Genomic DNA, 57671 nt, shown 5'->3' with positions numbered 1-57671 from the left:
TAGAAACAAAGCAAGATGTAAAGAGTGTAGATGTAACGGCCGAGATGCATAAATTAGCATTACCAATTGAGGAATCAATTGTACTTGTTAACATTGAAGATATTATTTATGTAGGGCTTGTAGATGGGAAAGTAACTGTAAAAACAATGAAAGAAACATATGTAACACATGATACGCTTGTCATTTTGGAAAAGAAATTACCACAAACAATTTTTATGCGTGTTCATCGTAGTTTCGTTGCTAATATTAATCATATTTCTGAGATACAGCCGTGGTTTAATTCGACTTATAACTTAATTATGAAAGAGGGATCCAAAGTCCCGGTTAGCCGTACATATGCAAAAGAACTTAAAAAGCTGCTTCGTATTTAAGAAGCAGCTTTTTGTATTTCGTCTGCCTATTTTTGTAACTAATTTTGTATATTTGACGTTCTGTTATGTAAACGCTTACAGTTTTGGTTTTATCTTATACAATAAAGGTACCAAATCGAAAGAGGTGGCCAAAATGAGTACGAAAAAAGTATATAGTTTCTTATCACAAGCATTCATATTTTCAGTTATTATGTTAGTTTCTAATATTATTGCAACGCATTTACCAATTCCGATGCCTTCATCGGTAATCGGATTAGTTATTTTATTTAGCCTATTATGTTTAAAAGTTATTAAATTGGAACAAGTTGAATCACTCGGAACGGCTTTAACAGGTATTATCGGATTCCTTTTCGTTCCATCAGGTATTTCGGTTATTAATTCTCTCGGTGTAATGGGACAATATTTTGTACAAATTTTAACTGTAATTGTTGTCGCAACAATTATTTTACTCGCTGTAACAGGATTATTTGCACAATTTATTTTAGGAAAAGACGATAAAGAAATAGAAGATATGAAAGAATTGAAAGTAGTAAATAAAGGACGTAAGCACGGAAAAGTTGCGTAACCAATTTAGTATATATTGTTAGGAGGGAATGAACATGGCAAGCACAATGACTCCATATTTCGGAATCGTCGTTTCATTAATCGCATACGGAATCGGAACATTATTATTTAAGCATTCAAAAGGATTCTTCTTATTCACACCATTATTCGTAGCGATGGTATTAGGGATTGTCTTTCTAAAAGTAGGTAACTTTACTTTTGAAGAATATAATACTGGCGGAAAAATGATTAGCTTCTTCTTAGAACCAGCAACAATCGCGTTTGCAATTCCATTATATAAACAAGTTGATAAGTTAAAAAAATATTGGTGGCAAATTTTATCGGCTATCGTGGTTGGATCTATTTGTTCAGTGGTTGTTGTGTTCATTGTCGCAAAAGCAATTGGTCTAGATACAGCTGTAATGAACTCAATGTTACCACAAGCAGCAACAACAGCAATTGCATTACCAATCTCTGAAAGTATCGGTGGTATTCCAGCAATTACATCATTTGCAGTTATTTTTAATGCTGTTATCGTATACGCATTAGGAGCTTTATTCTTAAAAACATTTAGAGTTAAACATCCGATTGCTAAAGGTTTAGCGCTTGGAACAGCAGGACATGCGTTAGGGGTTGCAGTAGGTATCGAAATGGGTGAAGTAGAAGCAGCTATGGCCAGTATCGCTGTGACAGTGGTTGGTGTCGTAACAGTGGTGGTTATTCCAATGTTCATGCCGTTTATTGGATGATAAAACTTACTAAAAAAAATATAAAAGCAAGTTATTTGTAGGACGGATTTCTACTGATAGCTTGCTTTTTATGTTACAGTAGTGGTAAGACCTATTGAAGGATAAAAGTTTCCTTAAATCTTCATTAATACTACGTATAATGCGTTCTGAAATAGGTCATTGTATTGTAAAATAAGAAGTAACATAATATATAGCACAATTAACGGGTGGTTAGGGTTGAATATAAATTGCTCGCAATGGCTTTAATATTAAAGGATAATTATAAGTAGAGAATAGAGAGAGATCTACTTGTTAACGTTTTACTTTATAGGACAGGAGAGAGTACTCGTCGATTATGCAAATAAAAAACCTGTTTCAAAGCAAAGGATTTCAGAGGTTAATCGTATTAGTATTACTTGCTCTCATATTGTATGGGATGCAAAGTATGTTAAATTTAATTTTAATTACGTTTATGTTGACGTATTTAATGGATCGATTCCAAAAGTTTATTTCTCGTAAATTAGATCATTTCATGCCAATTAATCGAAAAATTATTATAGCGCTTTTATATGTAATGTTAGTGGCAGGAATTGCCATTACGCTATTTAAATATTTACCGGTATTAACAATACAAATTTCACAATTGATTTATCAATTTAATGTATTTTTAAGAAATCCACCTGATAGTGAATTAATTAAGTATGCAGTTAATGCTGTTAATCATATGGAGCTTTCTAAATATGTGGGGCAAGGCGTAGACATTTTGTATAAATCTATTACGAATGTTGGGAAATTTGGCCTTCAAGTTTTACTTTCTGTAATTTTAAGCTTATTTTTCTTACTTGAAAAAGCACGTATCGTTGCTTTTACTTCGAAATTTAAAGAAAGCCGACTTGCAATTTTCTATAACGAAATAGAGTATTTCGGAAAGAAATTTGCACGTTCATTCGGAAAAGTAATCGAAGCACAATTTTTAATTGCAATTGTTAACTGTGTTTTATCTGTTATTGCATTATGGATATTAGGATTCCCGCAATTACTAGGTTTAGCGTTAATGATTTTCTTGCTTGGTTTAATTCCAGTGGCGGGTGTTATTATCTCGTTATTCCCACTCTGTATGATTGCTTACAATATTGGCGGTATTATGTATGTCGTTTATATTGTAGTTATCGTAACAGTAATTCATGCACTTGAGAGCTATGTATTAAATCCGAAGTTTATGTCACAAAAAACAAACTTACCAATCTTCTACACATTTATGGTATTAATTTTCTCTGAGCATTTCTTAGGTGTGTGGGGACTTATTATCGGTATTCCAATCTTCATTTTCTTATTAGATGTCTTAGATGTGACAAGTGATGAAATGGAGAAGGACGTTGAAAAAAAATAAAGTGAAGTAAAGAAAAAGCATCGATGTTCGATGCTTTTTCTTTTATAACATGACGTTCCTTATGCCATACTGTAAGGAGAAGATAGAATAGGGGTGAAATAATGGCCGTAAATGAAAAGATAGAGTTAGCTACGTTTGCTGGAGGGTGTTTCTGGTGTATGGTTTCGCCATTTGAAGAGATAGAAGGGATTATACAGGTTGTTTCAGGCTATACAGGTGGCCATAAAGAGGATCCAACGTATAAAGAAGTGTGCTCGGAAACAACTGGGCATTATGAAGCAGTACAAATTACATTTGATGCAAATAAAATGCCGTATGAAGAGTTGTTAAATATATATTGGAGACAAATTGACCCGACTGATATAGGGGGACAATTCCACGACCGCGGGCAGTCTTATGAAACGGTGATTTTTTATCATAATGAAGAACAACATAAAAAGGCAGAGGCTTCAAAAGAAGAGCTCGAGAAAAGTGGGCATTTTTCGAAGCCAATTGCGACAAAAATATTGCCAGCTGCTACGTTTTATCCAGCTGAAGAATATCACCAAGGATATTATAAGAAGAATACATTTCGCTATGAGTTATATCGTAAAGGCTCAGGTCGAGATGCTTTTATTAAACAACATTGGCCAAAGAATAATGCTCATTTAAAAGAAAGATTAAACGAGATGCAGTTTTATGTAACACAGGAAAATGGGACAGAACCGCCTTTTCAAAATGAGTATTGGAATCATAAAGAAGAAGGGCTTTATGTAGATATTGTTTCGGGGGAACCATTATTTACTTCTTTCGATAAGTTCGACAGCGGCTGTGGATGGCCGAGTTTTACGAAACCAGTTATGTCAGCTAGTGTGAAAGAAAAAATGGATGTTAGCCATAATATGACGCGTACGGAAGTGAGAAGTAAAGAAGGAGATTCACATCTTGGGCATGTATTTCCAGACGGCCCAGGACAAAACGGCCTTCGTTATTGTATTAATTCGGCAGCGCTACGCTTTATTCAAAAAGAAGATTTAGAAAAAGAAGGATATGGTGATTTCCTAATCTTGTTTGGGAATAAAAAATAACCTCGCAGTCAGCGAGGTTATTTTTTTATTTTACTTTTTTCTTTTTAAATTTGCTTAATGCTTCATAAACGATTGGAACAATAAGAAGTGTTAATAACGTTGAACTTGTTAATCCACCAATTACTGTTACGCCAAGTCCTTTAGAAATTAAGCCGCTACCTTCAAATCCTAATGCAAGCGGGATAAGAGCCCCGATTGTTGCAATTGCAGTCATTAAGATAGGACGCAGGCGTGTTGTACCAGCTTCTAATAATGCTTCACGTGTTGATAGGCCGTCATTTTCTTTATGAATAACACGGTCAATGAGCACGATTGCGTTCGTTACAACGATACCAATTAGCATAAGAGCCCCAATCATCGCAGATACGCTTAACGTTTCGCCAGAGATTAATAAGGCAACGAGTGCACCAATGATTGTGAATGGTAGCGAGAATAAAATTGCGAATGGTGCAAGGGCACCGCCAAATGTAACAACAAGAACGAAGTATACAATGGCAATCGCAGCTAACATCGCTAAGCCAAGTTGTTTGAATGATTCTTGAATATCTTGTGTAACACCACCCATAGAAACATCTATACCAGAAGGAAGATCCATTTTATCTACTTCTTTTTGAACAGCGGCAGATGCTTTTGAAACGTCATCAGATGTTAGTTTTGCACTAACTTCCGCATAAACACGGCCATCACGATGTGTTACTGTGTTAGAAGTTTCATCTTCTTTTACAGTCATAACATCTTTAACAGCAACTTCATTACCAAGTGGTGTTGTAATTTTACGATTTGTTAAGTCATCGATCGTTTCATAGTTTTGTTTTTCAGTTTCTACATATACATTTATATCTTTATTATCTTTTTTAATTGTTGTAAGAACAGGGCGATCATGTTGATTAGAAAGTCCCATTCCAATTTGAGCAGCAGTTAGCCCCATTTTACTTAACTTTTCTTGATCAGCGACTAAAGTATATTCTGCATATGTTTTTGCAACACTAGAGTCTATGTCTTTTAAATCTTTATTTTTCTTCATGATATTTTGAATGTCTTTCACGACAGGCTTAATTTCTTCAGAGCTATCTCCATAAACGTATAGCATAATTTCGTTACTACCGCCACCTGCTCCGAAATCTTGGTTTTTCCATTCACCTTTTCCAGACATCTTTTGTAAATCTTTAACGACTTGTTCTTTCTCTTTTTCAAAGTTTTTCGTATCGTTATCATATTGAACGAAGAACATCGCTTGATTTGTTTGACCAGGGCTCATTGGGTTTTCGCCGCCTAATGAGAATTGAATCGTTTTGACGTCTTTTTTATCTTGGAAATGCTTTTCAGCTTTCGTTGCAATTTTTTCAACGTCGTCTAACGTTTGACCTGGCTCAGGTTTGTACGTTGCGATAATCATTTTTTCTTCTTCAGATGGTAAGAAGCTGACACCGATGATTGGTACAAGTGCAAGGCTGCCTACTAATAGGAGGACTGTGATACTTGATGTAATAATTTTATGGTTTAACGCCCATTCAAGTATACGTTTATAGCCGTTTGCTAATTTGCTTGGTTTTTCCTCATGATGTACTTCTTTTTCTCTCATGCTTTCCTTCTTAAATAAGGAATGTGCTAGCATCGGCACAATTGTAACTGCCACAAGTAAGGAAGCAAGTAGGGCAAAAACAATTGTTAAAGCAAATGGTAAGAACATTTCACCAATCATACCTTTTACAAGTCCAAGAGGTAAGAATACAGCGATTGTTACAATTGTAGAAGACATAATCGGGATAAACATTTCTTTCGTAGCTTCACGAATTAAATCTTTCCCACGTAATTTCTCTTCTGATAAAGACATACGTCGGTAAATATTTTCAATAACAACAATTGAGTCATCAACAACGCGTCCAATAGCAACTGTCATTGCTCCAAGTGTCATAATGTTAAGGGTAATATCCATTTGTTTTATTACTAAAACTGCAATTAATAAAGAAAGTGGTATAGAAACGACAGAGATTAGTGTTGTTCGAATGTTTCGCAGGAACAACATAATAATAACAATCGCAAAGATAGCACCGAAAATAGCTTTGCTAAGCATTGTTTCGACTGATTTTTCAATAGGCGCACCTTGATCGAATGTTGAAATAATCTCTAAGTCTTTATATTTTTTCTCAAGGTCTTTTACTTTATCTTTAACTGCATTTACAACATCAACTGTATTCGCATCAGCAGCCTTCACAATTTGAATACCGATTGCTTCTTTTCCATTCGTTCGAGAAATGGATTCTGCTTTTCCAACTTCTTTAATATCAGCAATCTCTTCTAATGTAACCGTTGGTATGCCGTTCATAGCAGCCGGATTCATCTGTGGTGCTTGTGTTCCAGCACCAGCGTTTTGGCTACCTTGACCATTCGGTGATGAAGGGATAGCTGGAATTTTTAATTCTTTTAATGCTTTAATTGTTGTAATGTTACCATCGACAACAACTGATTTTTCCGTATCTTTAAATGTATATAAGCCAAGTGGTAACGATACGTCCGAACCTTTAATCATATTTTTTACAGTATCTTCACTTAAACCTAATTCTTTCATCTTATCTTTTTTGAAGACAAGCTGTACTTCGTCTACTTGTTGACCTGCGATTTGAACAGATGCGACACCATCAAGTCCTTTTAATCCAGGAACAACATTTTTTTCTACATTTTCTGTTAAGGCAGCTAAAGATTCATTTTTACTCGCTACGCTTAATGAAATAACAGGAAAGGCATTAAAGTTTACTCGTGAGACTTTCGGGTCTTTCACACCTTCTGGCAGTTTCACGTTTGCGAGCGATTCTTTAATTTCCGTTTCGGCTTTTTCCATATTTTTATCAAAATCATATTCTACCTGAATAGAAGATGCGTTTTGATAAGATGATGAACTAACAACGTTTACACCGCTTAAATTTTGGAGTTGCTCTTCCATTGGTTTTGAAATTTTATCAGCTACTTCTTCTGGTGTAGCACCAGGATAAACCGTGGTTACTGTTACAATCGGTGTTGTAATATCAGGAATTGTCTCCAGCTTCATATTGAGTCCAGAATAAATACCCGCAATAGTAACAATAATGGTTAGTAGCCAAACTGCGAACTTATTTTTTAACGTGAAATTGATGATTTTGTTCATGTTTGCGCTCCCTTTTTATTATATTGACCAATCGGTCAGTCTAATACATAATATAACTGACTGATTGGTCAGTCGTCAATGAAAAGGGATGGTATAATAAAGTGAAACTGTAAGTAGTCGGTTTCCTATTCCTTAATGATTATTGATTTTGACAGATGGAAAGGCTTCTATATAAACCATTTGCTCCATTAAATTTTAGGGAAGAAGTCTTATTTTCTGTTAATGTGGAATGAAATCAAGTTTGAATTTACATAAGATGCGAGATTAAGTCTAGGAGAGAAGATATGAAAGAAAAAGAGCGTTTAATTATAGAATCGGCTATGAAGTTATTTGCGACTAAGGGTGTCAATGCGACATCAGTACAAGAAATTGTGACAGCTTGTGGCATATCTAAGGGGGCTTTTTATTTATATTTTAAATCGAAAGATGAGTTGTTATTAGCGACACTTCGATATTATTATGACAAAATCCAAAAGAAAATGCTGGATATTGATAGAGAATCTTTATTGCCACGTGAAAAATTTGAAAAACAATTGTGTTGCCAGTTTACAGATGTACAGAAGCATAAGGAATTTATTATTATGCATGCGAGAGAAAATGCTATTCCATTTAATAAAGAAGTAGAAGAATTTATGATGCGGATGAAATTAGAGTCTCATGCATTTTATCGAAATAGCTTACTGTCCATTTATGGTGAAAAGGTTATTCCATACTTGTTAGATCTAGTAATTATGGTGGAAGGGATATGCCGTGGGTATTTAGAATTAATTATTTTAAATGCGCCAGAAATTGATTTGTCCTATGTCTCAGCTTTTATTTTAAAAAGGATAGACAATTTAGTAGAGGGGCTTCTAGAATCTTCAGAGGAACCTGTTCTACATGAAGAGAGACTTGGAGAATTTCTTTGCAGTTCCGAGCTTATTAAGGAACAGGTGAAGGAACATTTTTTAAGTGAAATTATTGTATTTAAACGAACATTAGCCGATCAATTAGAAAATGATGAGTTACTTGTGACTTTAGATGTTTTAGAAGCAGAAATGAGATTGCCAAATCCAAGAATTCCAGTCATTAGAGGTATGCTTGCTAATTTAGCGGTATATCCTAGTTTAAATGAGTTTCGATTGAGGCTTACGGCATACTATAATATAAAAAATCCTTGCATATAGAACGCAAGGATTTTCTATTATAATTAAGAATTATTTTGTGACCACTCTTCAACATTCCAAGTTTTTGTTATCCAGCCTTCATAAAATTCTGGTTCGTGACATACAAGAAGGATTGTCCCTTTATATGCTTTCAGAGCTTTTTGAAGTTCTTCCTTTGCTGTAACATCAAGATGGTTTGTTGGCTCATCGAATAGGATCCAGTTACTTTCTTCACCCATTAGCTTACATAAACGAACTTTTGCTTGTTCACCACCACTTAATTGATTTAGCGGGCGAGAGATATGCTCATTTTTTAATCCGCATTTTGCTAACATTGCACGAATTTGATGTTGGTCCATGCTAGGGAATGTGTTCCAAACATCATCAATTGGTGTTATATTATCCGCTTTTACTTCTTGCTCAAAGTATGCAGGCTCTAAGAAGTCACCAAGACTCGTTTTACCGCTTAAAGGTTTAATTTTTCCTAAAATTGTTTTTAGTAATGTTGATTTACCGACACCATTACATCCAACGATAGCAATTTTTTCACCGCGTTCAATTGTCATTGTTAGTTTTGGTAGTAATGGGTGTGTATATCCGATTTCTACATTTTCACCTTCAAAGACGAAACGGCTACTTGCACGACATTCTTTAAATGAGAATTCTGGCTTAATTGCTGTTTCAGGACGATCAATACGCTCCATGCGATCAAGTTGTTTTTGACGACTTTTTGCACGACCTGTCGTTGAATAACGAGCTTTGTTCTTTGCAATAAAGTCTTCCTGCTTTTTAATAAACTCTTTCTGTTTTTCATAAGCATTTATATGTTGATTTTTATTAATTTCGGCTAACTCTAGGAATTTTTCGTATGTCGCTGTATAGCGCGTCATTTTTGTAAATTCTAGATGGAAAATAACATCAACGCATTTGTTCATAAATTCCGTATCATGAGAAATTAATAAGAATGCATGTGGATATTCTTTTAAATAATTAGTTAACCAATGAATATGTTCAACGTCTAAATAGTTAGTAGGCTCATCGAGTAATAACACTTCTGGTTGCTCAAGTAATAGCTTTGCAAGTAATACTTTTGTACGTTGTCCACCACTTAGTGCTGAAACATCACGATCTAAACCGATTGCATCAATTCCAAGACCTCTTGCTGCCTCTTCGATTTTCATATCTAGTAAATAGAAACCACCTGCTTCGAGAGCATCTTGGATTTCTGCCATCTGCTCAAGAAGGTCCTCTAATTCTTCCGGTGTTGCCGTTCCCATTTTTTCTGCAACTTCATTTAAAGCTTTTTCTTTTTCAAATAAAGGTAAAAACGCGTCAGCTAATACATCACGAATTGTGCGACCAGGTGTTAAAATTGTATGCTGGTCTAAGTAACTGTAATTTGTACCAGGTGTCCATTCTACACGGCCTTCATCATGGATAAGTTGACCAGTAATAATATTCATAAATGTTGATTTACCAACACCGTTTGCACCGACTAATCCGACATGTTCTCCTGCTAGTAAACGCATGGATACATCTTTAAATAATGTGCGATCGCCAAATGTATGGCCTAGTTTTTCTACTGTTAATAAGCTCATAGTATCCTCCGTCCAACTTGAAATAGTACCTTGAATCATGATACTAAATTATTGAGTATAATGCTATCCTTTCAAAATGTATCTTTTTGTAAGAAACTAATTGTATTTTTTTGGGAAAAGGTTATAATATTAATTGAACAGTGGTCAATTAAATTGTGAGGTATGAAAAATGTCGCCAAGAAGGGCAGTTAAACAAGAATTAACGAGAGAAATGATTATGAATGTAGCAAGAGACTTATTTATAAAATTAGGTTATCAGCATACTTCAATGCGTAAAATTGCAACAGAACTAGGATATAGCCATGGTGCCATCTATTATCATTTTAAAAATAAAGCAGAGCTTTTCTATGCGATGGTAGAGCAAGATTTTCAATTGCTAAATCAAAAATTAGATGAGATTAATGATCAAAATTTACCACAAGAGGAACAATTGAAAGCTGTTTTATTTGGTTTTATTGAATTTGGTTTGCAAAATCAAAGTCATTATGAAATCATGTTTTTAATTAGAGATGATGAGTTAAAAGAATGTTTAGCAGATGGCCCAAATGTTAGTTACGAAAAATTTGCTACTGTTGTATCTTCTTTGTGTAATGAGAAGGTAAATGTAATGACAATATGGTCTGTTTTTCTATCATTACATGGGTTTGTGGCACACTATTGTGGGAATGATCAAACATTTGAAGAAGTAAAAGGATTAGCTAAAGTACACGTGGAGTTTATTTCAAAATCACTTCTTATGTAAGTGATTTTCTTTTTAATATTAATTGAACAGCGGTTAATTAATTTAGGGGGGATATATAATGAAAAAAGCTTTAGTGCTAGGAGCATCTGGATCAATGGGGTATGCAATTGTAAAAGAATTATGTAGCAGAGGAATTCATGTAGTGGCCTTTGCGAGGAATAAAGAGAAATTAGAGATATTATTTTCTGGAGAAGAAAATGTGAAAGTTGTAGCGGGAGATGTATTTATACAGGAGGATATAATGGAAGCTGCGAAAGGCGTTGATATTATATTTCATGCTGTAAACATTCCATATTCAGATTGGGAGAAGAAGCAACCAAAATTATTAAAAAATATATTAGAAGTAGCAATGTATTACGACAGTAAGTTAGGGATAGTTGATAATATTTATGCGTATGGGAGGCAAGGGGAAGAACTTGTAGTGGAAGAAGTTAAAAAGGCACCACATACGAAGAAAGGGAAAATTCGGTTACAGCTAGAAATGATGGCAAAACAAGCTCGTGTAAAAATGTTTATTGCTCACTTTCCAGATTTCTATGGTCCGAATGCAGAAAGTACGCTTGTTCATCATACTTTAAAAGGTGTACTTGCAAATAAGTTATCAAGCTTTGTTGGAGATAAAAAGATTGCTCGTGAATATATTTTCACACCAGACGGTGCAAAAGCAATGGTTGAATTAGCTTTACGTGATGAGGCCTATGGACAAAATTGGAACATACCGGGTTGTGGTGTCATTACAGGTGAAGAGATGATTCAACATATACAAGAATTAACGGGATATACAAAAACAGTAATGACAGTAAAAAAAGGTATGATAAATTTAATCGGACTATTTGATAAGCAGATGAAAGAATTTGTGGAAATGCTATATTTGACAGAAAATCCTGTTGTATTAAGCGGAGAGAAATATGAGAGGTATATTGGGAATATACCAAAAACTTCTTATTATAATGGGCTAAAAGAAACGATTATATCTATGCAACATAAAGGTGTGTAAATATTAGTATAAAAAAAGTTACTTCTGTAGGTAGAAGTAACTTTTTTATTATGCTTTTTGTTTGACTTCACTAACTTTCTTTTCAGCTACAATAAAATGTGGTCTACGTTTTGTTTCATAATAAATGCGACCGATGTATTCACCCATAACACCTAGGAAAATGAGTTGAATACCACCAATAAATAATATAGCGGAAATTAAAGTGAAGTATCCTGGGACTTCAACACCACCAACAATAATTTGAATAAATGTAGTAATTACGTATAAAATCCCTAAAATAGTTGTTAATAATCCAAGATATATAGATAGTCTTAATGGTTTATTATTGAATGAGATAACACCATCTATTCCGTAATTTAACAATTTAGAAAAAGTCCACTTACTTTCTCCATCAGAACGTAATACATTTTCATATCCAATAATTAGTTCATTAAATCCAATCCAGGAGAATAAACCTTTTGAGAAGCGATTGTATTCGCTTAAAGATAATAGAGAATCAACAGCTCTTCTACTTAAAAGTCTAAAATCTCCAATGCCGTCTACTAGTTCAACATCTACAAACTTATTCATCACTTTATAGTATAGACGAGAAACGAAAGAGCGAACGGGTGAATCACCTGTTCTTGTTCTTTTTGCAATAATTTGGTCGTAACCTTCGTTATATCCTTCTAACATTTCTTTTATTAGTGTAGGAGGATGTTGCAAATCGGCGTCCATAATAACAACTGCATCACCTGTAGCGTATTTTAAACCAGCTAACATAGCGGCTTCTTTGCCGAAATTCCGACTAAATGATATATAATGAACAGCTGCATCTGAATTTGCCAAATCACGTAGAATATTTAATGTATCATCTTTACTACCATCATTTACAAAAACAAATTCATAATCGGTAGTTAATTTATGAATTTCTAGAGAAGTCTCTGAATAAAAGGCTCGAAGCATCTTTTCTTCATTGTAGCATGGTACGACTATTGAAAGAGTCATTTTTGCCCCTCCTTGTTTATAATGGTTAAAACGTTATTTAATATTTTTTATGAAGCTATCCGCTTTGGATAGCTTCATAATTTATTGAGTGCTCATTGCGGCTTTTTAAAAGGCAATTTTCGGCGTCCTTTTTGATTTGTAAAAACTAGTAAGGCTACACAAATAATTAGTGAAATAATTGATATAATCATACCTAATTTAAAGTAAGGTGTAACATAAGTCATTTCGATTATATGTGCTCCTTTTGTAATTGGGACACCAATAAATGCAGAATTTGCTTTCGTGAATTCTGTTTCTTTTCCATCAACTTTTATAGTCCAACCTTTACTATATGGAACAGATAAATATAGTAATCCATCTTTTTTCGAGTTGATTTCACCTTTTAAATAGTTGTTTTTATAATAAATATTTTGAAGTCTATTTTCAGTTAGTTTTTTTGTTTCTTTTTGTACACCTTCGTAATTTACGATATTTGCTTGTAAGTCTTCAAGTTCGTATTCACCTGGTGCATCAATAGAAATAGTTAGTTGGTCTGGACGATCGTCTTTACCTAAATTATAAACAAATCTTTCTAAAGGATATGAGTATGCACCAGTGTCTTCACCTTTCCCCATATCTTTCCCGTTAACTACTGCATGGAATGAACCTTTATTTTTTATCTTTAATTCTACAATTAAGTCTCCAGGAGTATTAGGATAATTTATAGGTACAATCATATTTCCATTGCCATGGACAATGAGTTTATTATTCTCTTTTTCCATATTTTCTAGTTGTACTTTTTCCATTTTGATAGATACCGCTTTTGAATTAAGATTCTTTTTATCAAAATGGGTTAATGAAAAGTCTTTTCCATTATTAACGACTACAGCATGTAATAATAATTGGTCACGCTGAGCGAAGTTTAATTTAGAAAATTCTTCTTCACTTATACTAGAATCATATACATACCCTAACGGTAAAGCATAGTCATTTTTGTAAATATTATACGGTCCTACTTGTTTTAATAGTTTATATCCATATGGTATATTTTTTTGATCTGTATCAGCGCTTAGTACGCGATATTTTACACCTAACATATTTTCAAGTAGTAGTCGACTATCAACTTGGAAGAACATCGAAGGAGTGTCGAACCCTTGGAATACGTTGTATTTATTTTTCATAAAGTCATGAACATAATAATTAATCAAGCTTTGGTACGTACTTGTACCATGATAACCTTGTAACATTGGTGTGTTATGGGCGCTACCTGGGTTAAGAATACGATAAAAGTCTTTATCATATTCTTGTATATAACGAATGGCAGCAATCTCATCTTTGTTATCATAGCCAGATACATGTAAAGCTTCTTTTGTAGCATTGCTTTGTCCGAAAACGGTACTAAGTATATTATTAGCATACATGTAATTCATGGAAATTGTACTAACGAGTATGTTCACTACAACTAAAAATTGTATGAAAGGTTTAGAAAGATAACGCCATAAACATACTGTAATGAGAGAAAGAACGATAGTTCCGATTAAAATATTGTCAACTGCCTGTAAAGGTTTATCACTTACATTTATATTTACTTTTCTATAAAATGCATAAATGAATAATCCTATTGATACTAATGAACTCATTATATAAGGTAATTTATGTTCTTTCTTATGAACAATCATCCAATCTAAGATGTATGCTATAGTTTGAGCAATTACAAATACAAATAAATAAAGCCATCTATATTGCATTGCTGAGAAACCATTAAATACAGAGTATGTATACGGAAGCATAAACAGAATGAACATGAAAAATGTAAAGAATACTTTATTTTTAACAAGTTTATCACGTATAAACATTCCAAATATGATTAGGAATAAAATTAAAGCTGGTAAAGCTAATTGATGATTTTCAGCATCATATACGAAGAAGATAGTTTCCATTAGATCTTTATAAAATGTATCTTCAAAGAATAAAGGTATATCAAATTTCTTCGTTAACCGATCCGCACTAAATACCGCATTGACTGATGGAATAAAGCAAACTGCAGCCAAGCCAAGTGATAGACCGTATAATAATCCAATTTTAATATAATAGGCTAGAAAAGAGACGATTGTTTTATTTTGCTGTGTGGCAAAGTATTGGGAAAATGCGTAAATGAAAATGAAAATACTTGTAATAAAAGCAAAATAAAAGTTCGATGCTAACATTAAAGTAGCAGCTACTAAGAAAAGTCCACGTTTCTTTTCTATAATATATTTATCAAGTCCCCATATTACTAATGGTAAAAATACGATGGCATCAGCCATGAAATCCCAAAGTAATGAATGGCGCATAAAAGTAATACATCCGCCATACATAATAGCAGCAATAAAAGATGAGAAGACTGTTTTATTATGATAACGTAAAGAACCATACATGAATAACATAGCTAAAAAGTTTTTTAAAATACTCATGTATAATTTCATATCATAGATTTGTTCAATATTTAATTTAGGAAGTAACAGCGTAATCCAGAAGAACGGCGCTGTACTGTAATAATAACTAAACTCTCCAAATAAATCTCCACCTAATCCATAATCAAAAGACCAAAAAAGATTACCATCTTTAAAGGCATGTTGCAGGAGAAATGTAAAGAAACCAAATTGGCTTAATGCATCACCTGTACCAGAAAAGATTTGATTAGATGTTAAAAAGAAATAATGAAAAGCAAAAGCACACAATAATAATATCGGAATAATCATTATAGTTTTCTTTGAGAAAATCTTATTGTTCGGCTTTATGCTCATAAAAATTTATAATCCTCCTTCGAAAGTTGTTACATATAAAAACACACCAATTATGAAGGTGTGTTTTTTAGTTTTAGCATAAAAAAATATATATTTTGTTGTATCATATATATTTTACAAGCATTGAGTTTCATAGTTTACTTGTAATTTAGTATAAAGCATTCTCAGAAAGTAAGTCAATTTGACATGGAATATATAGCATTTTTTAACCACTGAAAATTCGAGAATAATGAAGTGCAGTCTTCAGAATTTATGTTCTGTAAATGGTGGTATATAAAAAGCCAAAAGCTTTTCCATTCTTAATAGGAAAAGCTTTTGGCTTTTAAGCGTTTTTACGAACTAATTTTTTATTTACAAATCCTAAAATCAACCCGCGTATTTGTGGATCAATTGCAAGGCCAATAATACCGTACAATATACCAGTAAGTGTTAGAGCTACCAGTGGTGGTAAGTTAATTAATACTGTGCGGTATAGGGCGTAACTGATTATAAATGCTAGTGTATTAAATACAATCCCTTTGAATAGTAATGTAAATCCTTTACGAACGAATAAAGTAAATCCGATTAATAAAGTAACCTCAGTAATGATAGCAGCTACCGCAGCTCCCATCATTCCAAATTGGCTACCTAATACGATGTAACTTACGATAGCGACAGCTAATCCAATTCCCATCGTTGTCGCACGCTTCCACTGTTGACCAATAGTTGTTAAATTATCAGCAAGTGGATAGTTGATAGATTGTAAAATAACCATAAAGGCTAAAATTGCAAGAGCATCACCGGCTGGTGCATATTGTTCACCTAATAAAGTAACAATCCAAAAGCTTGGATCGGCGATAAATGGGATGGAAATTCCCATTCCTAAGAAAGACATAAGTTTTAATTCGAACTGAGATAGTTTTCTATGTTCATCAATATTCTTTTCATTTCCAAAAGCAAATAACTTTGGATAAAAGGCTGCTGCAATTACGCCCGGTATTTGATAAAGTACAGCAGGTATTTTCGATGCAGCGCCAAAGAATCCAACTTGCTCATATGTTGAGACTTTTTCTAATATAATAGGCCCTAACTGTGGTAAGAGCATAATGATAATGCCATTGATCGTGAAAATGAGCAATTGATCTAAAATGCCTTTATCCCAGCCCTTATGAACTGTTGTATGGCGAATTACCATTATAAAGGCGATAAGTCCTGTTACAAGACTAGATATCCCGTACATGGCAGCAACCATCATAAGTGACCATTTAAAGGACATTCCTAGTAGAAGAGCAGCTGCGGCTGTTACACCTTGTATTACAGAAATAATCGCTGTAAATTGCATGCGTTCTGTTACTTGGAAGTAAGCCATCCCAACACCTTGTAAAGTGGCTCCAAACATTGTCGGCAGTACAACCCAATATACCATGGCACGTAAGTAAGCATCGGGATAGAAGAACTGAGCGAAAATAGCGAAGAGCACAGAAATTACGATAGCCAATACTAAACGAATACGTAAATAACTACTAATTAGTACGCTAATGTTAGCGTTGCTTCTCGTTCCTTCACGCATAAATGTATGTGTCAAACCTGCATCTGTAAAATAACAAATAACAGCGGAAACTGCTAAAGCAGTTGTAAACATCCCATACTCCTTTGGTGAAACATATCTTGCAAAGAAAATGGTCGCAATAGCAAGTACAAATCGAACAGTAATATTTCCTACAAATAGGTAGGAGGCGTTTTTAAGGATTTTATTTGTTTTCATGGAACAAGACCTTTCTATTTTTCAGGACGCACTTCGTCCTATTTGTAAATTTGATTTGTTTACGGAAAGTATGTTTAAAAGCGTATTCTTTATTTAAGAAAACATAAACTTTATTCGTACAAACCAAAGCATTGCGTATAGCTTTTTGCTTCGTTTTCCATTTTTTGAATAAATTTTGCGACAATATTTATTTATATCGCCCTTGATTAATTGAACTTGTGATTTATCTAACTTAGAGCTTCCTTTAATGTATATACAAGCATTGTTAATGACTGTATATGGGAATAGATAAGTTTCAAGGATTTCAATAAGTTCTGTAGAATCATTCACGATCAAGTCTTTTGATTTATTATGAACCCAATCCTTCATGCGATTAAATACTTCTAATTCTTTTGCTGTTTTTAATTCATAATCTTTATACTTTGAAGAAAGATTTCCTTCGGATAAGATTCGATAATATGTTAAATATTCATCTACATAGCATACATTTGTTACACTCATTAATTTAAATAGAAATTCTAAGTCTTCTCCCCAGCTACATCCTGGTGTGAAACGAATATTATGATCCATCACGATAGATCTTTTGAAAATCCAAGTGCTCGTCTGAGCAACAACTTGATGTGTTAAGAAAGCTTTTGTCATATCACCTTTAATAAAGTTTGTCGTGTGCTCAACTTTTTCACCAGTCTCTTCGTAAAAGTTCATATAGCCACAATAACAAGCGTTCATGTTGTTTGTATGCATACTATCGATTTGTTTTTCTATTTTTGTTGGGTGCCATAAATCATCACTATCAAGAAAAGCAACATATTCTCCGCTAGCATTTTCAATTCCTGTATTACGAGCAACTGAAACGCCTTGATTTTCTTGTGGGACGTATTTTATTTGTCCGGGGTACTTTTGTACAAGGTTTTTTACGATGGAAGGTGATTGATCTTTGCTTCCATCATCTACAATTACAATTTCAATGTTTTTATATGTTTGATCTAGTATTGATTGCATCGTTTCTTCAATATATTTTTCCGTATTATACAGAGGTATGACAACGGAAACGAGTTGTTTTTGTTCCATCATAGAGTTTTTATCTCCTCAAATTTTTTATGTTTTGTACCATATATACAAGCCTTTTGAAAGGAAGAAGACTACAAGAACATCTGTATAAGTTTAACGCATATAAACTTTGTAAATCAACTTTCTATTGTGGTATCTCTTATAATTAGAAAGAAATAATTTGAAATGATAAAAGCTCCTGAATTTTTCAAGCAAAATTCAGGAGCTTTTATATATTAGTATTTAGTTAGGAAGTTATTCTTTATCTGTTATCTTTAATTTTTGTTTTAATAATGCATAATCTTGCGTTAATGTTACAAGTTGATGGTGTAATTTGGAGATTTTTCTCGTCAGGTCAAAAATTAGGATAAAACAGAATAATAGTCCGAATAAGAATAAAATGGACGGAGGATATTCTACTTTTAATAGTTTTCCAATCCAGTTTATAATTTTATCCGTAGAACTTAAAATAGCCATTGCAACACAAACGAAAATCCATAAAATAGCATATTTTGTTTCTAAAGTCCCACGACGAATGGAATTAATAATTAAGAAGAATAGTAATAAAATAAAGATAAATGAAAAGGTAATTATATGCATTTATTATCAACCTTTCACGATTTTTTGCATCAATATAGCAAGACTTACCTTCACCATGTAATATGCAGATTTAAGGGGAGTGATGGAAGATTGTCCACCTTGTCGCTCTTGCATATTTACAGATATTTCATTAATGCGAAGTTTTTTCTTTTTTAAATGAATAAGGACTTCTGGCTCCGGATAATCTTTTGGATAATTGTGTGCAAAAATCTTAATTACTTCTCGATTGATAGCACGATACCCAGAAGTTGGATCCATAAATGTTTGTTTCGTTAGTACTTTCAATAGAGCGGTAAAATAAAAAATACCGATTCTTCGGGAAATACTACCTTTATATGCTGTTTTTTCTGTAAAACGTGAACCCAGCACCATATCGCATTGATCCTCGGCAATAGGCTGTATGATTTTGTATAAATCATCAGGATTATGTTGTCCATCAGCATCGAACTGAATCGCAATATCATATCCGTTCTCATAAGCGTATTTATATCCAGTTTGTACAGCTGAACCGATACCTAGATTGTATGGTAAATTAACGAGATGAACAGGGAAATCTTTTACGATTTGAGCTGTTTTATCTTTTGATCCATCATTAATAACGCAAATGCTTAATGCTGTAAAATGCTGTTTTAGTTCTAATAATCTTGTTAATGTATCTGCAATTGCTTCTTCCTCGTTATACGCTGGAATAATAATTAACGTTTTTGGTATTGAAATTGGTACCTCAATAGACATTACCGCACCATCCCTTATATACTTAATCATATTATGGTTATTTTTAAACGAACATTATTTAATATACCATTAATAGCATAATAAAATAAAGGAAAAGCTGATGGGTGATTTTAGGAAACAGGCATCGAATAAAAACGCTAAGGTGTAACACTTTATTATAATAAAAAATACATGCAAGGAAGAAAACACCTGTGCATGTATAAGCTAAAATCCTAATGTTACATATTCCAAGGCTTACTTAAAGTTAACACTTCAGCCATTTCTTTACTTTTCAAACGCCCTTTTTTTCTATTTTCTGCACGCTCTGAACCAGTTGTATGTAGCCAATGTTCTTCCTCTGTTTCAGGAATTACTTGTGGTACAGATGAAGGTTTTCCGTCTTTTAATGCGACAAATGTAATGAAACATGTTGCGGCCATCCTACGCTCGCCTGCTAGTAGATCCTCTGCAATTACTTTTACGAAAACTTCCATTGAAGATTTTCCTGTATAACATACGAATGCTTCATAACAAACAGAATCTGCTTGGTGAATTGGAGTTAAAAAATCAACGGAATCGATAGATGCTGTTACGCAATGTTTGCGGCTGTGTCTCGCAGCTGCAATTGAAGCTATACTATCAATTTCTGCTAATAATTTCCCCCCGAAAAGTGTTTGGTGATTATTTAAATCGTTAGGAAAAACACGTGTTGTTTTAATTGCTTTTGATTCTCGCATGAATTTCTTTTCCATATATTCATCCCCTATTTTCTGTTTTCAATCAGAGTGACATGTGTAAGTGGAGTACCCATATTAGATATTTAATGAAGTAAAGTGTTCCAAAAGAGGATTATCCCACTATTTGCGGGCTAATAGTCAGTGGGGGATGAAAAAAACCCCCGTGGATTAAAGTTTCACTTTATTGAAATTTCTGTATTTGTATTCATGTAACTGAAAGAAAATTTATCATATATAAAATGTAGTGTAAAAGAGGATTCGCTTACATTGCAAGTGAAAAAGTAATGACTATGTATTTGTCATAGAAATTCCCTATTAACCTTGTGCTTATTCATGATAGAATCGTTTTGTTATGAATGGAAATAGAGGTGCAATGGACATATGAATCATATAAGAACAAATTTTTCGTCTTTCTTCAGTAAAATAATGATTGGTGCGATGCTCGCATTTTTTGTCTATAGTTGTTGGTCGGCTTTTGAAACAAGTAAGCAATTTTTTGGGGGAAGTACAACAAGTATAACAATTGTATTAGTGATTTTTGTTATTCTTATTTTGTTAGTAGCATCAATTTTGCAATATCGTTTTACAGATAAACAATTTCTTGTTTTTCTTATGAGCATATCTACAGTTGTAAGACTTATCACAGTTCTATTTGTAGATGTTCCAATGATAGGTGATATGAAAGCTATGTATGAGTCTGCAAAGCAGATTGCAGTTGGCAATAATATAGAAAATATAGCACAGTTACCTTTTATTATTTATGAATCGATCATCATTCGTATATTTGGTGATACGGTATTCGCTTTACAATTATTTAATATTTTATTTTGTACAGGAACTGCATTTTTCATTTATCGCATTGCGTCAATGGTCTTTGGAGAAGAGTGTGGTCGTATTGCATCAATGTTTTACGCTTTATATATTCCAAATATATTTATGAGTTCTGTATTAACGGCGGAATCACTCGCAATATTTTTATTTTATTGTGCTTGTTACATATTTTTATATAAGGGATTAGACCATCCTTATATGTGGGTAATTTCATCCATTTTATTTGCGCTTAGCAATATGATTTTCCCAATGGGGTTATTTTTACCTATTTTTATAGTTGTATATGTGCTGTTAATTGAATTATTTCAATCAGGGGCGAAACAAAAATTACTATTAAAAATGATGGGAATACTTATTCTGTTTTATAGTACTCATTTTGGTGTGAACTATGGTATCAAGATGATGGGAATGTCACAGTATACGATTTCTAATCAGACTTATTTTCAATCTGTTTTAATTGGAAAAAGTCAAAATGAAGAAAAAACATCCAAAAATAAAAGTGTAAAAGAGCACATTGATCAAGAGTTAAAAGAAATGGAAGTAGAAAGATTTAAACTGTTAAAACCAGTTATTAACCAGCTTTCAGACGAGGGAATAAATTCTATTATTTTTAAATGTGAAAAGCTTATATATATAGTGGTGACATTATTTATGGCCATAGCTTTATTACATTTTCTAGTTAAGAAACAGCAAAATGAAGGATATATGTTGTTTGTATTATTAATTACCGGATACGTGTCGTTAAGGCTCTTCCGAGTAGATATGGCATATTATAATATTATTATGCCAGCTTTGTTTATTTTACAAAGCTTTGGTGTTTATATGAGTTATTTTTATTGCCAAAAAATATTTTTCAGAAAATAAAAGAATCCATTTTGGATTCTTTTTTTGTAGATGAATGCAAAGCGGAGATGAAGAATCTCCACTTTGTATCGATTCGTCTTATCGGTTTAGTTCTAGTTGTAAATTATCCGCTGTTAAGGCCATTGTTGAGGAATCGTCTTGAATACTCTTCATTACTTGTGAGATAGTCTCTAATTCATTTTCAATTTTTTTATTTTGTTCTTTAGAGTTAGACATATCTTTTACGATTTCTTGGAAATATTGATCTGTCGCATGCATACTATCTGTCCCTTCAGATACGAGAGAGCTTATTTGTTCCACGGAAGAAGAGACGTGTATAATTTGTTCATTAGTTTTTTCAACGAGTTTTGTAACGTTGGAAATTGATTCTTTCGTTTGCTCTGATAACTTTCGGATTTCTCCCGCTACGACTGAAAAACCTTTACCAAATTCGCCAGCACGTGCAGATTCAATAGCAGCATTTAATGCTAGTAAATTTGTTTGCTCGGCGATTGATTTTACAATATCAATGATTTCGTTAATTTTGTTAGAAATATCAAGAAGTTCATGAGTATCAGTAATGATAGTTTCCATATTCGTTTGGATGCTTTCCATTCGTTTGTTTTGCAGATTTAATTGTTCTTTTCCTTTATTGGCCTTTTCTTCTGATGTCGTAGCTAATGATGTACCTGTTTTTGCAATTCCTACGATACTTTCTGATTTAGATGTTAACTGTTGAATAGAAGAGCTTGTTTTTTCAGATACTGTCGCTAGTTCTGTTGCAATATGTGTAATCGTCATAGTTGTCAGTTCTTTTTCTTTTTCATGTTCTTTTTGGATTCTTTCATATTCGGATTCATAAGCTGAAATAACAAGTTCTTGTTCTAATGTGAATAATTTATTTATTACGTTTATAGAATAAGAAAAATCGTCTATCGTTGAAATTTTCGTTTGCAAAATCTTTATGACGGAGCGGAATAATTCTTGATAAGCAGCGGTATACCATTTTCTATGTAAACCAATTTGTACGTGCCTTTTTGCAATTCTAACACGTTGTTCAATAAAATCTTCATTCATATTCCCGCTGAACAATTCTTTAATATGTGTCTTTAAAGTTTGTTTTAATTTGGGAATAGAGCTGTAGCGTTCAATAACAGCAATTAAATTAGGTTGTTTTGTGATGTTGGTGTAGAATTTTTCTGTTATCCAATCTATTTCCTCATAAATAAATGGCTGTAATACTTTAACAATTTGTAAATCTTCCTTTGAAATATGTAGCATATCCATTTGAGTTTTTAGTTCAGAATTAGCAGGCACGTTAAATATGATTTGTTGGCCTTTGCTTAATTCAATTATACTGGTGTTTGTTTTATTTTTTTTAAAAACCCCAAGCATCATTCTTCCCCCTGTTTATAAAACGTTTTCATTTTTTATTCTAATGTAATTATATATTTTTATATACAATTACTCTATAGTAGATGGAATTGTATATAAATTAAGAGAATTCTATGTAGAATTCTCTTAATGGCCTTTATTAATTTTTGCATGTGTTTTAAAGAAAACTGGGAAATGTACATTATATATTACGGTGACTACACGAATAACGAATGTTATTAATAAACAGACATAGAAAGCTAATATGTGTGCCCCCATTGCATGTGTAATTAAGAAACTAACTGCTCCTAGAATAGAAGCAATTGCATATATCTCTTTTCGGAATACATACGGGATATCTTGAGCGCAAATGTCACGTAAAATACCGCCCCCAATACCTGTAATAACTCCCATTGAAACGACTAAAAACGAGGCGTCAACGTGATGTGACATTGCTGCATTTGCACCAATAGCTGTAAATACCCCTAAACCAACAGCATCAGAAAGCATAATAACAACTTGAAGTTTATTAATGCGCTCAAAAAACATACATGTGAATAATGCTGATAGTACACTTACGAAAAAGTAAATGGGTTTTACAAATGCGACAGGAGGCAGGTTACCAATCATAATATCACGAATAATACCGCCGCCGAGCGCAGTAGCTACAGCTAAACAAAGGACACCAAATAAATCTAGATCTTTTTTTAAACCAACTAATGTACCAGAAATGGCAGCGGCGATAATGCCAAGAAACGTAAATATATCGATTAATAACATGGCTTTAATTCCTTCCTCTTAAAGATGTTCCAGAGAAAAAATATACACTAAAGTTTTGGAAATAACAATTACTTTTCGCTACATGTAGAAAAATGGATGAAATAGCTAAAGAAAGCGTTTGAAAATGCTTGATAAGTAGCAATAAAGTAAAGCGAAAAAGTGTGGAAAGATTAATAGTATAGTTTTTTGATGTAGCTTAGTTGGAGGGATGGTACAATAAGATAAGTCCGTTTTGTACATTTGTATAAAATGATAAAAAAATATTTCTGTACGGTCGAAAATAAGTGCGTATGTGTTAGATAGTTTTTATAGGGATAGGGAAGGATAGCTAAAGGACAATGTTTTCGGTTACTAATAATGCTGGACTTGACTAGTTTCGGCATGAAAAATAGTTCTCAATTTAAATATGAGTTATGTTATAATTGCTAGGTGTGTTTAAACAGTAGAAAACTATGATTAAAAGATAATGTGAAGATTTTGTATGGAGGTCTTGGAATGTTAGCAAATCAAGCTAGGGTTAGATTTGAGCATTTTTTGCTCTTTTTTATTATTTTACAGCCTGTTTTAGATTTATTAACGTCTCTTAGTATCGTTTTATTAAAGTCAAATGCCACTGTTGGAATTTTGGTAAGATTTCTTATTATGGCTGTTGGTGGTATTTACATTTTAATTCAGGCAAAAGAGAAGGAAAATAGGAAGTTTTTAATTTACTTAATACTATTAGCAGTAGTTTTAGGGATAGGGTTTATTAATAATAAACTAGTTAAGAATCCTATTGTACTTGGTGAAGAAGTTAAGTTTGTTGCGAAGGCATTATATATATATATCATGCTAGGATCATACATTTTAGCTTTAAAATCATTGAAAAAGAAAGTAAATATTAGTGACAAAGTCAGAAATAGTATTGTGTATTCAACATTAATCATTAACGCTATTATGGTTATTTCTATTTCGACATCTACAGACTTTGGTAGTTATCAATGGATGAAAGTTGGTTCCCGAGGGTGGTTCTATGCAGGTAATGAACTAGGGTCAATCTTAGCTATTATTTTCCCTATTGTGGTACTATATTCTATTCAAAAAACAAAGAGCGTGAAACACGTTTTATATTGGATTCCATCGCTTTTAATGATTTACTCGTTAATTCAAGTTGGTACGAAAGTAGGGATGGGCTCAATTGGTGCTACGTTAGCAGCAGCAATCGGGATTATCGTACTACAATTATTATTTGATAGAAGAAATCCAAACAAAATGTCGCTTGTACTTAATGGATTAATTGCTATTTTCCTATTGGCTGGTGTTGTTGGAACGTTTAAAATGACGCCATTAGCACAAAATATGGGTATTCATAACAATTATTTATCAGAACAAAATGTAGCGCAGCAAGGTCAAAAAGAAAAAGAAATTAAAGAGAAAATTAAAAAAGAAGAAAAACAACATAAAGTTGAGAAACCAGAAGAAAAGGCGAAGGTAGAAGCTGAAGTTAAGAAAGAGCTTGAGAAAGAGCAAAAGAAAGAAAATCAAGAAAATCTTATTTTCAGTGGACGTCAAGTATATGAAGAGCGACATAAGCAGTTCTTTAAAGAAGCGCCAATGTCACAAAAATTATTTGGAATGGGTTACGCAGGTAACTTTAAGTATAATGAACAAAAAGAGCCAGATCCGAAGCTAATCGAAATGGACTTCCATGATTGGTTTTATGATTTCGGAATTATTGGTTTTGCGTTAATGATGATTCCATTTATTTATTACGGCGTAAGAATCCTACTAGCATTTGTTACAAGATTTAAGGAAATATTTAATGTGAAATATGGAATGATTACAGCAAGCTTAGTATTAGCATTAGGTATTGCATATATTGCAGGACATATTTTGACAGCACCAGGAGTAGGGATTTACTTTGTAGTGGTGTTAGCTTGTCTAATTGTAGATTTAGAAATTGAATGATAAAAATAAAAGCTAACTTTTGTTAGCTTTTATTTTTTAGTACAGTAAAATAAAGATAGATGGAAATGTAGCGAGGATTTAAAGGAGGAAAAAATATGAGGATATTGCATATGAATGCAGGGGCAGAAGATGGTGGAGGAAAAACACATATTATTTCACTGCTCGATCAGTTTCCGGATGGTGAAGTAGAATTAGCAGTATTTGAAGATGGAATTGTTGCGAAAGAAGCAAGAGAGCTAGGAATAAAAGTTCATGTGTTTTCACAAAAATCTCGCTATGATTTATCCATTTTAAAGAACATAAGTGAATTCATTAATAAAGAAAAATTTGATGTAGTTCATACACACGGTCCTAGGGCGAATTTCTTTGTTTCTCTAATGAAGAAAAAATTCGCGGCAAAATGGGTTACGACAATTCATAGTGATCCATTTCAAGACTTTACTAAACAAGGCTTAAAAGGCTGGATTTTTACTAAATTAAATTTGAAAGCTTTAAAAAATATAGATTTATTTTTTGTTGTAACGAATAGGTTGAAAAAAAGCTTAGCCGCATTAGGTATTTCAAATGAAAAGATGCATGTTATCTATAACGGGATTGAATATGATCAGGAAAAAGCAGATGGCTATAATAAAAAGGAAATGTTTAATATTGATGAAGATGTATTTACGGCAATCCAAGTAGCGCGTTTGCATCCTGTTAAAGGACATGAAGTTTTATTCGATGCGTTACAACAAACAAAATTGGAGAAAATTAAAGTGTTATTAGTTGGTGACGGGCCGTTAGAAAGAGAACTAAAGGCGTTAGCTACTGAAAAAGGGATTAATGATAAAGTTGAATTTTTAGGGCATCGTCAAGATGTGAAACAATTATTTGCTTCATCACATGTCAATTTGTTAACTTCCCATAGCGAAGGATTTCCATTAGTTTTATTAGAAGCGGCAAATCAACGTGTACCATCAATTGTGACTAGAGCTGGAGAAATCGAACCGTTAATTGCAGATGAAACTTATGGGTGGATTGTACCAACTGGTGATGGAAAAGCATTGGCATCGGCATTAGAAGAGGCGTATGATAAGTGGAAAACTGGAGAGTTATCAGTAATGGGCAAGCATATTTATGAGCATGCTACTATGAACTTCTCACTTCAAAAATTATATGAAGATACGAAAGAAACATATAAGCAATTAATAGCGAAAAACCTTTAATGATAGAGAGGATAGTTAAATATGGCAGTACAAACGGTTGATATTCTAGGTGTTCCTTTCTCTACAATGACAATGGATGAAACGGTCCAATATTTAAAGGAACAACTAGAATTGGAGCAAACTCATACTTTTCAGGTAGTAACAGCAAATCCTGAAATTGTTATGTGTGCAAAAAAGGATGAAGAGTTCCATAAAACATTACTAAATACCGATTTAATTACACCTGATGGTATTGGGGTTGTAAAAGCAAGTGGTATGCTTGGTACACCTGTAAAAGAACGTGTAGCAGGTTTTGATTTAATGTGTAATTTATTTGCGAAGTTATCAGAAGAGAATAAACCAGTATCTGTTTTCTTATTAGGTGCAAAACCACATGTTGTACAAGCCGCGGCTGATCATTTAACGAAGACATATTCGGCTGCATCTATCGTGGGGATACAAGATGGATATTTTAAACAAGAAGAAGAAGAGAATATTGTTTCACGTATTCAAGAGGCAAAACCAGATCTATTACTTGTAGCACTTGGCTTTCCAAGACAAGAAAACTTTATCCAAAACAATAAGCATCGTTTAGAAACGAAAATGGCTGTTGGAGTAGGCGGTAGTTTAGATGTGTGGGCTGGAGAGGTAAAGCGTGCGCCAAAATGGATTCAATCTATTCATTTAGAGTGGTTTTACAGATTATGTAGTAATCCAACACGTTGGCGTCGTCAGTTAGTATTAGCTGAATTTTTAAAAGAAGTAATGCGTTCAAAAAAGTAGCGGAACATCGCTACTTTTTTTATTTGTTTATTTTTGATAAACATTTTACTTTTTGGGAATGATGAAGGAGAATTTTTTATAAGAAAGTATTTTACTTATTAAATATACACATGTAAAATGATGTGTAAAGACAGCTGTGTAAGGAGGACTTCTTGTGAGCAAGGTAAAAGAAATTTCGAAGCGAAAGCTACTTGGTATAGCAGGGCTTGGCTGGCTATTTGATGCAATGGATGTTGGAATGCTTTCATTTGTAATCGTAGCACTCCAAAAAGATTGGGGATTAAGTACTCAAGAAATGGGTTGGATAGGTAGCGTTAATTCAATTGGTATGGCAGTAGGAGCGCTCCTTTTTGGGATACTATCAGATAAAATAGGACGGAAATCAGTCTTTATTATTACATTATTACTATTTTCTATCGGTAGTGGTTTAACTGCTTTAACGACGACATTCGCGATGTTCCTCGTTTTACGCTTTTTAATTGGTATGGGACTTGGCGGGGAACTTCCAGTTGCATCTACTCTTGTATCAGAAAGTGTTGAAGCGCACGAACGTGGAAAAATAGTTGTACTATTAGAAAGCTTTTGGGCCGGTGGTTGGTTAATTGCAGCTCTTATCTCATATTTTGTTATTCCTAAATACGGTTGGGAAGTTGCTATGGTAATAAGTGCAGTTCCAGCGTTATATGCTTTATATTTAAGATGGAATTTACCCGATTCTCCAAGGTTCCAAAAGGTTGCAAAAAGGCCATCTGTTATTGAAAATATAAAATCGGTTTGGTCTGGAGAATATCGTAAAGCAACAATTATGTTATGGATTCTATGGTTTTGTGTGGTCTTTTCCTATTATGGAATGTTCCTTTGGTTACCTAGTGTAATGGTACTGAAAGGCTTTAGTTTAATAAAAAGTTTTCAGTACGTACTCATTATGACTTTAGCTCAACTTCCAGGATATTTCACAGCTGCATGGTTTATTGAACGTCTTGGTCGTAAATTTGTATTGGTTACGTATTTAATTGGTACAGCATGTAGTGCTTATGTGTTCGGAATTGCGGATTCATTAACAGCATTAATAGTGGCGGGTATGTTACTATCCTTCTTTAATTTAGGTGCTTGGGGTGCATTATACGCTTATACACCGGAACAGTATCCAACAACTATTCGCGGTACAGGTGCAGGAATGGCAGCTGCATTTGGGCGTATTGGTGGTATTCTTGGACCACTATTAGTAGGGTATTTAGTTGCTTCACAAGCTTCACTATCGCTAATATTTACGATTTTCTGTGGATCAATTTTAATTGGGGCACTTGCTGTAGTTATACTTGGTCAAGAAACGAAACAGAGGGAATTAGTATAAAGAGAAACCTTAATCAGTGGTGTTTTGTCCATCAACCACTGATTATTAGCCCGCACCAATCGGGATAAAAGAAAAGGGGAACCAAAGTGGTTTCCTTTTTTCTGTTTTTTTAGATAAATAATGGTATAGTAAGAAAAAGGGAATGTTTCTTACTAAAGCGAATGTATACAACAAGACATATGGACAAAGGAATTAGGTGGCTGGATAAATGAAAATCTTACTTATCATGGAAGAAACAGAAGAGCGAAGAAAATTAGTTGAGAACTTTACTGAAAACATTCGAAATGTAGAATGTTTTGAAGCGAAAACTGGAACAGAATCTTTGCTAATAATGAAAAAACATACACCTGATTTTGTTTTTTTAAATTCGCAATTAATGGATGGTACTGGTTTTGAATATTCGAGTTTGCTACGAGAAGTGAATTGTTATACGAAATTTATTTTTATTGGTGAGGATATAGAAGAGGCAATTACAGCTTTTCGTTTCCAAGCGTTTTATTATTTATTACGACCATTTCGTGAAGAAGATTTACAATTCATTTTATATAAAATGGGAAAAGAACAAGGTGAGAAAGCAAAGAGTCATCTGCGTAAACTGCCGATAGAAGGCCATGAGGGGATTAGATATATTCTCCCGGAGGATATTGTATATATTAGTAAAAATAAGGAAAACAAAACCGTTTCAATTTATACAACGAATAATCAGTATATTTCAACATACACACTCCAGGAATTAGAAAATAAACTAAATGCATATGATTTTTTACGTGTACATAAAAGCTATTTAATTAATATGTCATATGTACAAGAACTTAAACCTTATTATAATGGCACGTATAATTTGCATTTAGACAGGTACGATGAGCAACCGATTCCAGTAAGCCGTAATTATGTAAAACGGCTTCGAAATAAAATTGAGCTATGACAAGTAATGAGAGAATTTTAACATAATAGCCTAGAAATCCTTCATGATAAGGAGGATTCAAATTAAATATTCAGAAAATTTAGTACAATCTCCTCTAAGAAGTAGTAATGGGGGGATTGTACGTGAAAACATTGAAATCAATTTTACTTTGGGGAGTTATTGCAGCAGTAGGAGCATCTGCTTTTGGTGTAATAGCTTTATCACAAGGTGAGACAATTAATGCTGTATGGCTATTAGTTGCTGCTGTATCAGTGTATGCGATTGCTTATCGCTTTTATAGTAGATTTATAGCAAGGAAAGTTTTTGGCCTAGATAATAATAGGCAAACGCCTGCTCATACGTTAAATGATGGGAAGGATTATGTTCCAACAAATAAATGGGTTTTATTCGGACATCACTTCGCTGCGATTGCAGGGGCAGGTCCTTTAGTAGGACCAATTTTGGCGGCGCAGATGGGGTATTTACCTGGGACTATTTGGATTATTGTTGGGGTAGTTATTGCCGGAGCTGTACAAGATTTTGTAATTTTATTTGCTTCAATGAGACGTAATGGTAAATCATTAGGAGAAATGATTAAAGATGAAATTGGTCCTGTTACAGGATTAATTGCGATGATTGGTATTTTAGGTATTATGATCATTTTATTAGCAGTATTAGCTTTAGTAGTTGTGAAGGCACTTGTTGGAAGCCCATGGGGAATGTTTACAATCGCAGCAACAATTCCAATTGCTATTTTAATGGGAGTTTACATGCGTTACATTAGACCAGGGCGAGTAGGGGAAGGATCAGTAATCGGTATTGTTCTACTAGTCCTATCGCTTATTGGTGGACAGTATGTAGCAGAAAATCCAACACTTGCAAGTATGTTTACTTTTAGTGGTGAAACAATTGCTATTATGCTTATCGTATATGGATTCATTGCATCGGCATTACCAGTTTGGATGCTCCTTGCACCACGTGATTATTTAAGTACATTTTTAAAAATAGGAACGATACTTGGATTAGCAATTGGTATTTTAATTGTAGCTCCAGATTTGAAGATGCCGGCAGTATCTAAGTTTATTGATGGAACAGGACCTGTTTTCTCCGGGAATTTATTTCCGTTCTTATTTATTACAATAGCTTGCGGTGCTGTCTCTGGATTCCACGCTCTCGTTTCATCAGGTACGACGCCGAAAATGATTGAGCAAGAAGGTCATGCACAGCCAATTGGTTATGGGGCAATGTTAATGGAATCATTTGTAGCAGCGATGGCTATGATTGCAGCTTGTGTATTAACACCAGGAACTTATTTTGCAATTAATAGTCCAGCAGCACTGATCGGAACAGATGTATCACAAGCGGCTCAAGTTATTTCTTCGTGGGGATTTGCTATTACACCGAATGAATTAAAAGAACTTGCTGTTAACGTCGGAGAACAGACCATTTTATCACGTACAGGTGGCGCACCAACATTAGCAATTGGTATGGCACATATATTTTCACAAGTAATAGGTGGAACGGCGATGATGGCATTTTGGTACCATTTTGCCATTCTTTTTGAAGCACTATTTATTTTAACAACGATTGATGCTGGAACACGTGTAGGACGATTTATGATTCAAGATATTTTAGGGCATGTGTACAAGCCGTTTGCGAAAACAGATTCCACAATAGCGAATGTGGTTGCTACAACGTTATGCGTATTAGGCTGGGGGTACTTCTTATATCAAGGGGTGGTTGACCCTCTCGGTGGAATTAATACGCTATGGCCACTTTTCGGTATTGCAAATCAAATGTTAGCGGGGATTGCACTATTACTTGGAACGACAATTTTATTCAAAATGGGGAAAAAGGCATACGTTTGGGTAACGCTTATTCCGACTATAGGATTACTTATTGTAACGATGACAGCTGGTTATCAAAAGTTATTTCATGAAAATCCTAAAATAGGATTTCTATCACATGCGAAAGTATTTCAGGGAGCATTAGATGATGGTAAGGTATTAGCTCCAGCTAAAAATGTTGCGCAAATGAAACAAATTATTTTTAATGACTATATTGATGCGGCACTTTGTGGAATTTTTATGATAGTTGTAATTGCTGTATTAATTTCTGCACTTCGAATTTGGATTCAAGTATTAAGAAATAAGCCAATGCCATTAAAAGAGGCACCATATATTCCAAAAGATGAAAGTGAGTCGAGGAACTATGCTTAAAAATTTACGGAACGTATGGGGAAAGAGAAAGCAATTTATTAGTTTACTTGTCGGAGTTCCAAGTTATGAAACATATGTAAATCACATGAAAATAAATCATCCAGAAGAGAAAATTCTATGTCAAAAGCAATTTTTTGCTGAGGCACAAGAAGCTAGATTTAATGCAAAAGGCGGAAAGATATCACGATGTTGTTAAAAAAGGAGACGAAATTTCGTCTCCTTTTTTATTTTGCTGTTCCACGTGGAACAATAAAATAAAAAGTTTGGGAATTATAGGGATTTCGTAATACAATAACATATAGAAAGGGATAGATGGAAAAGAAAAAGTAGGGAGATTATTTTATGTTCAGAGATCTATTTGTAAATATGACAATTATTCTGTCCTTTATCTTTGTGGGTGCTCAGCTTTTAAGAGATAAGCCATTAAAAGAAGGATTCTCTTTTTGGCAGAAATGTTTGGTCGGTATTTTAACTGGAATATTGAGTATATTGTTGATGCATTTTGGTGTGCATATTGAAGATATTATGTTGGATTTACGTTATTTAGCTGTTGTTTTGGCAATTATAATTGGTGGCCCAATAGCTAGTAGTATAACTGTTATGATTATTTTAATAACGCGGGTATTTTTTACTGAGTATTCTTTAGCCTCTGAATTGGCTTGCTATACTATCGTGGCAATAGGGATTGGCATTACTCTCATTTGGCGGATGAAGATTTCTATATTTACAAAATGGATATGGTTTAATGTGTACAGTTTGTCTATTTTAATACTACCACTTTATATTTTATTTAAGGATATATATGTAGTGGTATTATATTTAATTTGTTGTATTGTAGCGGCATATATCACATTTGTAAGTGCAAGTTACATATTGCAATCCAATGAATTATTTCAAACGATGAAGCATTATGCAACGATAGATGCATTAACGAATCTAGGAAATGTAAGACAGTTTGATTTTGAGATGAATCGTCATATTGATAGTAAGCATATGAAAAATGATTCACTTTGTTTATTACTTATCGATATTGATCACTTTAAGTATGTAAATGATACGTACGGTCATCCTGCTGGAGATGAAGTGTTAAAACAACTAGGGCGTATTTTGTTAGAGAATGCACCATTCCCAAATTTAGTCTTTCGAAAAGGTGGCGAAGAGTTTGCTCTGTTGTTACCAAAAAAGAGAGTAGCATTTGGAACTCGTATAGGGGAACAAATTCGACTAGCAGTTGAAAAGCATTCATTTCAACTGCAAAATGGGGGAAAAATTAAAATTACAGTTTCTGTTGGGCTTTCAGAATATAAAAAATCACCTGAGCAATTTATTCAATCAGCGGATGATGCGTTATATTATTCAAAAAGAAATGGTAGAAACAAGGTTAGTTCAGCATCATAGGAATTCGGGGAGTACTTTAAAAGATTTCTGTAAAGTAATTAAAACCCACAGAACAATAAATGTTCTGTGGGTTTTAATCTATTTTTAAATTTATTAATAAAAAGCGTTATGTTAGACAAGTTCTTTCGGTGCAACGAATTTGCGGTATGCACCGTGATGTGTTGGTCCTACATATTCGTTAATCTTAAATGAATGACGAATTGCAGCTGTGATGAATTCTTTCGCAGTTTTTACTGCTTCTTTCACCGTTTTTCCTTTTGCAAGTTCTGCTGTAATTGCAGCAGAATATGTACAACCTGCACCGTGTGTATTTGTCGTATCAATCTTTTCTGATTCTAGAAGATCGAATGTTTCGCCGTCATATAACACATCAATAGCAGTTTCTGTGCCTAGTTTGCTACCACCTTTAATCAGTACGTATTTAGCGCCTAAAGCATGGATTTTTTTTGCAGCTTCTTTCATGTCCTCAAGAGAATTAATTTTCACACCACTTAATTGATATGCTTCAAATAAGTTAGGCGTTACGACTAATGCCTTTGGAACAAGAACGTCACGTAAGCAGTCATTTGTTTCAGGATGTAACGCTTCATCCGCTCCTTTACATACCATAACAGGATCAACTACTACATTTTCGAAATTGTGCTTTTCAATTGTTTCCGCAACCATTTCGATAATTTCTACTGATCCAAGCATACCCGTTTTTAAAGCATCTACACCAACGCCTTCAATTGTCGTTTCTAATTGTGGTTTTAATGTAGAAGCTGGGATTGGGAATACGTTATGTGCCCAACCGTTATGTGGATCCATCGTTACGATTGTCGTAAGAGATGTCATTCCGTATACACCAAGTTCTTGGAATGTTTTTAAATCTGCTTGTATACCAGCACCGCCACTTGTGTCAGAACCAGCGATAGTAAGTGCCTTATTCAATGTCATTATGAAAGCCCCCTCAAGTGATATAATGAAAACTATGTTTTCACCATTATATCAATGTTACGAATAAGTACAAAGTGAAAAGTAGATGATTTATGTTAAGTACTATTTAAAATCTTGTATGTAGGAGACGAATTATGTTTCAAGAGAATCGTACAAATGAATTAGTTATATTAAAAGAGATTGCAGAAACGTTGAATACCTCAAATGATACATATCACGTACTTCAAGCTGTGCTGGAAAAGCTGTTGAATGTAACTGGTTTAACGACAGGATGGATTTTCCTTGCGGATGAAAATGGTAGATATACAAAGTTAATTGATTACCAATTACCAGAGGGATTGAAATTCGAAAATAAACGACCGATGTGTGAGGGGAATTGCTGGTGCTTACACCGCTTTGTGGAAGGAAAACTAGAGCGAGCAGTTAATATTATTGAATGTAAGAGAATTAATAATGCGATTGAATACAACTGGGGAGATACAGAAGGGATTGTACATCATGCGACAGTACCGCTAAAAGCGGGAGAAGATGAATTTGGCGTGTTAAATGTAGCTAGCCCAGGTAAAACGCATTTTTCGGAAGAAGAATTAGTACTATTACAATCAGTTGCCTTTCAAATTGGAACGGCATTAAAGCGTACGAAACTGTATGAAAATGAAAAGAGAAGAGCTCATTATTATGTAAAGTTAGAACGCTTTATTCAAGCTTTAAGGACAATTCATAAATTTAATGCATTACCAGAAGAGATTGTAATGCAAATAGGGAGCTTATTTCTATGGGAGCAAGTTGTATTCTTTAGTAGAGAAGAAAATGAACTAGCTGTGAGAGCTTCTTATAAGAAAGGTGAACTACAAGATGATTTGAGGGCAACAGCACAGGAAGCGTTGGAAAAAGAAGAGTCTGTCTTGTCGAAGCGTCAGGTTGGTAATATAGAGCATCCCAATAGGACAGTTATCGCTATTCCGATACATATTCAAGATCATATATTTGGAGTATTAAGTGTAAGTTCTAATAATGGAGAATTTGATATAAATACGATAGATGTAGTACAAGCGTTAGCAAATCATATTTCATTAATGATAGAGAACTTAAGATTAAATGAAAAACGCCGCGAACTTGTACGAATGGAAGAGCGTAATCGTTTAGCTAGAGATTTACATGATTCTGTTTCACAAAAGTTGTTTTCATTAACATTTATGACGAAAGGCGCTGAAGCTGTCTTAAAGGGTCAAAATGAAAAGGTAGATCAGTCTTTGTATGAGATGCGTGAATTAGCACAAGGTGCCTTAAAGGAAATGAGGACATTAATTTGGCAGCTCCGTCCGGCTGGATTAGAGAAAGGGTTATTACCAGCTTTAAAGCAATATGGTGAAAGTTTAGGATTGAAAATTCGGGAACAAGTTACAGGTGTACGTGATTTGCCGCGTGTAGTAGAAGAAGCGCTATGGCGAATTGGACAAGAAGCTTTAAATAACGTAAGTAAGCATGCGAATGTAAGAGAAGCGACGATTTATTTCAAAGTGACGGAGAAAAATGTATCATTAGAAATAGCCGATCAAGGAAATGGGTTTGTAGAAAAGGATATAAAAGAGAAGAAATCACTCGGTATGACTACGATGCGTGAAAGAGTAGAATTAGTTGGTGGAACAATTAAAATTGTAAGTAGTAAGAAACGAACGAGTATAAAAGTAAATGTACCATTATGATGTGAAAATGAGGGAAGTTTGTGAAAATAAAAGTATTGTTAGTTGATGATCATACAGTTGTTTTAAAAGGATTAGCATTTTTTCTAAGCACACAGGAAGATTTTGAATTAGTTGGTGAAGCAAACAATGGGAAAGAGGCGCTAGTGAAAGTAGGCGAAACGAGTCCGGATGTCGTATTAATGGATTTATATATGCCTGAGATGGATGGAATTGAGGCAACAGCTTGTATTAAAAAAGAATATCCAAACGTGAAAGTAATTGTATTGACTAGTTTTTCTGATCAAGCTCATGTATTGCCGGCACTAAAAGCTGGGGCGAGCGGTTATATTTTAAAAGATATCGAACCAGATCAGCTTGTTGAAGCTATTCGAAGCGCGTATAAAGGTAATATTCAATTACATCCAGATATAGCAAATGCCCTTCTTTCTCAAACATTACCACAGGAAGAGAAAGAAGAAGAACCTTCCGTTCAAGTGGATGTATTAACAGCGAGAGAAAATGAAGTATTGCAGCTATTGGCGAAAGGCATGAGTAATAAAGAAATCGCTTCTGTTTTAGTTATTACAGAAAAAACGGTAAAAGCTCATATGAGTAGTATTTTGAGTAAGTTACATTTATCCGATCGCACACAAGCAGCATTATATGCGGTGAAAAATGGAATTGTATAAGACGAAAGTCGTAAGACCTAGTTCGCCTTTAGAAGGTGGACTTTTTTTATAGAAAAATACGTCTATGTGAGGACGAAATTGTCTTGATATAAAGATAAAATGTATTTGTAAGCAACAACAATTACAAGGGAGTACCCTTTTTTCGTAAGTAATATATAACAACATAAGAGTGAGTAGTAGGAGGAAAAGAATCATGGCAACAGTTTTATTTGTAAAAGCAAACAACCGCCCAGCGGAACAAGCAGTTAGTGTGAAATTATACGAGGCATTTTTAGCAAACTATAAAGAAGCGCATCCAAATGATACAGTGGTAGAACTTGATTTATATAAAGAAGAATTACCATATGTAGGCGTAGATATGATTAATGGTACATTCAAAGCAGGTAGAGGATTTGATTTAACAGAAGAAGAAGCAAAAGTGGTAGCAGTTGCTGATAAGTATTTAAATCAATTTCTAGAAGCTGATAAAGTAGTTTTCGGTTTCCCATTATGGAACTTAACGATTCCAGCCGTATTACACACGTATATTGATTATTTAAACCGTGCTGGTAAAACGTTTAAATATACACCAGAAGGTCCAGTTGGGCTTATTGGAGATAAGAAGATTGCGTTATTAAATGCACGCGGCGGCGTATATTCTGAAGGACCAGCAGCTGAAATGGAAATGGCTGTTAAATATGTAGCGAGCATGATGGGCTTCTTCGGCGCAACAAATATGGAAACGGTAGTTATTGAAGGACATAACCAATTCCCAGATAAAGCAGAAGAAATCATTACTGCAGGTCTTGAAGAAGCGGCTAAAGTAGCAAGTAAATTTTAATTAAAAATATAATCGTCACTCGAAAAAACAGCATTAACATTTACATGTTAATGCTGTTTCTTTATATTTTTAGCTCATCAGCAAGTTTTTCTAATTGATTTCGATCTTGTATATAATATGTTCGGCCTTCTTTTTTTAAATAATTTTGCTGGCAAAACTGGTTTAATACATATAAAAGATGGCGGTAACTGACGTTTAAGTATTCTGAGACCTCAGTATGTTTTTCTGTATAGCAATTATTTTGTTCGGTTAATAGAATAAACGCAGCTAATCGATTTTCGAACGGATAACTATAGTTTTTGGCGTAATTTTCCGTTCGGGTAATTGTTTTTTCTCCAATAAATTTGCATAGTTTCTGTAGAAAAGTAGTATCTTGCAATAAAAGATGCTGACAATCTTTAAGAGGAAGAGCTAAGCAAATACAATCTTCAATCACCTCAACCGCTTTCGTAACGGATTCTACGCCAATTAATCCTAATTCCCCAATGAACGAAGGTGCTTGAATAAAATTAATTAAGGAGATTTTCCCATTTTTATGGCTCATATATATTTTTGCTTTCCCGGAAATTAAGTAATAGAGGTAAGGAAGGTCGACTCCTTCATTACATATCATCTCTTTTTTTTGAAAAGAATGTATTTCTATATATGGCAAGACCTGAAAGGAAAAAAGAGTATGGAATTGGTGAATTTGCATGTGTTGATAAATTTCTTTCTCATTTTTGCTGATTTTCATATTTTCACCCCTGTTTGTAGTATGAGATATCTCCTATTATTTTTACAAGGAAGAATGATACGATTTATGTAAAGTTATTTTTGTAGAAAAGCGAGTGTGAGGGGTTTATGAAAAAATATAAAACATTGCTATTTGATGTAGATGATACATTGTTAGATTTTCAAATGGCTGAGAAAATCGCTTTACGGATGCTTTTTGAAGAGAAGGGGCTTCTTTTAACCGATGAAATAGAGGAGCGTTATAAAAAAATAAATAAAGGCCTTTGGGGTTCTTTTGAAAAAGGTGAAATAACGCGAAATGAAATTGTAAATACACGATTTTCTATTTTGTTTAAAGAGTACGGGGAAGAAGTAAATGGGATATTATTCGAAAATAATTATCGCAGCTACTTAGAAGAAGGAAACCAACTAATGCAAGGTGCGTTTGAATTTATAAATCAAATTCAAAGTGAGTATGATTTATATGTAGTGACAAACGGTATTTCTAAGACGCAGGATAAACGTTTACGTAATGCAGGATTACATTCATTGTTTAAGGATATTTTTGTTTCTGAAGATACGGGATTCCAAAAGCCGATGAAAGAGTATTTTGATTATGTTTTTGAACGGATTCCTAATTTTTCTCCTGAAGAAGGGCTTATTATTGGGGATTCGTTAAGTGCCGATATTAAAGGTGGATATGTAGCAGGAATTGATACTTGTTGGTTTAATCCAGAAAAGAAATCAAATGATAGCGAGATTATGCCAACATATGAAGTGCATAATTTTGAAGAGTTATACGCACTATTAAAGCAGCATGTATAATAAAGTGAAACTTTAATCAGTGGGGGTTTTGTCCATCCCCACTGATTATTAGCCTTCACCAATCGGGCTTTTACGGGCAGTTATCTCCCACTAACGCCCTCGCCGGATTTTGAGGTGGGAGCCTTACTGCCCACAAATAGCGGGATAAAAATAGGCAGTGGAACTTTTGTCCCCACTGCCTATTTTTATTAATTTGTAGTTTCGTTATGTTTAGGAAGCGGAAATGCATTCCCAATCGCTGCTGCCCCGAGCATCGGTAATAATAAATTGAGCGGGAAAAACATGAGCAATAGTAATGTTATAGCTATTGGTTTTCTTAATGCATAGCTTGAAATAGCTGTCGTGACGATGGCTACAGAAGCTATTGGATCTATAGGGATAATAGAAGCTATAGCATATCCGATACTTGATCCAGCAAATATAATTGGGAAAATATGTCCGCCGCGCCAACCCGTATTTAAACAAACGGCAGTAATACATAATTTTAAAACCCCTGAAAGAAGTAGTACCCAGAAGGACAAATGGCTCCATTCAACGACTAAATCTTTTAATTGATGTTCCCCTGAAAATAAAGTGTACGGGAGAAAAGTTCCTGTAACCCCTAATAAAATACCGCCTATAATTCCAAGTGATACCTTGTATTTAATGAAGGGGTGGATTAATTTCTCTAATGTGAATTCTAATTTGAAATAAAAGAAACCAACTATAGCACCAATGCTAGCAAGTGGTAGGAAGGCGATCCATTCATTAATAGAAAGAGACCCTTCCCCAAAATCAACAATAAAGGATCCACGATTATCGAGTTTACTAAGCAATAAGTAAACGGAAAAACCGGCAAAAGTGGTAGCTAAATATACAATTGCTTTTTTTCCTTTCGAAAATTCATTAATTTGCTCACCCTCATTTTCATTCGGAGCTAAGAAACCGAATAATGGTGCATTAAAAATTACACTTAAAGTAGCACCAATTCCAACCTCTGTTAGTTCATTCATTCCCTTTAAAGCAAACTTAAAGCGATCCCCTACCCATGTACAAAGTCCACCGATAATTCCAACAAGTGCAGCTTCTGGTCCTAAACTAGCTCCAAATATTAAAACGATAATCGCAGTTAAAGTAGCTTTATGTACAAAACTGTATTCAATTCTACCTGTTTTTTTATATTCAACCATCACTTCGGGCATAAGACGTGGATATGTACCGAAGTATTTTTGTGTTAAACCAACGAGAATACCACCGATGATTGTTACACAAATGGTGTAATAAGGGGGAGAAGAGAAAAGAGTAGGTAAGTATCCCCAAATAAAGTGAATTCCGATATTTATTGAAACTAAAAATAACCAGACTATAGCTCCTACTATAGAGCCTAAAAGAATGCCATATAGGACGAGTATATAGTGCATGTCCTTTTTATTTGTCATGTTGTACCTCCGTTATGTAAGTTTTCATGTAGAAAGGATTAAAAATGCTAGTGTGAAATGAATGGAATATATATAGTATCTTTTTGAGGGTTTGGCTTATTCAATATATTGAAATCTCATGAAAATTTGAAACTAACGCGGTTAAATCACTTATTTAATTCTATATATTGATCGGAGTTTTTAAAAGGTCTTTTTCAAATGAATATGGAATATATTTCTTTTATTGTTTAAATTAAATTCCTCTCATTTAATTTAGAACATTCAGAAAAACCATTTGACATCAGGAAATTATTGCTATAAAATCAACGGTAATTGCATAGTCTTATCAAGAAAAGGTGGAGGGACAGGCCCGATGAAACCTTGGCAACAGCCGTATAACGGAATTGTGCCAAATCCTGCAGGTAATAATCCTGAGAGATAAGAAAGAACCTTAGAGCGTGTTTTCAAACTGCTCCTTTCTTGTTTTCAGGGAAGGGGCAGTTTTTTATTTTGCATAAAAGAAAGGAGAATGAGAGATGGGAGAATCATGGGGGAAAGGAACGATTTGTGTGCAAGGTGGCTATACGCCAAAAAATGGTGAGCCGCGTGTTTTGCCACTTTATCAAAGTACAACGTATAAATACGATACGTCAGATGATTTAGCAGCACTATTTAATTTAGAGGCAGAAGGATATATATATACGCGTATTGGAAATCCTACTTTAGCTGCATTTGAGCAGAAGTTATCAGATTTAGAAGGCGGTGTAGGGGCTGTTGCAACAGCTTCTGGGCAGGCAGCCATTATGCTTGCGGTTTTAAATATTTGCGGTAGTGGAGACCATTTACTTTGTTCTTCAACTGTTTACGGAGGAACGTTTAATTTATTTGGAGTGAGTTTGCGTAAGCTTGGCATCGATGTTACGTTCTTTAATCCTAATTTAACGGCAGATGAAATTGCGGCACTTGCTAATGATAAGACAAAACTCGTTTATGCAGAGTCGTTAGGAAATCCAGCAATGAACGTTTTGAATTTCAAAGAACTTTCAGCGGCAGCAAAAGAATTAGAAGTACCTTTTATCGTTGATAATACATTGGCGACGCCTTATTTATGCCAGGCGTTTGAACATGGGGCAAATATCATTGTCCATTCTACAACGAAATATATTGATGGCCATGCAAGTTCTCTAGGCGGGATTGTAATAGATGGAGGGAACTTTGATTGGACAAATGGAAAATATCCTGAGCTTGTCGAACCTGACCCGAGTTATCACGGCGTAAGCTATGTTCAAAATTTTGGAGCAGCAGCGTATATTGTGAAAGCACGCGTTCAGTTATTAAGAGACTACGGAAACTGTATGAGCCCATTCAATGCATATATTAGCAACATTGGCCTGGAAACATTGCATTTACGAATGGAGCGTCATAGTGAAAATGCTCTCGAAGTTGCTAAGTGGCTTGCTAACCATGAACGTATTGAATGGGTGAATTATCCGGGACTAGATAGCAATGAAAATTACTCGTTAGCACAAACGTATTTGAAAAAAGGTGCTAGTGGAGTTTTAACATTTGGTATTAAGGGCGGATTAGAAGCAGCAAAAGAATTTATCGCAAATGTAAAGCTTGCAACTCTTGTAACGCATGTAGCTGATGCAAGAACTTGTGTAATACACCCTGCTAGTACAACGCACAGACAATTAAGCGCAGAAAATCAGCGTTTAGCTGGCGTTACATCTGATTTAATCCGTTTATCGGTCGGTATAGAAGATGTTTCTGATATTATTGCAGATTTAGAAGCGGCGCTAGTCGGAGGCAAACAACATGCCGATCATAATTGATAAAGATTTACCAGCTCGCAAAGTATTGCAGAAGGAAAATATTTTTGTAATGACGAAGGAGCGAGCAGTAACACAAGATATACGTGCTTTGAAAATTGCTATATTAAATTTAATGCCTACAAAACAAGAAACAGAGGCGCAATTACTTCGTTTAATTGGAAATACACCGTTGCAATTAGATGTTCATTTACTTCATATGGAATCGCATCTGTCTCGCAATGTAGCGCAGGACCATTTAACGAGCTTCTATAAAACATTCCGTGATATTGAGAATGAAAAATTTGATGGACTCATTATTACAGGAGCACCAGTTGAAACTCTTTCTTTTGAAGAAGTAGATTATTGGGAAGAGCTTGGACGTATTATGGAGTATTCAAAAACGAATGTAACATCTACGCTTCATATTTGCTGGGGGGCACAAGCTGGTTTGTATTACCACTATGGTGTGCCGAAGTATCCTCTTGCAGAAAAAATGTTTGGTGTATTTGAACATGAGGTTCGCGAGCAACATGTGAAATTGTTACAAGGGTTTGATGAAGTGTTTTTTGCCCCGCATTCTCGTCATACAGAAGTACGAGAGAGCGATATTGAAAAGGTGAAAGAATTAACGTTACTAGCCAATTCTGAAGAAGCAGGCGTTCATCTTGCTATTGGGCAAGAGGGAAGGCAAGTTTTCGCACTCGGACATAGTGAATACAGTTGTGATACGTTAAAGAAAGAATACGAACGGGACTGCCAAAAAGGGTTAAATATTGATGTGCCAAAAAATTATTTTAAACATAATAATCCAAATGAGAAGCCGATTGTTAGGTGGAGGAGTCATGGGAATTTATTATTCTCTAATTGGCTGAATTATTACGTGTATCAAGAAACCCCTTATATATTGTAAATGATTGTATAACACGTGGTAGCGTTTTATTTGTAAAGATTAACCTTTATTTTTCCTAATATTCAAAATAAATTGTTTTTCAGATTTTTTGTCTATATAATGGCATCTAAACACAATTTTTGAGGGGTGGACAGTATTATGAAAGAAATTCAAGTGGGGTTATTAGGTCTTGGGACAGTTGGTAGTGGTGTAGTTCGTATTATTACAGATCATCAAGAACGACTTATACACCAAGTAGGTTGTCCAGTGAAAGTAACGAAAGTATTGGTGCAAAACATTGAGAAAGAGAGAGAAGTAGACGTGCCTTCTACTCTATTAACACAAGATGTGAATGAAATTTTAGATAATCCTAATATTGATGTTGTCATTGAAGTAATGGGCGGCATTGATGATGCAAAAGCATATATTTTACAAGCTTTAAAAAGCGGGAAGCACGTTGTGACTGCAAATAAAGATTTAATGGCGTTACACGGAGCGGAACTCTTAGCGGTAGCAAAAGATAATAAGGCTGATTTATTTTACGAAGCAAGTGTAGCTGGAGGGATTCCAATTTTACGAAGCATCGTAGAAGGACTTTCCTCAGATCTTATTACGAAAGTAATGGGAATTGTAAATGGAACGACAAATTTTATTTTGACGAAAATGTCAGACGAAGGGAGAGCATATAACGACGTGTTAAAAGAAGCTCAGCAGCTTGGATTTGCAGAAGCAGATCCAACATCAGACGTAGAAGGTTTAGATGCAGCAAGAAAAATGACGATTTTGGCTACCCTTGGTTTCTCTACAAATGTAGAGCTTGGAGATGTGAAGGTAAAAGGAATTACTTCTATTACAGCAGAAGATATTGAATATAGTAAGAGCTTAGGCTATACAATTAAATTAATTGGTCTTGCAAAGCGAGATGGCGAGAAATTAGAGGTTACAGTTGAGCCAACTTTACTTCCAAATGCACACCCTCTTGCGGCAGTGCAAAATGAATATAATGCTGTCTATGTGTATGGTGAAGCGGTAGGAGAAACGATGTTTTATGGTCCGGGAGCAGGAAGTTTACCGACAGCGACAGCTGTTGTTTCTGACCTAGTTGCTGTAATGCAAAATATTAGGCTAGGTGTAAACGGAAATAGTGCTGTAGTCCCGCAATATCAAAAGGTACTAAAAGAGCCAGATGAAATTGTTGTGAAAAAGTTTTTAAGACTTCATGTGAAAGACGAAATTGGTGTGTTTGCAAAAATTACATCATTGTTCTCTGAGCGCGGTGTTAGTTTTGAAAAGATTATTCAAATGCCACTTGAAGAGAAAGGGAAAGCAGAAATCGTAATTGTAACGCATCGTGCTTCTCTTGCGGATTATGAGTACATTCTACATACATTGCAATCGTATGAAGAAATAGATTGTGTGAAAGCAAACTATCGAATTGAAGGAGATGCTAAGTAGTATCTCTTCTAATAAAACGAAAAACCCTATTAAGCGGCTTGCTTAATAGGGTTTTTTCTATTTAAAATCTGCGTACCAACTTGAATAAATGCTTGAATAATCCAACCTGTTGTAAAGGATAAGATAATTGTTCCAAAATAGATTGGCCCATCTAATAAGAAGCTTAATGTTAAAAATAAAAAAGCTAATGAAATTTCTGTTCTTCTAAATGTCCATTTCTTTTTCTCAGCAACAGTTAAAACGAAAGCCTCTTGAGGTGCTGCACAAAGGTTAGTAGAGACGTAAAGACCAATTCCGGCTCCGACGAATAGGTTTCCGCAAATAAGTGTTATATATTTTGGAAGAGAGCGGATAATTTCCATAATGGTCGTAATAGAACCAACCCAATCAACAAAAAGAGAAATAAGAATCATCGTTACAATTGTGCCGATTGTAATTTGTTTTTTGTCCCAAAAGAGTACGATCAGGGTAAAAACAAAGTTAATCATGAAAATCCAAAAACCAATACTTATCCCAAAATTTTGATATAGTGCAATAAAGAAGGAATCATAAGGGCTAAGTCCAAAGGAAGTAATTGTCGTCATCATATTAATACCGATGGCGAGAATGAGTAAACCGCCAATGAAAAATATATATTCTAGTTTGAATCGAAGCATAGTTGTATATCCTTTCAAAATGTATTTGCTAAGAAAGGATATACTGTGGAAAGCTTACCAGGTCAAGCGAGAATTTTTGAGGGGAAGGGGAGAATGAGATGACTAATATAAGAAAGATTGCTGAACTTGCTGGGGTATCTGTTTCAACTGTTTCACGTGTACTCAATAATCATCCGTATGTGAATGAACAGAAACGAAAAGAGATTTTAGCGATTATTGAAGAATTAAATTATACGCAAAATGTGAATGCGATTCATTTAGTGAAAGGAAAAACGAATGTAATTGGCGTTTTATTGCCGCACGTAAATGATCAATATTACAGTGCCATTATTGGGGGGATATCAAAGGAAACCGCAAAGAACAATTATAATATGATGCTTTGCCAGACAAATTATAGCGAAGAAAAAGAGCTTGAAATTTTACATATGTTAAAAATGAAAAAGCTTGATGGAGTAATTATATGTTCACGGACAAATAGTAAGGAAAAACTTGAAGAGTATACGAAGTTTGGTCCAATTGTGATGTGTGAAGAAATAGATTCGAATTTCATTTCGAGTGTACATATTGATTACTACAAAGTATTTTTGCGCGGGATGAAAAGCTTAATAGATGCTGGTCATACACGTATCGGATATTGCATTGGAAGAAGTAATAGTATTAATAGCCAGAGGCGAAAAAAGGCGTATGAGGATTCACTTCAACAGATTGTTGTAACACCGTTAGATGCCTGGAAGTTTAAGGGCTGTTTTACGGTGGAAGATGGGCGCAATGTAGTCAGAGAATGGGCTCGTATGTCTGTAAAACCGACGGCTTTTCTTGTATCTTGCAATCATATTGCTGCAGGAATGGTAACGGAGGCGAAAAAACAAGGAATTCGTATCCCAGAGGATATTACGATTATCGGATGTGATGATCAAGAGGTGGCAAATATATTAGGTATTACGACGATTTCGCATTCTAGTAAAAATGTTGGTGTAAAGGCATTTGAATTATTATATGAAAAGATTAATGATGAGGAAATAGATGTGAAACATGTAGAGTTATTACCAGATTTGGTAGATAGGGAAACGACATAATAGAGAAGGTGTGAAAATCGCTTTTCGAAAATTCGTTTGGTATAATTATGGACAATCTATAGGGGCTAAAAGGGGTTTTGATATGAGATCAAAATTAGTAAAAGTAATTCTACTCATTACAATTGCGTCTTTCTGTTTATTTGCATACGGTTTTGTTTCGGGTGTAAATGATGTATTAAATCCGAAAGCTTCAAAATTAATTACGAAGACTGACGTAGTGGCAAAAGAGAAAAAGAAAACGGGAACGTTACAAGTAGTTAGTTTAGGTGATTCGTTAACGCGCGGCGTTGGTGATAAAGAAGGAATTGGCTATATTGGACGAATGAAAGAGAATTTACAAAAAGATTATAAACAAAAAGTTGCACTAAGCAATTTGGCAGTTAGTGGTGCGAAAATGCCTGATTTATTAAAACAAATCGAAAGCAGCGGAGCTCAATATTCAATTAAGCAAGCAGATGTAATTGTTTTAACAATTGGAGGAAATGATTTATTCCCAGGATGGGAATCGCTCGGAAAGATAGATTTAGAGACGTATCGTCCTGATACGGAAACGTTTCAAAATGAAGCGAAGAAAATTATAGAAGAAATTCGTAAATTAAACACAGATAGTCCTATTTTTTGGCTAGGTTTATACAATCCTTTTGAGGATGTAGAAGATTTAAGAGGTTCATCAAATATTGTTGTTGATTGGAATGCTTCTTTAGAGAAGTTAGCATTAAATGATAAAAATGTATATATTACACCGACATTTGATTTATTCCAAAATCGTGGAAAAGATTTATTATACTCCGATCATTTTCATCCGAATGAAGTAGGCTACACATATATGGCAGAGCGATTAGTCCAAAACGTCGTAAGTAAATTAAAACTAGAGCAAGGAGGGATAAAATGACGACGATACTTTCTGTACGAGACTTGAAGAAGGTAATTGGAAAGAAGACGCTTGTAGAGGACATTTCATTTGATGTAAAACAAGGAGAAGTGTTTGGCTTTTTAGGACCGAACGGAGCCGGGAAAACGACAACAATTCGAATGTTAGTTGGACTGATTAAAGCGACAGAAGGTACTATTTCTATCGGTGGTTATTCTATTAAGGAAAATTTCAGAGAAGCGATGCGTCAAATTGGAAGTATAGTTGAAAACCCAGAGCTTTATACATATTTAACGGGATGGGAAAACTTAAAGCAATTTGCGCGCATGCTTGGTGATATATCAGATGAACGTATTATTGAAATTGCAAAAATGGTTCATTTAGATGAGCGTATTCACGATAAGGTAAAAACATATTCCCTTGGTATGAAGCAGCGTCTTGGAATTGCACAGGCGCTACTTGGAAACCCGAAATTGCTCATATTAGATGAACCGACGAATGGTTTAGATCCAGCTGGGATTAGAGAACTTAGGGAATTTATACATAAGCTTGTAAAAGAAGAAAATATGAGTGTATTTATTTCGAGTCACTTGCTAAGTGAAGTGCAACTGATATGCGACCGTGTTGCTATTATTCATAAAGGAAAAATGATAACAGTTGCACCTATTGAGGAGTTGATCAAAACAGCGAGTGATCGTGTGGAATGGGTCGTTACACCGATTTCCAAAGCGAAAGACATGTTAGAAGCTGCTGAAGAGATAGAGGAAGTTAGTGTAGAAGATGAGCGTTTATTATGTCGTATGGATGTTGCATCTATTAATGTTTGGAATAAGCATTTTGTAGAAAACGGGATAGATGTACATAGCGTCAAAGAGCTTGTATTTACGCTAGAAGATTTATTTATTGAACTCACAAGGGGTGAGCAACATGCGTGAATTTGCGAATCTAGTTTTAAATGAATCAGAAAAGATTTATCGTAAGAAACGAATTGTTGTTGTCATACTTATTTTAGCAATCTTGATTCCACTTTTTGTGTATGCTCAGTATCGTGAAATAGAAACGACGCAAAAAAGGCTTGGTACGACCGATTGGAAAGTATCATTACAGCAACAAATTGTTGATTCACAAAACCGCTTGAACAATTCTAGATTGCCAGAAGAATGGCGGGATTGGTTAAAAGTAAGGGTGGAACAACAACAATATTATTTAGATCATAATATTAATCCGACTGCGCCAGGAGCACCGACATTTGTGAGGGCGTTTATTGAACAAGGAATAACGTTATTTATTCCATTGCTCGTTATGATTGTCGCCATTGATATTGTTTCAGGAGAACGAAGTGATGGTACGATGAAAATGCTTCTGACGAGGCCAATTCGGCGCTGGAAAATACTCCTTAGTAAATATGTGACGATGTTATTTTTCATTTCGCTCATATTGCTTCTTGTCGGTTTGTTTGCTTACGCATTATCAGGGCTTGTATTTGGATACTCTGGATGGAATTTACCTGTGTTAACAGGATTCGTCATTGATAAGGAAACGTTAAATACAAACTTTGTACACCTTATTCCGCAGTGGCAATACATTTTAATGGCGTACGGACTAGCTTGGTTTGTTGCTATCGTTGTTGGAACTATATCATTTATGGTCTCTGTTTTAATTCGTAATACACCAGCTGGTATGGGCGTTATGTTAGCTGCGTTAATTGCAGGCGGCATTTTAAGTTCATTCGCAACGTCTTGGGAAGGTGCGAAATACATTTTTAGTGTCAACTTATCGCTAACGGATTATTTATCAGGAAAACTTCCTGCATTACAAGGGTTATCAATGGGATTTTCTTTAATAAATTTAACGGTTTGGGCAGTAGTATCTCTTATCATTTCGTTTGTAGTATTTACAAGGCAGGATATGGTGAATTAATTGGATAGGAAGTGAAGGCATGGAAAACATTTTGCAGAATGATTGGGGACCATTACTGGGGCCAGAATTTGAGAAAGAATACTATCAAAATTTAGCTAACTTTTTAAAAGAAGAGTATGAGGAGCATGTGATTTATCCAAAGGTAGAAGATATTTTTAACGCTCTTCAGTATACAAGTTATGAAAATACAAAGGTCGTTATTTTAGGACAAGACCCATATCATGGACCGAATCAAGCGCATGGTTTAAGCTTTTCGGTACAACCTGGTATTAAAACGCCGCCATCATTGCTAAATATGTACAAAGAACTTCGAGATGAATACGATTATGAAATTCCGAATAATGGTTATTTAGTAAAATGGGCGGAGCAAGGGGTTTTACTATTAAATACTGTGTTAACGGTTCGTCAAGGTGAGGCGAATTCTCATAAAGGAAAAGGATGGGAGCATTTCACAGATCGCGTAATTGAGCTATTAAATGAACGTGAAAAGCCAGTTATTTTCATATTATGGGGACGCCATGCTCAGGCGAAGAAAAAGTTAATTACGAATACGAGTCATCGTATTATCGAGTCTGTACATCCAAGTCCATTATCAGCAAGACGAGGTTTCTTTGGAAGTAAGCCGTACTCTAAAGTAAATACGATTTTAGCTAATATGGGCGAAAGAGAAATTGATTGGGAAATTCCAAATTTATAAATAGAAAAGGTAGTTAACAGTTGTTAACTACCTTTTTATTATTGTTGTTCGTTCTTTAGTTTTGCATCTAGTACAAAAGTACCGAATGGGATAACTGATGAAACGAATGCCCCAAGTGCCCATAAAATTGATTTACGGTGTACGATTGTTACTTGAATTACTGCAAAGATGAATAGAATAAATAAAACGCCATGAGCCATGCCTGTAATTTTAACAGCTGTTGCAAACCCTGCAAAATATTTTAATGGCATTGCTACAAATAATAGTAATAGAAAAGAAATCCCCTCAATTAAGCCGATTGCTCTTAATCTTCCGATTGGTGTAGATAACATGAAGTAGCCTCCTTTAATGTATGCTTGTATATAGTAAATTTGTATTCTTTTTCAAAATAAAATAGTCTATTTTGTTTAATTATATACAAAAAGAAAGTTTACACTACGAGAATAGTGCAAAGTTCAAAATATAGTCACAAAAGCATTGCAATTTAAATAAAAACCTATTTGAAGTATTTGACTTCAAATAGGTTTTATGAATGAAAATATTAAACAAGCGCTTCGCTTTTTAGTACAAATTTCTCTACAACTTTAGCAACACCATCGTTCATATTTGTATCTGTCACATAGTTTGCGATTTCTTTAATATCATCGGGTGCATTGCCCATCGCAACGCCAAGACCAGCAAATTCAATCATCGCTTGATCGTTATAGCTATCGCCCATTGCAATAACTTCTTCGCGTTTAATACCAAGTTTTTGGATTAATTGGTTTAAGCTCGTTCCTTTTGTAACACCATGTTCAGTAAATTCTAAGAAGAATGGTTTAGAACGCATAACGCTTAATTGGCCTTCTAGTTGTTTTTGTAGTTTCTTTTCTACTTCAACAAGACGTTCAGCTTCTTTGTTCATTAATACTTTTACTACAGGCTCTGTTACAGCGGCTTTAAAATCATCTACTACAACGATTGGCATACCAGTAATGTCGCCCTCAATTTCAGTATACGGATTATTTTCTTCCGTTACGATATCATCGCCAATATAAGTATGAATCCATACGTCTTCAGTTTTACTAATTTCAAATAGGTTGTGAACGATTTCAGGAGATAGCGTACTACTGAAGATTTCTTCATTTGTTTTACAATTAATAATTTTTGCGCCGTTAAAAGATAGAATGAAGCTACCGTATTCCTCTAAACGAAGTTCTTTTGCAACATTGCGCATACCAAACGTTGGGCGCCCAGAAGCAAGTACAACTTTAACTCCTTGCTCTTGTGCTGTCATTAAAGCCTCTTTCGTACGAGGTGAAATTGTATGGTCGTCGCGTAATAAAGTATCATCTAAATCTAAAACAATCATTTTATAAGTCATATAGAAAATTCCTTTCTTTGTTGAAATAGAAATAAATTTTTATGAAGATAGTGGGGAATATATAGTAAGACATCGAACTTCTTTGCATGAAACTAGGAGAAGTTCTGCATTGTTAGTATAAATTATCATGAGCGTGTTGCCCATGATAATTTATCATTATCGTAACAACTCTAAAGATAGAGTGCAATAATGGAAGTTTTCCAATTTACGATGGTTGTTTTTCGTGCGAACGAGAAAATAATATTTCCAGCAAGATAGCCATTACAGATCCAAGAACAAGACCGTTACTTAAAAATGAAGCTAAAGATGGTGGTAGCGTAGAAAACGCTCCTGCTGGAACGAACATAACGCCGACTCCTGTAAAGATTGAAAGGCCTGCTACTTTAAATAATTGTTCTTTATTTTGTACAGTGTCATATTCGCGGAAAGCGAGACCAATCATGCTTGCAAATACAGGATAAATTGCAGCATACCCAACTGCAACGGGGATGGCTGCAAAGAATGAAGTAATCTTTGGGAATATACTAACAAGAATGATAAAGCTTGACCCTAACATAAATGGAAGGCGCTTATAAATATTTGTCGTTGCAATAAATCCTGCGGATCCAGAAATGGCAACAGGACCAATGGCTGAAAATAGACCGCCTAGCAATTGATTTATTCCTGTTATAATGCCAGCTTGTTTGAAGCGATCTGGAGCATCTTCTTCATACTTAGAAACAACCTTTTGTACAACGCGAATACTTGCTAACATATTTGTTAGAAGTAGTAGTGTGACGAAAACTACCGTAATTGCCATGTTCCATTCAATGCGAGGCATTCCGAAAACGAACAGAGATGGAAGACGAATTATATCTGTCACAGGTGTTACTGGATTAGATAATCCGAAGCACGCAAATAATATCCAGCCGCAGACGATACTGAAAAGAACGGAATATTGTCCAATAATAGGTAGCTTCATAATGAAAAAAGATAGTAAAATAACAATGAGTGAAAGAATAAATACCTTTGGCTGTACTTCTGTATGTTGTCCATCAAGGCCAAACATGCCTTTTAAGAAGGAGCCACTAAGTTGTGCGACCAAAAGGAATAAATACGTTCCAATTACTGTCGGTGTAAAGTAACGAACTAGTTTATCAATAAGTCCAAAAACACTAAGAATAATACAAATGATGCCACTTAATAGGAAAGCGTACTGAAGGACCTTAAGTGTTTCATTGCTTGATCCAAATAGTACGACGCCTAAACTTGCATACAAGGAGAAAATTCCCCACCAAAGGCCTGCAGGACCTTCTTGGATAGGAAGTTTATGACCAAATATGGCTTGCAAGAGACCGGCAAAACCGAGAACAAATAATGTTCTTTGTACAAACGCGATAGCTTCAGTGCCATCAAGGCCGTAACTAGTTGCGACACTAATTGGTACAATAAGACTTCCAGCTAAAATAAATAGTGCCCATTGTAAGGCAGAAAGAAATAGCTTCATTATATCAACCTCTTTCATAGATTCCGTTTTCTAGTATATACGTATTTCATTTCCTCTGGCAAAGATTGTAGATAGAGAAAAGAGTTGAAACATAATATGAATGTACGGAAGCAATTATGGATAGCGGTTATATGTATGACTTTTGTTGTAATTCTAGGAATGCTATGATTTATGACAATTGAAGAGATTAGCTTGTTTTAAGCATTTTGGATGACGATGATTACTGTATTAACGGTTGGATATTGCGAATCCGTTAACAGTGCATTATATTGATACAGTATTGTATGGAATAGAGCAATCATTTGTAATTGAAGAAATTCAAGTTGGTAAAGATTCTAACTTAGCTAGTAAATCGTTATTAGAGAGTAATGTGAGAAATCAATTTGGTGTAACAATTTTAGCGATTTTAAGAGATGGGGATATTATCCATAATCCAACGGGGCAGGAAAAACTGCAAGAACATGATATGATAATAGTATTTGGTTCAGTGGAGAAACTGAGGCAATTTGAGAAAGAACTACAAAGTAAGAGGTGACAAGGAATGCAAGTATCTAGCGATAAGGTTTTAAATAAAATGGCGAGTGAAATTGCAAAGGCAAAAAGTAGTGAAGGACAAAAATCAAAAGAGCATTTATTAGTTGTGCGTGCATTATGTGATTTATTATTAGATGAACAAGTTGAGCCTTCTACGTATAGAGAACCACAAGTTCAATCACAAATAATCGGATCTCAGCCTATAACAACAGTTCAACCGGTTATGCCAGTTTCTGGAGAACCTGTGTATATAAAAGAAGAAGGTGCAAATGGTAATTCTTTATTTGATTTTTAGGGATTAAATCGTTTGGATTATATGTGAAAATTGCTTATGATAAAAATAAAAAGGGGAATTAAGATGAAAATTTTCTTTTTACTAGGTTGTATTGCAGCGGGGCTATCTGTTGCATTAGGGGCTTTTGGAGCACATGGTTTAGAAAATAAAATTTCTGCAAAAATGTTAGAAGTGTGGAAGACGGGCGTTACATATCAAATGTTTCATGCAGGTGGCTTATTCGTAGTTGCTCTATTAATGGACAAAATGCAATCATCACTTTTAAGCACTGCGGGTTGGCTTATGGTAGCTGGGATTATTATGTTCTCAGGCAGTCTTTATGCATTAAGTACAACAGGTATTAAATTCTTTGGCCCAATTACACCCCTTGGTGGTGTAGCGTTTATTGTGGCGTGGATTTTAGTCGGAACTGCAGTTGTAAAAGGGTTATAAAAAACAAAAGCTGGCATTCGCCAGCTTTTTTTTATGGTCTTGGAGCATAAGTTGCTTGTTGACCAGGTAAATACGTAATTTCTCCTGGGAATTCTACATAATCTAAATAAATCATTAGTAGTAAAAAGCGTTTTCCAGATTTCGGCTCACTAATTACGATATGATCACGGCCAGCTGCCTCGATGATCCCTGTATAAGATTGTGTACCAAGCGAACTACCGCGTTCATAAGTCATTACAACTGTAGCTGGCTTACCCTTATTTAAACGAAGGATGTTTTCAATATACGATTGCTCTAGTGGTAACATACCTTGAGAAACTGCAAGTTGAGCTTGAGCAGCTTGTTGTTGCATCGCTTGCTGTTGTTGTTGCTGTTGCTGCTGCTGTGGGGTCATTTGTTGCGGTTGCACATAAGTTCCAGATGGTTGATAAAAACCTGTTCCGTAGTACGGGTTTTGTTGCTGTGTCATTCAAAAATCCCTCCTCATTTTCATTCCTTAATATACGCCTGGACAATCTCCACCAGATGGTTGGAAGAAGCAGTGTTTTTTAAAGCGACCAGAATTTTGTTGGTCATACCAAGTTGGTGGGCAGGGACCTTCAGGTCTAAAGAACCATAAGGCGAAGTTGGCGGGCCAAAAACGTTGTCCCTGAATTGTCCGGCGGGCTAAGGCAATATCTTGTTCTCTCGCTCGTTGATAAAAATACCCTTTTTGAGTTGCTTCAAAACCACCAGGATTTTGATAAACCATTTGACGTAAATTACGTATTTTTTTGAAATCTAAACAATTTCCGCGGACACGATTTACCCCAACGTTTCCGACCATTAACATCCCTTGTTGGCCTTCTCCTTCGGCTTCAGCACGCATCAGTCTAGCTAATAACTTAACATCTTCTTCGTTATACGCGATAACACCCATTATGTGTCACCTCTCTTTTTGGAATGCCTTGTAGAAAGAGGTTCATTTCTAGATGAAGTGTGGAACAATTACTAGTTCATACGTATGAGAAAAAGGACGCAGATATGACAACCAAACGAAGTTTTACATCTAGAGGGGAAAATAAAAAAAGCTAGCGTGAGCTAGCTTTTCATCATTAAAATACTTTAGACCATAAGTTTGAGAAGAAATCGCCAATTGAACGCATTGTTAATACGAACCAATTTGCTTTTTCTACTTCTTCAGTCGCTTTTGCAGTAACTTTTATACTTTTATTTCCGTCTAAGAAACCATATTTATCAGTTGGCTCTAAGACGATTGAACCTACCTTTGCATCTTTCTTAATAGGAGCAACTAAATGCCCATCTTCAGCAAGTGATTTATCTGCTTCAGTAGAAATTTTGTAAGGTGATTTGCTACCTTTTGCAGTAACTACTGTCACTTCTTTTTCTGGTGCAACTGTTACGTAGTCTTCTTTTCCTTTTACTACAGAAATTTTGTTATTTTTATCTATTTTTAATTTCTGTTTTTCGAAGTTATTAAATCCATATTCAATTAATGCACGAGATTCTGTGAAACGCTCATCCATTGATTTTGTTTTAATAATAACTGAAATGAGGCGTAAATCACCACGTGTTGCTGTAATAGTGAAGCCATATCCAGCAGTATCAGAACTTCCTGTTTTTAAACCATCTGCTCCTTCATAAGCGAAAGCAGCACCTGGTAACATCCAGTTCCAGTTTTCCATACGAATTGGTTTCGGATGATTATCTGGGAAGTTTCTAAATCTTTGTTTTGTATCCTCTAGCATTTCTGGATACTTTGTAATAATTGTTTTTGAAAGAATACCCATATCGCGAGCTGACATGGAGTTTTCTCCATTCGGATCAGTTCCTTCAGGATGTTTTCCTTTTAAATCAGCGTTATTTAACCCAGTAGCGTTTACAAATTTATATTTCTTTAACCCTAGTTTTTTCGCATGTTCATTTGCGAGATTTAAGAAGTTCTTTTCACTTCCTGCAAGTAATTCTGCTAAAGCAATGCTAGATCCATTTGCAGAGAAGATAACGATAGAATGGTATAATTCTCTTACAGTATATTGACGTCCTTTTTCGAACGGCACGTTAGAGAATTCATTATTACGTGAAACTTCATAAGCGTAATCAGAAATAGTTACTTTCGTATCCCAAGTGATTTTTCCTTCTTTAATTGCTTCTAATACGGCATAAATAACAATTAATTTTGACATACTAGCGATAGCTAGTAATTCATCTGGATTTTGTTCATGCAGTATTTTTCCTGTATCCGCATCAAATAGCAGTGCAGCAGCTGCCTCTATATGTATTTTTTCTTCTGCATGGGATGTTGTTACTCCTAAGGAAGAAATTGACAATAGAGACACTAGTAAAATAGACAAGATTTTCTTCATATACATTATCACCTTCGCATCGTTATTAGCATATAGCTCGTACCATTTTAGCATAAATTTGGATATAGAAAGGTTACAATTTTGTAAGGAAATTGAAAAGAATTTGTCGATTTTTGTTCAAATTTGCAGAGAAAAGAAGTTTTTTGTGGGTAAATATAGAGGATAATAAAAAAAGGAACGAAATTCGTTCCTTTTTCATTATTATATGTGTAAAAATTTCTCTACTTTTTCGTCTGGTAAAATGTTCCCAACGAAGAATGTACCGAATTCACCGTAACGAGCACTTACTTCATCGAAGCGCATTTCATATATAAGCTTCTTAAATTGAAGAACATCGTCAGCAAATAATGTTACGCCCCACTCGAAATCGTCGAATCCGACTGATCCTGAAATTACTTGGCGTACTTTCCCTGCGTATTGGCGACCGATTTTGCTATGGCTGTACATAAGTTTCTTACGTTCATCCATAGGAAGCATATACCAGTTATCATTACCTTGGCGACGCTTATCCATTGGATAGAAGCAAATGTGATTTGCTTTCGGTAACTCAGGATATAAGCGAGCTAAGACTTGTGGGTTTTGGTATGGGTCTTCATCAGCTGGAAGATAGTTGCTTAGTTCAACAACAGATACGTAAGAATATGCAGGAACTAAATATTCAGCTAATGTTGTTTTATTTAATTCTGTTTCGATTTCATTTAACTCTTCTATTGTTGGACGTAAGATCATAAGCATAATATCTGCTTTTTGACCAACAACTGTATACATTGCATGACTGCCTTTTTTTGCAGTAGCTACTTCGTTCCATTTTTCAACG

At 34.6% G+C, this 57671-nt stretch carries 53 protein-coding genes, 3 pseudogenes and 1 riboswitch (2 of these 57 only partly in view); of the genes and pseudogenes, 33 read left to right on the top strand and 23 right to left on the bottom strand.

The annotated features are described in order from the left end of the window. The 6 genes and pseudogenes from JFU23_RS15270 to msrB form a co-directional block, all read left to right on the top strand. On the top strand, positions 1-371 hold the 3' portion of the coding sequence (locus JFU23_RS15270; RefSeq protein ID WP_002130151.1) for a LytR/AlgR family response regulator transcription factor. The gene continues 370 nt to the left of window position 1, outside the view; the window shows 371 of its 741 coding nt (coding positions 371-741); its start codon lies beyond the left edge, outside the window; it ends in the stop codon at positions 369-371. A 133-nt stretch (positions 372-504) separates the two neighbouring features. After that, positions 505-936, top strand: coding sequence for an antiholin-like murein hydrolase modulator LrgA (gene lrgA, locus JFU23_RS15265; protein WP_201032213.1), 432 nt, complete (start codon positions 505-507; stop codon positions 934-936). 34 nt (positions 937-970) lie between these two features. Beyond that, entirely contained in the window at positions 971-1663 is a 693-nt protein-coding gene (gene lrgB / locus JFU23_RS15260) for an antiholin-like protein LrgB (RefSeq protein WP_000168872.1), read from the top strand. 334 nt (positions 1664-1997) lie between these two features. Continuing rightward, complete coding sequence (locus JFU23_RS15255) at positions 1998-3032, top strand: AI-2E family transporter (protein WP_002068682.1); 1035 nt, start codon at positions 1998-2000, stop codon at positions 3030-3032. A gap of 101 nt (positions 3033-3133) precedes the next feature. Next, positions 3134-3601: pseudogene (gene msrA / locus JFU23_RS31215) on the top strand (peptide-methionine (S)-S-oxide reductase MsrA); the annotation flags it as partial. A 45-nt stretch (positions 3602-3646) separates the two neighbouring features. Beyond that, on the top strand, positions 3647-4099 hold the full coding sequence (gene msrB, locus JFU23_RS31210) for a peptide-methionine (R)-S-oxide reductase MsrB (protein ID WP_370458379.1): 453 nt from the start codon (positions 3647-3649) through the stop codon (positions 4097-4099). 25 nt (positions 4100-4124) lie between these two features. Here the strand turns inward: msrB and JFU23_RS15245 are convergent, their stop codons facing one another. Further along, positions 4125-7241 carry an efflux RND transporter permease subunit gene (locus tag JFU23_RS15245; protein WP_085312900.1) on the bottom strand — a complete coding sequence of 1039 codons (3117 nt, stop codon included), beginning with the start codon at positions 7239-7241 and terminating at the stop codon, positions 4125-4127. Positions 7242-7525: 284 nt separating this feature from the next. Here JFU23_RS15245 and JFU23_RS15240 point away from each other — a divergent pair, with 284 nt between their 5' ends. Then, entirely contained in the window at positions 7526-8407 is an 882-nt protein-coding gene (locus JFU23_RS15240; protein WP_085312899.1) for a TetR/AcrR family transcriptional regulator, read from the top strand. Positions 8408-8430: 23 nt separating this feature from the next. On the opposite strand, the gene JFU23_RS15235 is transcribed toward JFU23_RS15240, so the two are convergent. Then, complete coding sequence (locus JFU23_RS15235; protein WP_002138941.1) at positions 8431-9984, bottom strand: ABC-F family ATP-binding cassette domain-containing protein; 1554 nt, start codon at positions 9982-9984, stop codon at positions 8431-8433. Positions 9985-10153: 169 nt separating this feature from the next. Between JFU23_RS15235 and JFU23_RS15230 the strand changes: the two genes are divergently transcribed. Together JFU23_RS15230 and JFU23_RS15225 are read left to right on the top strand one after the other, a co-directional pair. Continuing rightward, entirely contained in the window at positions 10154-10726 is a 573-nt protein-coding gene (locus JFU23_RS15230) for a TetR/AcrR family transcriptional regulator (RefSeq protein WP_002130146.1), read from the top strand. Between the two features lie 58 nt (positions 10727-10784). Further along, positions 10785-11723 (top strand): SDR family NAD(P)-dependent oxidoreductase, encoded by a 939-nt coding sequence (locus tag JFU23_RS15225; RefSeq protein ID WP_201032211.1) that lies wholly within the window; start codon positions 10785-10787, stop codon positions 11721-11723. Positions 11724-11771: 48 nt separating this feature from the next. Here the strand turns inward: JFU23_RS15225 and JFU23_RS15220 are convergent, their stop codons facing one another. The 7 genes from JFU23_RS15220 to JFU23_RS15190 form a co-directional block, all read right to left on the bottom strand. Beyond that, positions 11772-12710 carry a glycosyltransferase family 2 protein gene (locus JFU23_RS15220; protein WP_201032210.1) on the bottom strand — a complete coding sequence of 313 codons (939 nt, stop codon included), beginning with the start codon at positions 12708-12710 and terminating at the stop codon, positions 11772-11774. A 92-nt stretch (positions 12711-12802) separates the two neighbouring features. Further along, positions 12803-15475, bottom strand: coding sequence for a YfhO family protein (locus tag JFU23_RS15215; RefSeq protein ID WP_201032209.1), 2673 nt, complete (start codon positions 15473-15475; stop codon positions 12803-12805). 322 nt (positions 15476-15797) lie between these two features. After that, entirely contained in the window at positions 15798-17219 is a 1422-nt protein-coding gene (locus JFU23_RS15210; RefSeq protein WP_060750549.1) for an oligosaccharide flippase family protein, read from the bottom strand. A 93-nt stretch (positions 17220-17312) separates the two neighbouring features. Then, positions 17313-18293: a glycosyltransferase family 2 protein gene (locus JFU23_RS15205; protein WP_201032208.1), complete on the bottom strand. Its 981-nt coding sequence runs from the start codon at positions 18291-18293 to the stop codon at positions 17313-17315. A 231-nt stretch (positions 18294-18524) separates the two neighbouring features. Further along, on the bottom strand, positions 18525-18869 hold the full coding sequence (locus JFU23_RS15200) for a DUF2304 domain-containing protein (RefSeq protein WP_002016417.1): 345 nt from the start codon (positions 18867-18869) through the stop codon (positions 18525-18527). A gap of 6 nt (positions 18870-18875) precedes the next feature. Then, positions 18876-19604: a glycosyltransferase family 2 protein gene (locus JFU23_RS15195; RefSeq protein ID WP_000021472.1), complete on the bottom strand. Its 729-nt coding sequence runs from the start codon at positions 19602-19604 to the stop codon at positions 18876-18878. A 218-nt stretch (positions 19605-19822) separates the two neighbouring features. Beyond that, positions 19823-20335 (bottom strand): acyl-CoA thioesterase, encoded by a 513-nt coding sequence (locus JFU23_RS15190; protein ID WP_000412118.1) that lies wholly within the window; start codon positions 20333-20335, stop codon positions 19823-19825. Positions 20336-20701: 366 nt separating this feature from the next. Here JFU23_RS15190 and JFU23_RS15185 point away from each other — a divergent pair, with 366 nt between their 5' ends. Continuing rightward, positions 20702-22015 carry an ArnT family glycosyltransferase gene (locus JFU23_RS15185; protein ID WP_201032207.1) on the top strand — a complete coding sequence of 438 codons (1314 nt, stop codon included), beginning with the start codon at positions 20702-20704 and terminating at the stop codon, positions 22013-22015. A gap of 78 nt (positions 22016-22093) precedes the next feature. Here JFU23_RS15185 and JFU23_RS31205 read toward each other — a convergent pair whose 3' ends face one another. The 3 genes and pseudogenes from JFU23_RS31205 to JFU23_RS15175 all read right to left on the bottom strand — a co-directional run bounded on the left by JFU23_RS31205 (position 22094) and on the right by JFU23_RS15175 (position 24148). Beyond that, complete coding sequence (locus JFU23_RS31205) at positions 22094-22900, bottom strand: methyl-accepting chemotaxis protein (protein ID WP_374191753.1); 807 nt, start codon at positions 22898-22900, stop codon at positions 22094-22096. Next, positions 22895-23275 (bottom strand): annotated as a pseudogene (locus tag JFU23_RS31200) (protoglobin family protein); the annotation flags it as partial. The pseudogene JFU23_RS31200 and the gene JFU23_RS31205, both read right to left, overlap by 6 nt. Before the next feature lie 240 nt (positions 23276-23515). After that, the gene (locus tag JFU23_RS15175) at positions 23516-24148 is read right to left on the bottom strand and encodes a trimeric intracellular cation channel family protein (protein WP_002016412.1); all 633 of its coding nucleotides are present in this window, start codon (positions 24146-24148) and stop codon (positions 23516-23518) included. A 495-nt stretch (positions 24149-24643) separates the two neighbouring features. Here JFU23_RS15175 and JFU23_RS15170 point away from each other — a divergent pair, with 495 nt between their 5' ends. From JFU23_RS15170 to JFU23_RS15135, 8 genes are all read left to right on the top strand, one after another. Beyond that, positions 24644-26095: an O-antigen ligase family protein gene (locus tag JFU23_RS15170; protein WP_201032205.1), complete on the top strand. Its 1452-nt coding sequence runs from the start codon at positions 24644-24646 to the stop codon at positions 26093-26095. A 95-nt stretch (positions 26096-26190) separates the two neighbouring features. Next, the gene (locus JFU23_RS15165; RefSeq protein WP_002089874.1) at positions 26191-27300 is read left to right on the top strand and encodes a glycosyltransferase family 4 protein; all 1110 of its coding nucleotides are present in this window, start codon (positions 26191-26193) and stop codon (positions 27298-27300) included. Between the two features lie 21 nt (positions 27301-27321). Next, complete coding sequence (locus JFU23_RS15160) at positions 27322-28062, top strand: WecB/TagA/CpsF family glycosyltransferase (protein ID WP_002016406.1); 741 nt, start codon at positions 27322-27324, stop codon at positions 28060-28062. Positions 28063-28216: 154 nt separating this feature from the next. Beyond that, positions 28217-29416, top strand: coding sequence for an MFS transporter (locus tag JFU23_RS15155; RefSeq protein WP_002138953.1), 1200 nt, complete (start codon positions 28217-28219; stop codon positions 29414-29416). A 208-nt stretch (positions 29417-29624) separates the two neighbouring features. Continuing rightward, the gene (locus tag JFU23_RS15150; protein WP_002089871.1) at positions 29625-30341 is read left to right on the top strand and encodes a LytR/AlgR family response regulator transcription factor; all 717 of its coding nucleotides are present in this window, start codon (positions 29625-29627) and stop codon (positions 30339-30341) included. 122 nt (positions 30342-30463) lie between these two features. After that, entirely contained in the window at positions 30464-32539 is a 2076-nt protein-coding gene (gene cstA / locus JFU23_RS15145) for a carbon starvation protein CstA (RefSeq protein ID WP_002089870.1), read from the top strand. Further along, positions 32532-32735 carry a YbdD/YjiX family protein gene (locus JFU23_RS15140; protein ID WP_002130134.1) on the top strand — a complete coding sequence of 68 codons (204 nt, stop codon included), beginning with the start codon at positions 32532-32534 and terminating at the stop codon, positions 32733-32735. Before cstA ends, JFU23_RS15140 begins: the two co-directional genes overlap by 8 nt. Before the next feature lie 146 nt (positions 32736-32881). Next, the gene (locus tag JFU23_RS15135; RefSeq protein WP_088293201.1) at positions 32882-33937 is read left to right on the top strand and encodes a diguanylate cyclase; all 1056 of its coding nucleotides are present in this window, start codon (positions 32882-32884) and stop codon (positions 33935-33937) included. Positions 33938-34048: 111 nt separating this feature from the next. Here the strand turns inward: JFU23_RS15135 and pdxK are convergent, their stop codons facing one another. Beyond that, positions 34049-34873, bottom strand: coding sequence for a pyridoxine/pyridoxal/pyridoxamine kinase (pdxK, locus tag JFU23_RS15130; RefSeq protein WP_002016397.1), 825 nt, complete (start codon positions 34871-34873; stop codon positions 34049-34051). Positions 34874-35007: 134 nt separating this feature from the next. On the opposite strand from pdxK, the gene JFU23_RS15125 reads away from it, so the two are divergent. The 3 genes from JFU23_RS15125 (at position 35008) to JFU23_RS15115 (ending at position 38067) form a co-directional block, all read left to right on the top strand. Then, complete coding sequence (locus tag JFU23_RS15125; protein ID WP_201032204.1) at positions 35008-36579, top strand: GAF domain-containing sensor histidine kinase; 1572 nt, start codon at positions 35008-35010, stop codon at positions 36577-36579. 20 nt (positions 36580-36599) lie between these two features. Further along, a complete protein-coding gene (locus JFU23_RS15120; protein ID WP_002016393.1) occupies positions 36600-37247 on the top strand; it encodes a response regulator in 648 nt (215 codons plus the stop codon). A gap of 193 nt (positions 37248-37440) precedes the next feature. After that, entirely contained in the window at positions 37441-38067 is a 627-nt protein-coding gene (locus tag JFU23_RS15115; protein WP_201032203.1) for an FMN-dependent NADH-azoreductase, read from the top strand. A 61-nt stretch (positions 38068-38128) separates the two neighbouring features. Here JFU23_RS15115 and JFU23_RS15110 read toward each other — a convergent pair whose 3' ends face one another. Continuing rightward, entirely contained in the window at positions 38129-38800 is a 672-nt protein-coding gene (locus JFU23_RS15110) for a transcriptional regulator YeiL (RefSeq protein WP_201032202.1), read from the bottom strand. A 107-nt stretch (positions 38801-38907) separates the two neighbouring features. On the opposite strand from JFU23_RS15110, the gene JFU23_RS15105 reads away from it, so the two are divergent. After that, positions 38908-39603 (top strand): YjjG family noncanonical pyrimidine nucleotidase, encoded by a 696-nt coding sequence (locus JFU23_RS15105; RefSeq protein WP_201032201.1) that lies wholly within the window; start codon positions 38908-38910, stop codon positions 39601-39603. 188 nt (positions 39604-39791) lie between these two features. On the opposite strand, the gene JFU23_RS15100 is transcribed toward JFU23_RS15105, so the two are convergent. After that, positions 39792-41021, bottom strand: a complete 1230-nt coding sequence (locus JFU23_RS15100) for a chloride channel protein (protein ID WP_201032200.1) — start codon at positions 41019-41021, stop codon at positions 39792-39794. A 319-nt stretch (positions 41022-41340) separates the two neighbouring features. After that, a riboswitch (SAM riboswitch) is annotated at positions 41341-41445 on the top strand. A gap of 91 nt (positions 41446-41536) precedes the next feature. On the opposite strand from JFU23_RS15100, the gene JFU23_RS15095 reads away from it, so the two are divergent. The 3 genes from JFU23_RS15095 (at position 41537) to JFU23_RS15085 (ending at position 45158) form a co-directional block, all read left to right on the top strand. Then, positions 41537-42835: a bifunctional O-acetylhomoserine aminocarboxypropyltransferase/cysteine synthase gene (locus JFU23_RS15095; protein WP_137058429.1), complete on the top strand. Its 1299-nt coding sequence runs from the start codon at positions 41537-41539 to the stop codon at positions 42833-42835. Next, positions 42819-43724 (top strand): homoserine O-acetyltransferase MetA, encoded by a 906-nt coding sequence (metA, locus tag JFU23_RS15090; RefSeq protein ID WP_085312886.1) that lies wholly within the window; start codon positions 42819-42821, stop codon positions 43722-43724. The genes JFU23_RS15095 and metA overlap by 17 nt, the downstream gene beginning before the upstream one ends. 138 nt (positions 43725-43862) lie before the next feature. Continuing rightward, positions 43863-45158, top strand: a complete 1296-nt coding sequence (locus JFU23_RS15085) for a homoserine dehydrogenase (RefSeq protein ID WP_085312885.1) — start codon at positions 43863-43865, stop codon at positions 45156-45158. A 29-nt stretch (positions 45159-45187) separates the two neighbouring features. Here the strand turns inward: JFU23_RS15085 and JFU23_RS15080 are convergent, their stop codons facing one another. Then, positions 45188-45814 carry a YczE/YyaS/YitT family protein gene (locus tag JFU23_RS15080; protein WP_201032199.1) on the bottom strand — a complete coding sequence of 209 codons (627 nt, stop codon included), beginning with the start codon at positions 45812-45814 and terminating at the stop codon, positions 45188-45190. A 98-nt stretch (positions 45815-45912) separates the two neighbouring features. Between JFU23_RS15080 and JFU23_RS15075 the strand changes: the two genes are divergently transcribed. From JFU23_RS15075 to JFU23_RS15055, 5 genes are read left to right on the top strand one after another with little or no spacing between them, the layout of a single operon-like run. After that, complete coding sequence (locus JFU23_RS15075) at positions 45913-46890, top strand: LacI family DNA-binding transcriptional regulator (protein ID WP_002089844.1); 978 nt, start codon at positions 45913-45915, stop codon at positions 46888-46890. Between the two features lie 10 nt (positions 46891-46900). Next, positions 46901-47782, top strand: coding sequence for an SGNH/GDSL hydrolase family protein (locus JFU23_RS15070; protein WP_002034946.1), 882 nt, complete (start codon positions 46901-46903; stop codon positions 47780-47782). Next, positions 47779-48696: an ABC transporter ATP-binding protein gene (locus JFU23_RS15065; RefSeq protein WP_201032198.1), complete on the top strand. Its 918-nt coding sequence runs from the start codon at positions 47779-47781 to the stop codon at positions 48694-48696. The genes JFU23_RS15070 and JFU23_RS15065 overlap by 4 nt, the downstream gene beginning before the upstream one ends. Then, positions 48689-49681 (top strand): ABC transporter permease, encoded by a 993-nt coding sequence (locus JFU23_RS15060; RefSeq protein WP_201032197.1) that lies wholly within the window; start codon positions 48689-48691, stop codon positions 49679-49681. Before JFU23_RS15065 ends, JFU23_RS15060 begins: the two co-directional genes overlap by 8 nt. A 19-nt stretch (positions 49682-49700) precedes the next feature. Continuing rightward, positions 49701-50378: a uracil-DNA glycosylase gene (locus JFU23_RS15055; RefSeq protein ID WP_002192234.1), complete on the top strand. Its 678-nt coding sequence runs from the start codon at positions 49701-49703 to the stop codon at positions 50376-50378. A gap of 38 nt (positions 50379-50416) precedes the next feature. Here the strand turns inward: JFU23_RS15055 and JFU23_RS15050 are convergent, their stop codons facing one another. The 3 genes from JFU23_RS15050 to JFU23_RS15040 all read right to left on the bottom strand — a co-directional run bounded on the left by JFU23_RS15050 (position 50417) and on the right by JFU23_RS15040 (position 53227). Further along, positions 50417-50710: a DUF3817 domain-containing protein gene (locus JFU23_RS15050; protein WP_000953390.1), complete on the bottom strand. Its 294-nt coding sequence runs from the start codon at positions 50708-50710 to the stop codon at positions 50417-50419. Between the two features lie 209 nt (positions 50711-50919). After that, positions 50920-51741, bottom strand: coding sequence for a Cof-type HAD-IIB family hydrolase (locus tag JFU23_RS15045; protein WP_002130116.1), 822 nt, complete (start codon positions 51739-51741; stop codon positions 50920-50922). Between the two features lie 205 nt (positions 51742-51946). Further along, complete coding sequence (locus JFU23_RS15040) at positions 51947-53227, bottom strand: purine/pyrimidine permease (protein ID WP_201032196.1); 1281 nt, start codon at positions 53225-53227, stop codon at positions 51947-51949. 241 nt (positions 53228-53468) lie between these two features. On the opposite strand from JFU23_RS15040, the pseudogene JFU23_RS15035 reads away from it, so the two are divergent. From JFU23_RS15035 to JFU23_RS15025, 3 genes and pseudogenes are all read left to right on the top strand, one after another. Beyond that, positions 53469-53762: pseudogene (locus tag JFU23_RS15035) on the top strand (cation:proton antiporter regulatory subunit); the annotation flags it as partial. Positions 53763-53768: 6 nt separating this feature from the next. Continuing rightward, positions 53769-54056, top strand: a complete 288-nt coding sequence (locus JFU23_RS15030; RefSeq protein WP_001198367.1) for a YwdI family protein — start codon at positions 53769-53771, stop codon at positions 54054-54056. A 63-nt stretch (positions 54057-54119) separates the two neighbouring features. Next, on the top strand, positions 54120-54488 hold the full coding sequence (locus JFU23_RS15025; RefSeq protein WP_002016371.1) for a DUF423 domain-containing protein: 369 nt from the start codon (positions 54120-54122) through the stop codon (positions 54486-54488). A gap of 31 nt (positions 54489-54519) precedes the next feature. Here the strand turns inward: JFU23_RS15025 and gerQ are convergent, their stop codons facing one another. The 4 genes from gerQ to hemQ all read right to left on the bottom strand — a co-directional run. After that, positions 54520-54957: a spore coat protein GerQ gene (gene gerQ, locus JFU23_RS15020; protein WP_002143914.1), complete on the bottom strand. Its 438-nt coding sequence runs from the start codon at positions 54955-54957 to the stop codon at positions 54520-54522. A gap of 27 nt (positions 54958-54984) precedes the next feature. Continuing rightward, positions 54985-55407, bottom strand: coding sequence for a cell wall hydrolase CwlJ (gene cwlJ, locus JFU23_RS15015; protein ID WP_000538158.1), 423 nt, complete (start codon positions 55405-55407; stop codon positions 54985-54987). A gap of 175 nt (positions 55408-55582) precedes the next feature. Continuing rightward, positions 55583-56860: a serine hydrolase gene (locus tag JFU23_RS15010; protein WP_201032195.1), complete on the bottom strand. Its 1278-nt coding sequence runs from the start codon at positions 56858-56860 to the stop codon at positions 55583-55585. Between the two features lie 195 nt (positions 56861-57055). Continuing rightward, positions 57056-57671: the 3' portion of a hydrogen peroxide-dependent heme synthase gene (gene hemQ / locus JFU23_RS15005; protein WP_201032194.1), read on the bottom strand. It continues 128 nt past the right edge of the window; only the last 616 of its 744 coding nucleotides appear in the window; its start codon lies beyond the right edge, outside the window; it ends in the stop codon at positions 57056-57058.

The sequence above is a fragment of the Bacillus sp. TH50 genome (assembly GCF_016650565.1).
GTDB classification, from domain to species: Bacteria; Bacillota; Bacilli; order Bacillales; family Bacillaceae_G; genus Bacillus_A; species Bacillus_A mycoides.
Note: the sequence above shows the minus strand (reverse complement) of the source record. Positions and strands in the feature narration are given on the sequence as shown.

Coding starts and splice junctions, on each gene's coding strand:
- lrgA (WP_201032213.1), top strand. CDS start 505: ATGAGTACGAAAAAAGTATATAGTTTCTTATCACAAGCATTCATATTT.
- lrgB (WP_000168872.1), top strand. CDS start 971: ATGGCAAGCACAATGACTCCATATTTCGGAATCGTCGTTTCATTAATC.
- JFU23_RS15255 (WP_002068682.1), top strand. CDS start 1,998: ATGCAAATAAAAAACCTGTTTCAAAGCAAAGGATTTCAGAGGTTAATC.
- JFU23_RS15245 (WP_085312900.1), bottom strand. CDS start 7,241: ATGAACAAAATCATCAATTTCACGTTAAAAAATAAGTTCGCAGTTTGG.
- JFU23_RS15240 (WP_085312899.1), top strand. CDS start 7,526: ATGAAAGAAAAAGAGCGTTTAATTATAGAATCGGCTATGAAGTTATTT.
- JFU23_RS15235 (WP_002138941.1), bottom strand. CDS start 9,984: ATGAGCTTATTAACAGTAGAAAAACTAGGCCATACATTTGGCGATCGC.
- JFU23_RS15230 (WP_002130146.1), top strand. CDS start 10,154: ATGTCGCCAAGAAGGGCAGTTAAACAAGAATTAACGAGAGAAATGATT.
- JFU23_RS15225 (WP_201032211.1), top strand. CDS start 10,785: ATGAAAAAAGCTTTAGTGCTAGGAGCATCTGGATCAATGGGGTATGCA.
- JFU23_RS15220 (WP_201032210.1), bottom strand. CDS start 12,710: ATGACTCTTTCAATAGTCGTACCATGCTACAATGAAGAAAAGATGCTT.
- JFU23_RS15215 (WP_201032209.1), bottom strand. CDS start 15,475: ATGAGCATAAAGCCGAACAATAAGATTTTCTCAAAGAAAACTATAATG.
- JFU23_RS15210 (WP_060750549.1), bottom strand. CDS start 17,219: ATGAAAACAAATAAAATCCTTAAAAACGCCTCCTACCTATTTGTAGGA.
- JFU23_RS15205 (WP_201032208.1), bottom strand. CDS start 18,293: ATGATGGAACAAAAACAACTCGTTTCCGTTGTCATACCTCTGTATAAT.
- JFU23_RS15200 (WP_002016417.1), bottom strand. CDS start 18,869: ATGCATATAATTACCTTTTCATTTATCTTTATTTTATTACTATTCTTC.
- JFU23_RS15195 (WP_000021472.1), bottom strand. CDS start 19,604: ATGTCTATTGAGGTACCAATTTCAATACCAAAAACGTTAATTATTATT.
- JFU23_RS15190 (WP_000412118.1), bottom strand. CDS start 20,335: ATGGAAAAGAAATTCATGCGAGAATCAAAAGCAATTAAAACAACACGT.
- JFU23_RS15185 (WP_201032207.1), top strand. CDS start 20,702: ATGAATCATATAAGAACAAATTTTTCGTCTTTCTTCAGTAAAATAATG.
- JFU23_RS15175 (WP_002016412.1), bottom strand. CDS start 24,148: ATGTTATTAATCGATATATTTACGTTTCTTGGCATTATCGCCGCTGCC.
- JFU23_RS15170 (WP_201032205.1), top strand. CDS start 24,644: ATGTTAGCAAATCAAGCTAGGGTTAGATTTGAGCATTTTTTGCTCTTT.
- JFU23_RS15165 (WP_002089874.1), top strand. CDS start 26,191: ATGAGGATATTGCATATGAATGCAGGGGCAGAAGATGGTGGAGGAAAA.
- JFU23_RS15160 (WP_002016406.1), top strand. CDS start 27,322: ATGGCAGTACAAACGGTTGATATTCTAGGTGTTCCTTTCTCTACAATG.
- JFU23_RS15150 (WP_002089871.1), top strand. CDS start 29,625: ATGAAAATCTTACTTATCATGGAAGAAACAGAAGAGCGAAGAAAATTA.
- JFU23_RS15140 (WP_002130134.1), top strand. CDS start 32,532: ATGCTTAAAAATTTACGGAACGTATGGGGAAAGAGAAAGCAATTTATT.
- JFU23_RS15135 (WP_088293201.1), top strand. CDS start 32,882: ATGTTCAGAGATCTATTTGTAAATATGACAATTATTCTGTCCTTTATC.
- pdxK (WP_002016397.1), bottom strand. CDS start 34,873: ATGACATTGAATAAGGCACTTACTATCGCTGGTTCTGACACAAGTGGC.
- JFU23_RS15125 (WP_201032204.1), top strand. CDS start 35,008: ATGTTTCAAGAGAATCGTACAAATGAATTAGTTATATTAAAAGAGATT.
- JFU23_RS15115 (WP_201032203.1), top strand. CDS start 37,441: ATGGCAACAGTTTTATTTGTAAAAGCAAACAACCGCCCAGCGGAACAA.
- JFU23_RS15110 (WP_201032202.1), bottom strand. CDS start 38,800: ATGAAAATCAGCAAAAATGAGAAAGAAATTTATCAACACATGCAAATT.
- JFU23_RS15105 (WP_201032201.1), top strand. CDS start 38,908: ATGAAAAAATATAAAACATTGCTATTTGATGTAGATGATACATTGTTA.
- JFU23_RS15100 (WP_201032200.1), bottom strand. CDS start 41,021: ATGACAAATAAAAAGGACATGCACTATATACTCGTCCTATATGGCATT.
- JFU23_RS15095 (WP_137058429.1), top strand. CDS start 41,537: ATGGGAGAATCATGGGGGAAAGGAACGATTTGTGTGCAAGGTGGCTAT.
- metA (WP_085312886.1), top strand. CDS start 42,819: ATGCCGATCATAATTGATAAAGATTTACCAGCTCGCAAAGTATTGCAG.
- JFU23_RS15085 (WP_085312885.1), top strand. CDS start 43,863: ATGAAAGAAATTCAAGTGGGGTTATTAGGTCTTGGGACAGTTGGTAGT.
- JFU23_RS15080 (WP_201032199.1), bottom strand. CDS start 45,814: ATGCTTCGATTCAAACTAGAATATATATTTTTCATTGGCGGTTTACTC.
- JFU23_RS15075 (WP_002089844.1), top strand. CDS start 45,913: ATGACTAATATAAGAAAGATTGCTGAACTTGCTGGGGTATCTGTTTCA.
- JFU23_RS15065 (WP_201032198.1), top strand. CDS start 47,779: ATGACGACGATACTTTCTGTACGAGACTTGAAGAAGGTAATTGGAAAG.
- JFU23_RS15060 (WP_201032197.1), top strand. CDS start 48,689: ATGCGTGAATTTGCGAATCTAGTTTTAAATGAATCAGAAAAGATTTAT.
- JFU23_RS15055 (WP_002192234.1), top strand. CDS start 49,701: ATGGAAAACATTTTGCAGAATGATTGGGGACCATTACTGGGGCCAGAA.
- JFU23_RS15050 (WP_000953390.1), bottom strand. CDS start 50,710: ATGTTATCTACACCAATCGGAAGATTAAGAGCAATCGGCTTAATTGAG.
- JFU23_RS15045 (WP_002130116.1), bottom strand. CDS start 51,741: ATGACTTATAAAATGATTGTTTTAGATTTAGATGATACTTTATTACGC.
- JFU23_RS15040 (WP_201032196.1), bottom strand. CDS start 53,227: ATGAAGCTATTTCTTTCTGCCTTACAATGGGCACTATTTATTTTAGCT.
- JFU23_RS15030 (WP_001198367.1), top strand. CDS start 53,769: ATGCAAGTATCTAGCGATAAGGTTTTAAATAAAATGGCGAGTGAAATT.
- JFU23_RS15025 (WP_002016371.1), top strand. CDS start 54,120: ATGAAAATTTTCTTTTTACTAGGTTGTATTGCAGCGGGGCTATCTGTT.
- gerQ (WP_002143914.1), bottom strand. CDS start 54,957: ATGACACAGCAACAAAACCCGTACTACGGAACAGGTTTTTATCAACCA.
- cwlJ (WP_000538158.1), bottom strand. CDS start 55,407: ATGGGTGTTATCGCGTATAACGAAGAAGATGTTAAGTTATTAGCTAGA.
- JFU23_RS15010 (WP_201032195.1), bottom strand. CDS start 56,860: ATGTATATGAAGAAAATCTTGTCTATTTTACTAGTGTCTCTATTGTCA.